Annotated in this window: 48 protein-coding genes (1 of these 48 running past the window's edge); 17 read left to right on the top strand and 31 right to left on the bottom strand. The window is 53.4% G+C overall.

Annotation, left to right across the window (positions count from 1 at the left end):
- Positions 1–724 precede the first annotated feature (724 nt).
- Positions 725–2128 (top strand): MFS transporter, encoded by a 1404-nt coding sequence (locus HB631_RS22800; protein WP_213993471.1) that lies wholly within the window; start codon positions 725–727, stop codon positions 2126–2128.
- Between the two features lie 34 nt (positions 2129–2162).
- On the opposite strand, the gene HB631_RS22805 is transcribed toward HB631_RS22800, so the two are convergent.
- From HB631_RS22805 to HB631_RS22825, 5 genes are all read right to left on the bottom strand, one after another.
- A complete protein-coding gene (locus HB631_RS22805; RefSeq protein ID WP_213993472.1) occupies positions 2163–3749 on the bottom strand; it encodes a PAS domain-containing methyl-accepting chemotaxis protein in 1587 nt (528 codons plus the stop codon).
- A 359-nt stretch (positions 3750–4108) separates the two neighbouring features.
- Positions 4109–5296: an alpha/beta hydrolase gene (locus HB631_RS22810; protein WP_213993473.1), complete on the bottom strand. Its 1188-nt coding sequence runs from the start codon at positions 5294–5296 to the stop codon at positions 4109–4111.
- A 323-nt stretch (positions 5297–5619) separates the two neighbouring features.
- On the bottom strand, positions 5620–6531 hold the full coding sequence (locus HB631_RS22815; protein ID WP_213993474.1) for a LysR family transcriptional regulator: 912 nt from the start codon (positions 6529–6531) through the stop codon (positions 5620–5622).
- 125 nt (positions 6532–6656) lie between these two features.
- On the bottom strand, positions 6657–7376 hold the full coding sequence (locus HB631_RS22820; RefSeq protein ID WP_213993475.1) for an ABC transporter ATP-binding protein: 720 nt from the start codon (positions 7374–7376) through the stop codon (positions 6657–6659).
- A gap of 2 nt (positions 7377–7378) precedes the next feature.
- On the bottom strand, positions 7379–8158 hold the full coding sequence (locus tag HB631_RS22825; RefSeq protein ID WP_213993476.1) for an ABC transporter permease: 780 nt from the start codon (positions 8156–8158) through the stop codon (positions 7379–7381).
- A gap of 484 nt (positions 8159–8642) precedes the next feature.
- On the opposite strand from HB631_RS22825, the gene HB631_RS22830 reads away from it, so the two are divergent.
- The 3 genes from HB631_RS22830 to HB631_RS22840 are packed head-to-tail and all read left to right on the top strand — an operon-like array spanning position 8643 to position 11600.
- Positions 8643–9584 (top strand): glycosyltransferase family 2 protein, encoded by a 942-nt coding sequence (locus HB631_RS22830; RefSeq protein WP_213993477.1) that lies wholly within the window; start codon positions 8643–8645, stop codon positions 9582–9584.
- 4 nt (positions 9585–9588) lie between these two features.
- Positions 9589–10665: a dTDP-glucose 4,6-dehydratase gene (gene rfbB / locus HB631_RS22835; protein ID WP_213993478.1), complete on the top strand. Its 1077-nt coding sequence runs from the start codon at positions 9589–9591 to the stop codon at positions 10663–10665.
- Complete coding sequence (locus HB631_RS22840) at positions 10662–11600, top strand: rhamnosyltransferase (protein ID WP_213993479.1); 939 nt, start codon at positions 10662–10664, stop codon at positions 11598–11600. Before rfbB ends, HB631_RS22840 begins: the two co-directional genes overlap by 4 nt.
- Positions 11601–11748: 148 nt before the next feature.
- Here the strand turns inward: HB631_RS22840 and HB631_RS22845 are convergent, their stop codons facing one another.
- The 8 genes from HB631_RS22845 to HB631_RS22880 all read right to left on the bottom strand — a co-directional run bounded on the left by HB631_RS22845 (position 11749) and on the right by HB631_RS22880 (position 19663).
- The gene (locus HB631_RS22845; RefSeq protein ID WP_255557226.1) at positions 11749–12912 is read right to left on the bottom strand and encodes a glycosyltransferase; all 1164 of its coding nucleotides are present in this window, start codon (positions 12910–12912) and stop codon (positions 11749–11751) included.
- Positions 12913–13072: 160 nt separating this feature from the next.
- Positions 13073–13942, bottom strand: coding sequence for an SDR family oxidoreductase (locus HB631_RS22850; protein ID WP_213993481.1), 870 nt, complete (start codon positions 13940–13942; stop codon positions 13073–13075).
- Positions 13939–14499, bottom strand: a complete 561-nt coding sequence (gene rfbC / locus HB631_RS22855) for a dTDP-4-dehydrorhamnose 3,5-epimerase (RefSeq protein ID WP_213993482.1) — start codon at positions 14497–14499, stop codon at positions 13939–13941. Before rfbC ends, HB631_RS22850 begins: the two co-directional genes overlap by 4 nt.
- Positions 14496–15377 (bottom strand): glucose-1-phosphate thymidylyltransferase RfbA, encoded by an 882-nt coding sequence (gene rfbA, locus HB631_RS22860; protein WP_213993483.1) that lies wholly within the window; start codon positions 15375–15377, stop codon positions 14496–14498. The genes rfbC and rfbA overlap by 4 nt, the downstream gene beginning before the upstream one ends.
- Before the next feature lie 495 nt (positions 15378–15872).
- Entirely contained in the window at positions 15873–16532 is a 660-nt protein-coding gene (locus HB631_RS22865) for a GntR family transcriptional regulator (protein WP_213993484.1), read from the bottom strand.
- Positions 16533–17036: 504 nt separating this feature from the next.
- The gene (locus tag HB631_RS22870; protein ID WP_213993485.1) at positions 17037–17996 is read right to left on the bottom strand and encodes a homocysteine S-methyltransferase family protein; all 960 of its coding nucleotides are present in this window, start codon (positions 17994–17996) and stop codon (positions 17037–17039) included.
- Positions 17997–18011: 15 nt separating this feature from the next.
- Positions 18012–18839 carry an amino acid ABC transporter permease gene (locus tag HB631_RS22875; protein ID WP_213993486.1) on the bottom strand — a complete coding sequence of 276 codons (828 nt, stop codon included), beginning with the start codon at positions 18837–18839 and terminating at the stop codon, positions 18012–18014.
- Entirely contained in the window at positions 18839–19663 is an 825-nt protein-coding gene (locus HB631_RS22880) for a transporter substrate-binding domain-containing protein (protein WP_255557229.1), read from the bottom strand. The genes HB631_RS22875 and HB631_RS22880 overlap by 1 nt, the downstream gene beginning before the upstream one ends.
- Before the next feature lie 191 nt (positions 19664–19854).
- Between HB631_RS22880 and HB631_RS22885 the strand changes: the two genes are divergently transcribed.
- Positions 19855–20535 (top strand): hypothetical protein, encoded by a 681-nt coding sequence (locus HB631_RS22885; RefSeq protein WP_213993487.1) that lies wholly within the window; start codon positions 19855–19857, stop codon positions 20533–20535.
- A gap of 3 nt (positions 20536–20538) precedes the next feature.
- On the opposite strand, the gene HB631_RS22890 is transcribed toward HB631_RS22885, so the two are convergent.
- Positions 20539–21132, bottom strand: coding sequence for an RES domain-containing protein (locus HB631_RS22890; protein WP_213993488.1), 594 nt, complete (start codon positions 21130–21132; stop codon positions 20539–20541).
- A 554-nt stretch (positions 21133–21686) separates the two neighbouring features.
- Between HB631_RS22890 and HB631_RS22895 the strand changes: the two genes are divergently transcribed.
- Positions 21687–22718, top strand: a complete 1032-nt coding sequence (locus HB631_RS22895) for a uroporphyrinogen decarboxylase family protein (protein ID WP_213993489.1) — start codon at positions 21687–21689, stop codon at positions 22716–22718.
- A gap of 12 nt (positions 22719–22730) precedes the next feature.
- Here HB631_RS22895 and HB631_RS22900 read toward each other — a convergent pair whose 3' ends face one another.
- Both HB631_RS22900 and HB631_RS22905 read right to left on the bottom strand, forming a co-directional pair.
- A complete protein-coding gene (locus HB631_RS22900) occupies positions 22731–23177 on the bottom strand; it encodes a DUF2000 domain-containing protein (protein WP_213993490.1) in 447 nt (148 codons plus the stop codon).
- 40 nt (positions 23178–23217) lie between these two features.
- Positions 23218–24057 carry an AraC family transcriptional regulator gene (locus HB631_RS22905; RefSeq protein WP_255557230.1) on the bottom strand — a complete coding sequence of 280 codons (840 nt, stop codon included), beginning with the start codon at positions 24055–24057 and terminating at the stop codon, positions 23218–23220.
- Positions 24058–24737: 680 nt separating this feature from the next.
- Here HB631_RS22905 and HB631_RS22910 point away from each other — a divergent pair.
- Positions 24738–25808: a type III polyketide synthase gene (locus HB631_RS22910; RefSeq protein ID WP_213993491.1), complete on the top strand. Its 1071-nt coding sequence runs from the start codon at positions 24738–24740 to the stop codon at positions 25806–25808.
- Positions 25809–25874: 66 nt separating this feature from the next.
- On the opposite strand, the gene HB631_RS22915 is transcribed toward HB631_RS22910, so the two are convergent.
- Entirely contained in the window at positions 25875–26333 is a 459-nt protein-coding gene (locus tag HB631_RS22915; RefSeq protein WP_213993492.1) for a GNAT family N-acetyltransferase, read from the bottom strand.
- A gap of 467 nt (positions 26334–26800) precedes the next feature.
- Between HB631_RS22915 and HB631_RS22920 the strand changes: the two genes are divergently transcribed.
- The 3 genes from HB631_RS22920 to HB631_RS22930 all read left to right on the top strand — a co-directional run bounded on the left by HB631_RS22920 (position 26801) and on the right by HB631_RS22930 (position 31195).
- The gene (locus tag HB631_RS22920; RefSeq protein WP_213993493.1) at positions 26801–28192 is read left to right on the top strand and encodes a cytosine permease; all 1392 of its coding nucleotides are present in this window, start codon (positions 26801–26803) and stop codon (positions 28190–28192) included.
- 175 nt (positions 28193–28367) lie between these two features.
- Complete coding sequence (locus HB631_RS22925) at positions 28368–30440, top strand: CocE/NonD family hydrolase (RefSeq protein WP_213993494.1); 2073 nt, start codon at positions 28368–28370, stop codon at positions 30438–30440.
- On the top strand, positions 30437–31195 hold the full coding sequence (locus HB631_RS22930; RefSeq protein ID WP_213993495.1) for a nitrilase-related carbon-nitrogen hydrolase: 759 nt from the start codon (positions 30437–30439) through the stop codon (positions 31193–31195). The genes HB631_RS22925 and HB631_RS22930 overlap by 4 nt, the downstream gene beginning before the upstream one ends.
- On the opposite strand, the gene HB631_RS22935 is transcribed toward HB631_RS22930, so the two are convergent.
- The 8 genes from HB631_RS22935 to HB631_RS22970 form a co-directional block, all read right to left on the bottom strand.
- Entirely contained in the window at positions 31196–32167 is a 972-nt protein-coding gene (locus tag HB631_RS22935) for a GlxA family transcriptional regulator (RefSeq protein WP_213993496.1), read from the bottom strand. It abuts the gene before it with no gap.
- A 166-nt stretch (positions 32168–32333) separates the two neighbouring features.
- Positions 32334–34310, bottom strand: coding sequence for a CocE/NonD family hydrolase (locus HB631_RS22940; RefSeq protein ID WP_213993497.1), 1977 nt, complete (start codon positions 34308–34310; stop codon positions 32334–32336).
- Between the two features lie 25 nt (positions 34311–34335).
- Entirely contained in the window at positions 34336–35604 is a 1269-nt protein-coding gene (locus tag HB631_RS22945; protein WP_213993498.1) for an MFS transporter, read from the bottom strand.
- Positions 35605–35706: 102 nt separating this feature from the next.
- On the bottom strand, positions 35707–37284 hold the full coding sequence (locus HB631_RS22950; RefSeq protein WP_213993499.1) for an ABC transporter substrate-binding protein: 1578 nt from the start codon (positions 37282–37284) through the stop codon (positions 35707–35709).
- 11 nt (positions 37285–37295) lie between these two features.
- Entirely contained in the window at positions 37296–38306 is a 1011-nt protein-coding gene (locus HB631_RS22955) for an ABC transporter ATP-binding protein (RefSeq protein ID WP_213993500.1), read from the bottom strand.
- Complete coding sequence (locus HB631_RS22960; RefSeq protein WP_213993501.1) at positions 38299–39267, bottom strand: ABC transporter ATP-binding protein; 969 nt, start codon at positions 39265–39267, stop codon at positions 38299–38301. The genes HB631_RS22955 and HB631_RS22960 overlap by 8 nt, the downstream gene beginning before the upstream one ends.
- Positions 39267–40184: an ABC transporter permease gene (locus HB631_RS22965; RefSeq protein ID WP_213993502.1), complete on the bottom strand. Its 918-nt coding sequence runs from the start codon at positions 40182–40184 to the stop codon at positions 39267–39269. The genes HB631_RS22960 and HB631_RS22965 overlap by 1 nt, the downstream gene beginning before the upstream one ends.
- A gap of 2 nt (positions 40185–40186) precedes the next feature.
- Complete coding sequence (locus tag HB631_RS22970) at positions 40187–41131, bottom strand: ABC transporter permease (protein ID WP_213993503.1); 945 nt, start codon at positions 41129–41131, stop codon at positions 40187–40189.
- A 913-nt stretch (positions 41132–42044) separates the two neighbouring features.
- Between HB631_RS22970 and HB631_RS22975 the strand changes: the two genes are divergently transcribed.
- The 7 genes from HB631_RS22975 (at position 42045) to HB631_RS23005 (ending at position 51992) form a co-directional block, all read left to right on the top strand.
- A complete protein-coding gene (locus HB631_RS22975; protein WP_213993504.1) occupies positions 42045–42467 on the top strand; it encodes a winged helix DNA-binding protein in 423 nt (140 codons plus the stop codon).
- A 749-nt stretch (positions 42468–43216) separates the two neighbouring features.
- Positions 43217–43840, top strand: coding sequence for a guanylate kinase (gene gmk / locus HB631_RS22980; RefSeq protein ID WP_213993505.1), 624 nt, complete (start codon positions 43217–43219; stop codon positions 43838–43840).
- Positions 43841–43894: 54 nt separating this feature from the next.
- Complete coding sequence (gene rpoZ, locus HB631_RS22985) at positions 43895–44170, top strand: DNA-directed RNA polymerase subunit omega (protein WP_132924177.1); 276 nt, start codon at positions 43895–43897, stop codon at positions 44168–44170.
- A 20-nt stretch (positions 44171–44190) separates the two neighbouring features.
- Positions 44191–46293, top strand: coding sequence for a bifunctional GTP diphosphokinase/guanosine-3',5'-bis pyrophosphate 3'-pyrophosphohydrolase (gene spoT / locus HB631_RS22990; protein WP_213993506.1), 2103 nt, complete (start codon positions 44191–44193; stop codon positions 46291–46293).
- Between the two features lie 131 nt (positions 46294–46424).
- A complete protein-coding gene (recG, locus tag HB631_RS22995) occupies positions 46425–48506 on the top strand; it encodes an ATP-dependent DNA helicase RecG (RefSeq protein ID WP_213993534.1) in 2082 nt (693 codons plus the stop codon).
- A 274-nt stretch (positions 48507–48780) separates the two neighbouring features.
- Positions 48781–50166 (top strand): uracil-xanthine permease family protein, encoded by a 1386-nt coding sequence (locus HB631_RS23000; RefSeq protein WP_213993507.1) that lies wholly within the window; start codon positions 48781–48783, stop codon positions 50164–50166.
- A 134-nt stretch (positions 50167–50300) separates the two neighbouring features.
- Positions 50301–51992, top strand: a complete 1692-nt coding sequence (locus tag HB631_RS23005; RefSeq protein ID WP_213993508.1) for an AsmA family protein — start codon at positions 50301–50303, stop codon at positions 51990–51992.
- 208 nt (positions 51993–52200) lie between these two features.
- Here HB631_RS23005 and fabY read toward each other — a convergent pair whose 3' ends face one another.
- From fabY to fucP, 6 genes are all read right to left on the bottom strand, one after another.
- Complete coding sequence (gene fabY / locus HB631_RS23010; RefSeq protein ID WP_213993509.1) at positions 52201–53142, bottom strand: bifunctional GNAT family N-acetyltransferase/hotdog fold thioesterase; 942 nt, start codon at positions 53140–53142, stop codon at positions 52201–52203.
- Positions 53143–53175: 33 nt separating this feature from the next.
- The gene (gene dtd / locus HB631_RS23015; RefSeq protein ID WP_213993510.1) at positions 53176–53613 is read right to left on the bottom strand and encodes a D-aminoacyl-tRNA deacylase; all 438 of its coding nucleotides are present in this window, start codon (positions 53611–53613) and stop codon (positions 53176–53178) included.
- Positions 53610–54464 (bottom strand): virulence factor BrkB family protein, encoded by an 855-nt coding sequence (locus HB631_RS23020; protein ID WP_213993511.1) that lies wholly within the window; start codon positions 54462–54464, stop codon positions 53610–53612. The genes dtd and HB631_RS23020 overlap by 4 nt, the downstream gene beginning before the upstream one ends.
- A gap of 66 nt (positions 54465–54530) precedes the next feature.
- A complete protein-coding gene (gene yihX / locus HB631_RS23025; RefSeq protein ID WP_213993512.1) occupies positions 54531–55118 on the bottom strand; it encodes a glucose-1-phosphatase in 588 nt (195 codons plus the stop codon).
- Positions 55119–55338: 220 nt separating this feature from the next.
- Positions 55339–56358, bottom strand: a complete 1020-nt coding sequence (locus HB631_RS23030; protein WP_213993513.1) for an aldose 1-epimerase family protein — start codon at positions 56356–56358, stop codon at positions 55339–55341.
- 17 nt (positions 56359–56375) lie between these two features.
- Positions 56376–57671, bottom strand: partial view of an L-fucose:H+ symporter permease gene (fucP, locus tag HB631_RS23035; RefSeq protein ID WP_213993514.1) — the 3' portion only. It continues 39 nt past the right edge of the window; the window shows 1296 of its 1335 coding nt (coding positions 40–1335); its start codon lies off the right edge, out of view; it ends in the stop codon at positions 56376–56378.

Raw genomic sequence — 57671 nt, forward strand, 5'->3', positions numbered from 1 at the left:
CGCCCGACAGGGCGGACATAAACTCGCCGGCCGATGAATACCCTTCCGTGGGTAAACCCATTTTCATCCGTGTTTCCTTGTAATATATCGGGATTCCATTCCACCGATCGCCCTATGTCTCTGAACGATTCGCCGTCCCTAACCATGGCGCCTAAAACGCCCTAGAGAACAGAGCGCGAGACAGCGACTTTTATCATGGGTATAAACGGTATTTCTTGCAAAAATCGCTCCTGACCAGCAAAAGATCGCTTCGTGAGATTAGCCACAATCTCTCTAAGTAATCTCAACGCGTTAAGGGATACCGATGCCCATTCAAAGCTGCCTGCCGAAACAGCGCACATCAACCTGACTGTAATACCCACAGCCATGGCGCGGACGGGAGTTGAAAAATATGCGATCTATGTAACATAAAAAGAATAATCATGTTAACAGGGTGTTTTTATCACGAATTATTGTCGACAATATTCAATATTCAATCTGATTACCAAGCCTCTTGAACTGTTAAAACCGGAATGCCGGCTCCCGGAGATCAAGATCAGGCAGATATCAAATTTTAGGGCTGCATTCTTTTCTTTGTCATTTTCCGGTCGTTCTCGTTAGGAACCGGGACGGTGAATGGCATGTTGAGGCGTTCCCTGCAGTGGTCATCCTATTGGGTTGATCCTTCAGGGCGCTGATCGTCAGGTAACGTTGTCGGGGTGAACACTGACACGGGTGCCTGTACATGCGAGTCGATTGGGGCAAACCGCCCCTTACCGGCAACGATCACCTGCAGTGCTTGTCGGCCAACGCATGCCGCCGGGCTGCGACCCGTTTGACGGAGAGTGTGACAATGAAATTGATAATGTTCCGGGGAGCGACGGGCAAAGTCTTTATGTTGATTTGCCTGATGTATTTTATTGAATATATCGATCGGGTGAATATCTCTATCGCCGCGCCTCTGCTCAAATCCGAGATGCATCTGTCCAATACGCAGCTGGGGCTGGTCCTTTCTGCCTTCGGCTACTGTTACGCTATTTTCCAGATTATTAACGGCTACATGGGCGATAAAATCGGACCCCATCGCATGCTGGCGTTTTCGGGACTTTTTTGGGCGGCGGGCACATTGGCTACCGGGCTGTCCGGCGGGCTGATTGCACTGTTCTTCAGTCGTATGCTGGTGGGGCTGGGCGAAGCGGGCACCATCCCCAACGCCACGCGGGCCATGGGAAACTGGGTGCCGGTGGCGCGCCGCGGTTTCGCGCAAGGTTTCACCCATTCATCGGCACGCGCCGCGGCGGCGATCACGCCCCCGATTATGGTGGCGTTGATCCCCTTGATTGGCTGGCGCGGCGCCTTTGTCGTGCTGGGCTGTGTCAGCCTGGTCTGGACAGCGCTGTGGTGTTTCTATTTCCGTAACGATCCGCGTAAACATCCGGGCGTGAAGGAAGAAGAGATAGCAAAGTTACCTCCCTATTCCGGTCCGGCTCATCGAACCCCGGTTCCCTGGCTGGCGCTGACCCGGCGTATCCTGCCGGTAACGTTGGTGTTTTTCTGCCATGCCTGGACGCTATGGCTTTATCTCAGCTGGCTACCAAGCTTTTTTGTCGGCGAATACGGCATTGATTTAAAAACATCCGCGTTGTTTACCTCAGGCGTGTTTATCGCCGGTGTGCTGGGCAATACCGCCGGTGGATTATTAACCGATGCGTGGTTTCAGCGGACCAAGAACATCAATGCGGCGCGGCGCAATATCATTATTTTCGCCTTTTTGGGATCCTTGGCGTTTATGTCCTGTGTCCTGTTCATTCATCAACAAAATGTCATTGCACTATGCCTTGCCGCATCGCTGTTTTTCCTGGAACTGGCGGAGGGGCCTATCTGGGCGGTGCCGCTGGATGTCGCCCCCGCCTATGCCGGGGTGGCCAGTGGATTTGTCAGCACTTCGGCGGGAATAGCGGGGGTCGTCTCGCCGCTGGCGTTCGGTTATATCAGCGATGTAACCGGCAGTTACCGGCTACCGTTCATTATGTCCATTGCGTTGCTATTGTGCGGCGTGGTGCTCTCTTTCTGGATTCGGCCGGACCGCCCGCTTCAACGTCGGGAAAAGTTTCCTTCACAGATGAAATCCGCGCGGGTTCACCAATAAGGGATAGATGCGGCGGGCGCTTCCCGCCGAGAGCTTAGGCCTCCGCTACCGGAACTTTAGGCGCTTCAATCAAATGCTGCCTAAACACGGTGACAGCCTGAAGAAGTTTTGTGGTGCGATCTCGCAGGCCATCGGTCACAGTGGTGGTCTCTCCCACCAATAGGGCATTTTGCTGCATGGCCTCATCGAGTTGCGCCACGGCAATATTCACTTGACCGATACCTTCCGATTGTTCGGTGGTGGCCAGGCTGATTTCACTGATCATTGAGGATACGCGGGATACCTGGTTCACAATATCGTTCATGACCTCCCCGGCGTTATTCGCCAATTTACTGCCGGCGGCAATCTTTTCCACACTGTCATTAATCAAATCTTTGATTTCCTTGGCGGCATTGGCGCTCCGCTGCGCCAATGACCGCACTTCGCCGGCGACTACCGCGAATCCCCGCCCCGTTTCACCGGCACGCGCCGCTTCAACGGCGGCATTCAGCGCAAGGATATTGGTCTGGAAGGCAATACCGTCGATGACCGAAATGATCTCGCTGATTTTTTTGCTCGAGCTGGTAATGGTCGCCATGGTATCCACCACCTGTCCCACCACCGCGCCGCCTTTACTCGCGGCTTCGCTGGCGGATTTGGCCTGTTTACTGGCATTGTGGGCGGTATCGGCATTATTTTTTACCGTTGCCGTCATTTGTTCCATGGAGGCGGCGGTTTGCTCGAGGCTGGAGGCCGCATCTTCACTGCGAGAACTCAGTTCGCCATTACCCCTGGCTATACCGTCCCCCGCATGCTGCAAGCCGGAGATTTGCTCATTGACATCATCGGTTAACGACCGCAGATTCAATCCCGACTGATTGATGGCACGCAGAATCATGCCTACCTCGTCAACGCGGTTTAGGGACAAACTGCTGTCAAACTGACCGGCGGCGACGCTTAGGGCTTGTTTCAATACGCGTTCCAACGGCCTGGATACCAGGGTTTCCATCCATAGGGATATCAATAGGGATATACAGGCGGCCAATGCTACGGTCAGTCCTATTTCTTGAACCGGAAGCGCCAATAGATAAGCACTTATCAGGCTCAGGGGCACAATCGCCAATGCCCCGCAGCGAATGCGCCATCGCACCGACATGGTTTGCAGACAGGACATCCAGCCAAGCAGGCCGCCGTGGAGGGCCAGTCCCTCATGGAACTTAATGCCGCCGGTTTTACCCGCCGTAAAATTTCGATAAAAACTGTCTGTCTCCTCAACCTCTTTACGCGTGGGTTTAGTGCGAACCGACATATAACCGGTCAAGCGGCCGTTTCGAATTATCGGGGTCACATTCGCCCGCACCCAATAGTAATCGCCATTCTTGCGACGGTTTTTCACCAGCGCCGTCCAGGAGCGGCCGGCCTTTATCGTTTGCCATAAATCGGCAAACGCCTGGGCGGGCATGTCAGGGTGGCGCACTATATTATGGGGCTGCCCCAGAAGTTCATCAGGCTGATAGCCGCTCGCCTGAATAAAGGCAGCATTTGCGTAGGTGATATGGCTCTGCGTATCCGTCACAGACATCAGGGTGGCGTCGTCTGGTAAAATATATTCGTTCTGGGTTACAGGCAGATTGCTACGCATGCTAAAAACCCTGCAATAAGAGGTGGGGAAAATAAAGCGATGGAATCTTATCGGCACCTTTTGAACAAACTTTACCTGTTTAGCCTCGCCCTTGACTAATTTACACCCAGCAGCTCAAAGCACGTGGTCCGGCGAGTCAGGGGTGGCGCTGCTGCAATCGGACAGCGCGCTGAGCCCCGCCGCCGAGCGGTTACGGGACATTATCCAGCAGACCTTGCTTGCGCACCATGGCCGCCTGGGAAGTGGGTGAGTTCAAGGGGACCTTTGGAAGGTCCCCTTGGTTACTATCATCAAAAAATCTTATTATTATTCACATTGGCCGAAGATATCCTCGAAGAGCAACGTCATTGAACCGCTTATCAATGAATGTTTTTACCCATCCAGGTATCTACGAACTTGGCGACCTGCAGGTTATTTTTCTCCAGCATAATGAAATGGCCGTTGCCGTTAATTCCTATGCTCGGCAGGCGGATAAAATCATTTTTGACCCCCGCCTGCGTCAGGTATTTTGACGTGCACAGGTCAAAGGGCACATGGTATGACGCGGCGCTGCCCACCATCAGGATAGGGACCTGGGCCAGATTGGCCAATTTACGGACCGGCGCCCCTTGCAGCCAGCAGGTGGCGATATCCGGCTGATCCGGTTTTGTCTGTTCCATGGGTTTAAGGTCTGAAGCATCGACAAGGGGCGGATCATAGGTCAAGGGGGTCTGCGTCAGGCCATAAGGCCGGGAGATTTTTTCGTCATATTTGAACCAGTGCGGCGCACCGGTATCCTTTACATTGTAAAAGGGCGGTCCGCTGGATTCGATGGCAATCACGGCTTTGACGTCTTTAGGACGATCGTTTGCGATACCCCAGCCAATCGGACCGGACTGTGAGTGCGTCAGCAGGATAACCGGTCCTATACGGTCAATCAGCGCGTCGGCGGCGGTCCGATTCAGCGTTTCGTTTTGCTGAAGATCGGTCATATCTTCCATCTGCGAGGCATAGAATTGATCGAAGGTCGCATCCCCCGGCTTGCCGTCTCCCGGCCACTGGGTATGCTGCTTGGCTTGTGGATAAAGAGCTGAATCCTGCTGGCGGGAAAACCATTTGATGGAATAGCTGGTATCGGGTTTACGGGTTGATCCGTAAGCATCGGGAAAATATCCGGAGCGTCCGCGCCCGACCTGATCCACCACGTAGACCGCATAACCGCGGCTCAAGAAATAGGTTGCCCATCCTTCGCGGCCGTCGGGTGTTTCATAATACCCTTCGCCGGTTTGGCCGCCGCCGTGAATCATTAATAGCGGATAAGGATGCGTTTGTTTGGCGGGGATCTGGTATTGCACATACATCTGCCCGGACATGCGCTGACCCTCTTTTGTCAGGGTGTATTTGCCCACGACAAAAAAATTCCCCTGGCTGGCTATGGAAATCGGCCCCCCTTCGATGGTGGCTGAATGCATGGCTTTCGCAGGTTCCCGCGCAAACGCGCCTGTGAGCGTTGCCACATAAAAAACGGCGGTAATACAAAGACATCCTAAAATATCCTGACCTTTCATCGTCGCTTACCTTATTGTTGAGTAGATGACAAACACAGCCATTACCGCTACCCCGGCTACTATTTCGACGTCGACGGCTATATCTGAAAAGTAGTCAATATTTTCCACATAGCAGAAATTATTTATTTAATGCAGACATCACTGCGAGATATAAGGGATATTGATATCAGCGTCAAGAACAGTCGCCGATTCGCTGTCGACAATGTGATGCAGTAATCTTTTTTGCTTGTTTTACGACCAGTCAGTTTTACTTATGATTGAGAAGGCGTGTTTAAACGTGGCAGGGGTCAATGTGAATGGCTAAAGATCGTCACATGCAATGATTATTGTTCCAGCGGCAAGCGGAGAACATCGGCAAGATGATCGAGAATCACGCGGGTTTTAGGCGGCATACGATGGCCGACGGGAATCAGGGCATGCACTGGCGCACCCTCTGTATCGGCTTTAGGCAATAGATGTTGCAGCGCACCGGAGATAACGTGAGGCTGTGCGACCCGGTCAAAAAGCTGGGCGATGCCCAAGCCGTTGACAGCGGCATCCACCATGGCCCCGCCATCGGACAGGATTATCGCGGCATCTGGCGAGAGAACTAGGGTCTGCCCGCCGTCCCATAGGGTCCATGGCCGCAGCCGGCCGGAGATCGAGCGAAACATGATGGCTTGCTGGTCGCTCAGCTGCTTTACCGACGTAATGGGGTCGCGTTGCTTAAGATAAGCCGCGGATGCATACAATCCCAAACGGAGATCGCAAAGCTTGCGTACGGTCATCTCCCCTTCGGCGGGAAGTTGTCCGATGCGCACCACGATATCCCATCCCTCTCCCACGGCATCCACATGACGATCGTTCAGCGTGAACTCCAGGGTGATTTTCGGATAACGTTTTCTGATGGCGGCAAAGGTGGGCAAAAACAGCCTGCCGAGGCCCGCCGGAACATTAAGACGCACCCGTCCGGCGGGGTCTTCATGGCGCGCCGCAAGGGCGGTTTCCGCTTCGCTTAGTCCATCCAGCGCCATACGCGCCGCCTGCAGATAAATCTCCCCGTCTTCCGTCAGGCGGACTACCCGGGTGGTGCGCTGGAACAAACTGGTGCCGAGCCGGAGCTCAAGGCGTTGTACCGCCTTGCCGACGTTTGATTTGCTGGTGCCAAGCTGTTCGGCCGCACGGGTAAAGCTGGCGTTCTGCGCCACCACGATAAATGTAGCAATATCCAGCATGGCTGGCGGAGAATGGACCATGGTTTATCCAGAGCGGCAATAAGCGGTCAAACCTAAGGAATGTCGCCAGAGTGTAGATCAACGGGAGGCAGAACTCATCCCCATCTTACTTTACACTATCCATGCCGGAGCACTTTTCAACAAGCTCAGATATTCTCAATATCTTCTTCGTTGATAGTGCCGTGATCCAACCGGAAAACACGATTGCATAATCGTTTGATCAACCCATGGTCATGGGAGGCAAATACAAAGATATCCGTTCCGGCAATCCAGTCGTGCATCCGTGCTTCCGCCTTTTTCTGGAAAGAGGCGTCGCCGGTGGCGAACATCTCGTCAATCAGCAGGATTTCCGGCTTAACCGACGTGGCCACCGAAAACATTAGCCGCATTGTCATACCTGAAGAATAGGTCCGTACCGGCAGGACCAGAAAATCGCCCAATTCGCTGAAATCTTCTATATCCGGGATTTTTGCCTTGGCTTGTGAGACGGAGTTTCCCATCAGCAACAGCATGCGCATGATATTTTCGTAACCGGAAAGTTCAGGGTCCATACCCGCGCCCAATTCAAACACCGTGGACACCAAACCCATTCGCGTAATTCTTCCCGAGGTTGTGCAATAAATACCGGCCATAGTGCGCAACAACGTGCTTTTCCCTGCGCCGTTATGTCCAATCAGGCCGACAGCGTCTCCGTTGTTCAAAGCAAAACTGACGTGATCCAGGGCGGTTACCGTAACAATAGAGCCGCCGCTGCTACCGATACGCCCTCCCGAGCCGATCCTGACCAATTGATTGCGCAGCGATTGCGAATGGGCGTTATAGATGGGATAGGCCACCGAGACATCATCAAAAACAAGCGTCGCCATGGTTATATCCAGAATGCCAGCCGGGGTGCATGACGGTTGAAAAACAGCAGCGTCACCGTCCAGCCCGCCAACGCCATGAGAATCACCGTCTGATAAACAAAGCTGGCAGGAATAGTGCCAAAGATCGGGTCGCGCACCAGAGTGACAAAATAGGTAAAGGGATTAAGCCAGATAATGGCTTGGCTGACGCCGATATGGCCGGCCTTGTAAATGACCGGGGTCAGGAAAAACACAATGGGCATTAAGGATTGTACTATCTGCTCCACATCGCGAAAACGGGCGCCAATGAGGCCAAGCAATACCGATATCCATAGCAGATTAAGCACCACCAGGGCGAAACCAACGACGCTTAACAAACTCACCCAGCTTATCGATTGAGGATAGACCAGCAGCACCCCCACCAGCACCAGTAAATTATGGCCAAGAGAAATACATTGACGGGCAATCAGCTGAATCGGGTGGATAAAAATAGGCAATTGCAAATTGCGGATAATCTGCGCTTGGCGAACAAAAATCCCGGTACTTTCAGTGACAGTCCCCGAGATAAATTGCCACAATAACAATCCTACGGTTAACGATGGAATAAATTGGCTGCGATCCTGATGTAGCAGCTGACTCCAGACCAGGCCCAGCCCCACGACGCCAATCGCCGCGCCCAGCGTCAGCCAAAGCGGCCCGAGCATGCTGCGCTTGTATCGCGCCTTGGTATCGCTATAGGCCAAATGGGAAATAAGCGGCAGATGGCGAACACTTTTTATTAAATCTTTTGTTGCGAAATACATTACAGCAGCTAATCCTACAATCAGGTATCAATTACCAGTCATATTAACGCCTGGCTTGGATCATGAAATGCCCTGCTTTTCCATGGTTGAGAGGATATAAACGTAAACATATACTCCTCTTGGCAGAGTGTAACGGCAGTCCGATAATAAATGCCAGGATTTAGTTCAGGCAGGATGTTATTTACTCTTTTACCGAATAGCGAGAAAAAGCCCACTCCCGAACGATCTTTTTCAAAGACGACACAAATCTAAACAACTTATTGTTAATAATATATTGAAAAAAAATAGAAGAAATAAGCTATTTCAGTTCAGGAAACCTTGCTTCCTTGAACTAAGATGACCAACTGATATATTCAACTCATTGAGCATGACGGCATTTCCATCTAATTATTTTAACGCATATTTGTTCAATCGAATATTATAACTCTTTGAATCAATCAATCGTGCCTGCACCCTGAAGTATTAAACAGGAGCGTCGTTGGATATGTTGTACCGGCAAGATCGATCGGCACGTAAGGTTGCCATTCTGATGGGCACCTATAACGCCCAAAAATTCCTTGAAAGGCAATTGGACTCTATTGCGGCACAAAGCTGGCAGGAGTGGTCGGTCTGGATCTCCGATGACGGGTCCCGGGATGAAAGCCTGTCGATAATCGCCGCCTTCCAGCGAAAATGGGGGGCCAATCGGCTCGTGCTCCTGGCGGGTCCGCAAAAAGGTTTCGCCGAGAATTTTTTGTCATTGGTGTGTAACCCAACGATCACAGCTGATTATTATGCCTATGCCGACCAGGATGATATCTGGGAAACGGATAAGCTCACCCGCGCCCTTGATATATTGAGAAATAACGATGAAGGTTTACCCGCGATGTACTGTTCCAGAACAAGATTAATTGATGAGTTTGATCGAGAGCTGGGCTTGTCTCCCTTATTCACCAAGCAGCCGAGCTTTGCCAACGCCCTGACGCAAAGCCTAGGTGGCGGCAATACCATGATTTTCAATCAGGCTGCCCGGAAACTCTTGTTTGAGGCCGGGCGCGTAACCGTTATTTCCCATGATTGGTGGACTTATCTGGTCGTCAGCGGTTGCGGGGGCTGCGTTATTTATGACGATTATCCATCGGTACGCTACCGTCAGCATTCAAATAATCTGGTGGGCACCAATAATGGTTGGCGCAATAAAATGATACGAGCACGTCGGTTATGGCGGGGGGAATTTAAACGGTGGATTGATTGCAATGTTTTAGCCCTCCAGCATATCAGCAAAAAATTGAAACGAGAAAATGCTTGGCGGTTGCACCAATTTATTATGGCCCGCAGCATTTGGTTATTGCCGAGGCTGATTGTCCTCAAACAGTCCGGCATTTACCGGCAAACATTGCTGGGGAATCTGGGTTTGATTTTCGCCGCTATTTTCAAGAAGGTTTAAGAACATGAGCATAATGGTAACCGGCGGCGCCGGTTTTATCGGTAGTAATTTTGTCTTGGATTGGTTGGCGTTATCGGATGAATCGGTCATTAATCTGGATAAGCTGACCTATGCCGGAAACAAGGAAAATCTGGCGACGCTGATAAACGATCCGCGGCATACCTTGGTACAAGGGGATATTGGTGACCCCTTGCTATTGGCCAGCCTCTTGGAAAAATTCCGGCCACGCTGCGTTATCAATTTTGCGGCGGAAAGTCATGTCGACCGGTCTATTCTACATCCCGGGGACTTCATCCAAACCAACGTGGTAGGCACTTTCCATTTGCTGGAGGCGGTACGGAAATATTGGATGTCCGGCGGCGGCGACCTGAAAGCCGACTTTCGCTTTTTGCAGGTCTCAACCGATGAAGTTTACGGCTCGCTGGGTAACAAAGACCCCGCTTTTCGTGAAACGGACAGGTTTGAACCCAACAGTCCTTATTCCGCCAGCAAAGCCGCAAGCGATCATTTGGTTCGCGCCTATTTTCATACTTACGGTCTGCCGGTGATTACCACCCATTGTTCCAACAATTATGGCCCGTATCAATTCCCCGAAAAATTGATTCCGTTAATTATCCACAATGCATTAACGGGAAAACCGCTGCCCCTTTATGGGGACGGCAGGCAGGTAAGAGACTGGCTCTATGTGAAGGATCACTGTGCGGCCTTGCGCTGTGTACTGGCATCCGGCGAGGTGGGAGAAACCTACAACATCGGCGGTTGGAATGAAAAAGCCAATATAGACGTCGTGCATACCTTATGCCTGATCCTGGATCGGCTACGCCCCTGCGCACAGGGTAAATCCTATGCCGGGCAAATTGCCTATATACAGGACAGACCGGGCCACGATCGCCGATACGCCCTGGATGCCGCCAAGCTTGAAACCCGACTGGGCTGGAAACCTGTGGAGACTTTTGAGACCGGAATGGACAAAACGGTACGCTGGTATTTGGAACATCAGTCCTGGGTGGATAACGTCACCAGCGGCGGCTATCTTCGCTGGGTTGAAAAACAGTATCATGGCAAAGAGGCTTTTCCATGACGGCGCCGTGGTCCCGTATCTGTGCGGTCATTGTCACCTATAATCCTGACGTTTCTCTTTTTGCCGAAGTGATAGCAGCCATAAGCGGGCAGGTGCAGGAAGTTATTATTGTCGACAATGGATCGGCGGAACCGAGCCGTACCGCGTTGAGTGAAATTGTTCAGGATTCAGCGCACCGGCATCTTATTCTTAATGAGGATAATCAAGGCATCGCCGCCGGGCAAAATTGCGGCATTGCCTTGGCCCTGATGTGGGGATGCACACATACGCTGCTGCTGGATCAAGACAGCATCCCCGCCGCCGATATGGTGAGCCAACTAATAGCGATGGAATCCACACTGCTGGCGCGCAATATCGAGGTCGGGGCCGTGGGGGCCACCACGGTGGACCGGCGAACATCCACCCGGGCCAGGTTCGTGCGCAAACGGGGGGTATTGATTCATCGCTGCTCTCCCCGCAGGCCTGAAGACCCCATCGAGACTGATTTTCTCATCTCCTCCGGGACCTTGATTCGCACCGCGGCTATAAAGGATATCGGCTTGATGAACGACGGCTATTTTATCGACCATGTGGATACGGAGTGGTGCTTTCGCGCAACCCATAAAGGTTATCGTCTGTTTGGTTCGGCAAAGGCGCTGTTAAGCCATAGTCTTGGCGATGCCGTCATTAAAATCTGGTTTGCCCGCTGGCGGGAGGTCCCGCGGCATAACCCGCTGCGGAATTATTACACTTTCAGAAATACCATTCGCATGCTTTATCATACCCCTATGAGCGTTTCATGGCGTTTGGCCCATGGCTACCGGCTGGTGATGTTCTTCATCTTTCTTCTCATCGCCGGCAAACCAAGGATAACGCGCCTGAAAATGATGCTCCTCGGTTTAGTGCACGGCGTAAAAGGCGTGCAGGGGATCTTTATTTCCGATAGAAGAACATGATCTGCGCGGCAGGCGGGCTTGTTGACAAAGTGGACGGCCGGTACAGCCTGCCCCGTCTTTTGATTCCGAGTACGTTAGTCAGCAATCTGACCTGCACAAGAGGCCCCGCCTTTATGCCAAATCCCCCGGCACCGATCCGTTTAATCGGCTAGGCTACCGGCACTTCCCTTGCATCCCGGACCGTTGAATCCAGATTTTCCATTACGTATTGGTAGATGCCGTCCATTTGTTGTTCCCAGGATAGCGGCGCCATGGTGGCGAGCCCGCCATCGGATAGTTGCTGTCGTAATGAACGATCGTGATAAAGCGCGCTGAATGCCTCCAGCATAGCCTGCGGTACGGGATCCGCTAAGTAGGCATTAACCCCGTGCCGGCAGTGCCACTCCACCTGCGGTCCATTATTACAAATAACCGGCACGCCTGATGCCATTAATTCAACGGGCAAATAGGAAAGATTGGTACCGGAAAACGCCATTCCGATATCACAGGTACGGTAAAGATCGCCGGTTTCCTTCAGAGACAGATTGCCCATTAATGTCGCCGGGAAAGGAGGATGGGCCTCTAAATCCAGGCCGGCAATCACGATTTCCACCTGAGGAAATTTTTCAGAGATTTTGTTCAGCGCCGCCATGCCCAAATCAAAGCAGCGGCGTTCCGTTGAGGGCCGTCCGTAAAAAAACAGCCGCGAAACCTTTTCACGCACTGCTTCGCCGTTCTCCAAGGGATAAAAGATTTGGCGATCCGCGGCAAAAAAGAAGTTCCGCGCCCGCCCGCCATGGGCCTCATAGCATTGTTTCAACCAACCGCCGCCGGTAATACCGATAAAACCAAAACCGTAGGTGGCGTTTGCCTGCATGGATGTCGTACCGTAAGCGTAAAAAAGGCTCTCGTAATCCTGCATAAAATAGAATTTTCTATCGGCAAACTCGAAGGCCCTCACGTTATAGGCGGATTGCCAGGTAGTGGCTATGGCCGCGGCGCAGGAAGGCAATAAAGCCGGATCGATAATAACCTCCAATTGACAATTAGGCAGCGCCGCCATGAGTTCATCCTGTAACTGTTTTGCCGAGGTATGCCGATGGTTATCATAGACAAAAATAATATTTCGAGTATTAAACCCGGCAAAATGATTAGCAAACCGAAATAAGGTATAATGGCCTCCTCCCCAGACATTCAGCCAATCAGGTACAAACCAGATAAATACCGGCCTGTGGTCTTTTCGGGCAACCGGAAACACCGCACCACCGTATTTGATCCAGGGTTTATAATCTAATACGGTGCCGAAAGACATCACCGGATCCAGGTTTGTCATGCCAGGCCAGACAGATTGGTTGCCGGCATTGACTTTTTTATGCAATAACACAAAGAATCGAGGAAACTGCTTATATAAAGCGAAAATAACTGCATTACCCCAGCCAAATTCCTTGGCATAACGCGTAAAAATTTTAATTTTATAGTTCATGGTAATGTTATTAACCTTGGAAAGTAGCAACGTATCTTGCGAGATCATCCTGCCAATAACCGGGGTTGATCGATTCGCCCAATGTTGATAAATAAAGGGATTTAATACCCTCAGAAAAGGGCCGGGGGGCTGATAAGGGGAACATGGAAGATTGGACAGGCACAATGTTGCCTTGATAATTTAGAAGTTCTCCTATGGTTCGTGCTATTTCGAAGCGACTGATAGTTCCGTTGCTGGCAAAATGATAGGTGCCGGTTTGGCGCTCACTAATTGCCCAAAGGATGAAGTCGCTCAACTGAACTGCATAAGTGATACTTCCCAGCCGATCGCTTACCGCTTTTAATTCCGTCGCCCCATTTTTGATTTGTTGAATAATCTTGCCGACGAATTTATGATCCTTACCCGGCCCTCCGCCAATCATCCAGCCGGCGCGTAGAATGAGGTGGCGCCCGGGGCAATTGGCCTTTACCGCTTCTTCACCATTTAACTTTGATCGACCATAATAATTAGTGGGAATAGGGATATCCAGTTCGTTATAACTGATTTTCCCTTCCGCGCCAAAAACATTCGAGGATGAAATATACAATAACCATGCGCCGCAGGCTTCCGCCGCCTTGGCAATCTGTTCGGTTGCCAGATGATTACAAATACCGGCCCGCGCCGGCTCCCTTTCGCATAAATCGACATCGGTCTCAGCGGCGAAATGCAAAATAACATTCGGCTTCGCTTCCCTGATAAAGGAATAAACGCCCTTGGGATTCGACAGGTCAAAGCGGCACCGATCGGCAACGACCGTTTCACAATGGGTATCTCTCAGTGCATTGGCGACATAGACGCCGAGCATACCGGTGCCACCGGTAATAAATATTTTGTCGCTCATTGTAAAAAAACCTCCGCGTCGGCCAAGAAATTCCCGGTTTTGTCTTTAAATGAGATAATGGGGTCAATATCTGTATGGGCCATATCCTGCCACTTGATATCAATATCCGGATCGTCAAAGCGTATACATCGATCGTATTGCGGATACCAGTAATCGGTTACCATATATTGCAATTTTGCGCTGTCGGATATCACCAGGAAACCATGGGCGAAGCCTTCAGGGATCCAGAGTTGGTGAAAATTTTCATCGGATAATAGAGCTCCAGCCCACTGGCCGAAGGTCGGCGAGCTTTTTCGTAAATCGACAGCGACATCAAACACGGTCCCTTTAACCACTCGCACTAATTTTCCCTGCGGCTTACTCACCTGATAATGCAATCCGCGTATCACGTTTCTTTTGGAAAAGGATTCATTACTCTGAACGAAATGTATTTCGCGATTAACGGCTTGTTGAAAGGATTCGAGCTGGAAACTTTCAAAGAAATAACCCCGTTCGTCTTTAAAGACTTGAGGTTCAAAAAGTAAAACATCTGGAATGGGCAGTTTTGAGGGTTTCATTGCGTATTCTCTTTCAGCAAAAAATGCAGATATTGCCCATAGCCATTTTTCATTAATGGCCGGGCCAGCTTCGCGAGTTGTTGATCGTCTATCCATTGTTGTTTATAAGCAATCTCTTCCGGGCATGATACTTTCAGACCTTGCCGGCTTTCCAGCGTGGCAATAAATTGACTTGCATCTAATAAGGATTTATGGGTACCGGCATCCAGCCAGGTATATCCCCGCCCCATGACCTCTACCCGTAGGGCATCTTTTTCGAGGTAAAGTCTGTTTAAATCGGTGATTTCCAGTTCACCACGTGAAGAGGGTTTTAAGGTCCGGGCTAATTCACACACATCTTTGTCGTAAAAATACAGCCCGGTTACGGCGCTATTGGACTTTGGATCGACGGGTTTTTCCTCCAGGCTTAATACCCGACCATCCGCGCTCAACTTCGCTACCCCATAGCGCTCAGGATCCTGGACATGGTAAACAAAAATGCTGGCGCCGCTCTCAGAATAGGCTGCATTTTTCAGTAAATGAGGTAATTCGTTGCCATGAAAAATATTATCCCCAAGAATAAGTGCACAGGGATCACCATTCAGAAAGTCCTCTCCCAGGATAAATGCCTGCGCCACCCCATTGGGGGCCGGCTGGACCTGATATTGCAGCCTTATTCCCCATTGTTCTCCAGTGCCCAGCAATTGCTTAAAACGCGGCGTATCCAACTCGGTGGAAATGATCAAGATATCTTTGATTCCCGCAAGCATAAGTGTGCTAAGTGGATAATAAATCATCGGCTTATCAAAGACAGGCAGCAATTGCTTTGAGATAGCCAAGGTTGCCGGATGCAAACGGGTACCCGCTCCACCAGCGAGAATTATTCCTTTCCGTTTCATTTATGTTTTCCTTTGAACTCCCGTGTAGGATCTCTGCAAAATGTAGAGTGATATATTGAGTGACCCGAAGCACACTGACAAAAATCATTGGCAGGATAGATTGGAATATGAAGCAATAATAAGCATGCAACCAATCAAAAATAGTAAATTTCTGTTTAGCGAATAATAATCAATGCCAATTGGCTAAGGCAGCCAAAGTCGCTTCAATATATCCTGTTTGAGCTATTTTAATACCCACCGGTGGGAAAGATATTTTTGCACGAATAAACGCCTTGCCGATATTTAAGGCTCTTCTTGGCTAAGGGTATGTATTAACGTGAGATTTAAAAAATTAAAGTCTTAAAGATGCGTTGAGTTTATTAAAGTAAATACATATTAACTACCCGTCAATGACGTCTTGATGTAATCAGTCTAATGCAAAACGTTGGCAGCGGTTATCATACTGACGTCAACCCGCATCAGTGGGTCGTACCACTCCAGTCTGATCCGACTGATCTATTCATTTTTACAGAGGGCGATCTGTCTTTTGAATCCGTGAATGATATGAGATCTGGTTTTTTCGATATAGCGGGCAGGATTTTTTTCCTCAATGGCTGAGATTATTTCATCATGCTCATCGCATAAAATATCGAGATCCGCCACGCCCTGCCCCTCATGAAATCTGACCAGGTGCGGGTCATAATTAACCGCGGTATACATGTCATTTATCAATCGATTACCCGCCGCGTTGACGATGATGGTATGAAAATCAGCATTCATGGTAATTAAATAGCTATGATTTTCATAGCCAGGGCTGCGATCGTGAGAGCGAATGCCATAATTCAATCGTTTTAATTCATTCAGTTCGGCTTCGGTCATTTTTGCAATAACCGCATCCGCAATATACGATTCAATGAGTACACGCGCCTCGTGCCACTGATAGAGATCGTTATTACAAGGCTTGGCCGCCACCCTGAAACCTTTATTATGTTCTAATATCAAGAATTTTTCAGCGGTAAGTCTAACCAGGGCCTCTCTTATGGGAATGCCGCTTATACCGAATTTTGCGCTTAAGGCACTGACGATAAGATGCTCTCCCGGCTGCAATTGATTCTGTATGATTTCCTTTTTAAGAATATCATAAACTTCATCACTGACGCTTTTATTTTTCAGCATAACCTATTCTCTTTATTTATTATCTGGTATCGTGAAACGGATGATATATAATATATTATCTATCCACGCGAAAAGTTAATCCTTATTAATATAAGATAATGAAAAATTTTAACAAAGAACGCTGCATTCAGAGGTGATTATAACAATAACCCTAACATTAAAAAGCAGCCAATTCTATTGCCGTCCAGAATTGAGTAATTTTCCTGAGATCATTTCAGTCCATGGCATTCAGGCTACATTATCATTATTTTTATGCGAGAATACCTATTATTCTAGCGGAGAAAATGCGAAAAGAGTTATTCGATTAAAATAATATGAGCGCCATTTCCCCGTCCAAAATATATTTTTTTAGGCTGGGCATGACCAACATCAAGCTCTATTCAAACCAAGATCCGGCTCGAAGGGACCGGCTATTTCTGGAATCATGATGAATCGGTGTATTCAACGGCGCCGTGCGGCTTGGCCAAGGTCGCGGCGGCACATTTTACAATACGTCCGGGGGGGTTAAAACGTCTGCCGCGCCTTACTGATTGCGGCGATATGCTCCGGTCCGATACCGCAACAGCCGCCAACGATGGTGGCGCCCTGGGTAACCCAGCGACGGACCCATTTGAGATAGTTTTCCGGATCGAGATCGGACCTTATACCGGTAATACCCGCATAAGGGTCGTCGGTGGGGGGCTCGGGCAGAAAGGCATTGGCATAGACGCCAAGCCCGGCCGCGGGTTTCGAGGAAGCATCTATCACTCGTCGTGCGGCAATAACCGCCTCGCTCATCACTTCCGGTTGGCTGCAGTTAAACAGAACGGCATCAGCCCCGGCCGCAAGCGTGGCCGCCACCGCTTCTCCCACCGGCTCGCCGGAGCGGAGTTCCGGCGGGCCGATACGTCCGGCCTCATCTTTCAAAGTATAAGAAACATAAATGGGTAACTTATTGGTTTGACGGATAAAAGCCAGGTCGGTCAACGCTTCGGCCGTGGAACTTTGTGTCTCAATCAGCCAAAAGTCGATATGGGGCGCCAAACCCCGCACCAGCGGGGCAAGAATCTCGGGGGCGCGGGAGGCGATGAATTTTTCCGGCTGATAGCTTTTAAATAAAGGCGGCAAAGAACCCGCCACCCGTACAACGGATGCCGGACGGCGGGCGGCGGCCCCATCCGCCACGGCGCGGGCCAGACGCCCCGCCAAGTCGGCCAGCGTCAACGCCAGGGAGTGAAAACGCGCTTCTCCCAGCATATGAGGCACCAGCCCAAAGGTATTGGTGGTAATAATTTCCGCCCCGCTGTCCGCGAAGGACTGATGGGCGCGACTGACATACTCCGGCCCTTCAATCAGAGCCAGCGCGGACCACTCGGGCAGCCGGAACGGCGCTCCCAGTCGTTGCAGAAGACGCCCCATGCCGCCGTCCAGAATAGTGACCGCCCGGTTAGGGGCATGATTTTGCTTGTCGGCGCTCTCGTTCATCTGAAACAGTTCCTTTCAACGTTGGGAATGATATTGTTCATAACCTTGCCCGAAATGGCGCTCCAGCCGTTGCTGAAAGAGTTCCAGCACAACCGACATCAGCCAATATATAGCCGCCGCGGTGGCCAGCATTTCCATATAGTGATAGGTACTGCGTCCATAGGATTGAGCCAGGAAATTGAGCTCCCACAGCCCCATCAGCGACACCAGCGAGGAATCTTTAAGCATCGAGATGAAAAGCGATCCCACCGGCGGCAGTATGATGCGCAGCGCTTGCGGCGCCACCACGTGGGACAGTATCACCGAACGCGACAGGCCGAGCGCCATTGCCGCCTCTTTTTGTCCGCGGGATACGCCTATCACACCGCTGCGAATAGTCTCCGCCAGATAGGCGCCGTAATTCAGCGACAGAGCAATGATACCTGAGCTGAACGCGCCCAAGACGATACCTGCCTGGGGTAGCGCCAGATAGATAATCAATACCTGAACCAACAGCGGCGTGCCGCGAAATAGCGAGACGTAAAAAGTGGCGCAACCGAAAGCGATTGCGCTGGCGGACAGACGCCCGGCGGCGGTGATGATACCCAACAGGATACAAAACAACATGGAAATCAACGTGATTACCAGGGTCAGCGCCGCCCCCTGAATGAACCCGTCCGGGGACAGCCGCAGTCCGAGCATAAACGGCAATTTCTGCCGGATTAAACCGAAATCAAGATCCATGCGGGAGAACAGGCAGACCAGCAGCGTCATTAGGAGCAGCCAGGTAAGGCCGGTTCGCAACCGGAATCCCGGACCGCCCTTGGCCGCTGAAACCGGGGGTAAAGGGTATGGCAAACGCATTATAGCGATGCCCGGGTGATATCTTCGCCAAACCAGTGCTGAGAGATTTTTGCCAATGTCCCATCGGCACGCAGTGCATTGATGGTATCCGCAACGGTTTTATTCCACGCTTCATCGCCTTTATCCGTGGCCACCCAGTTTGGTTCCGCATAGAGTTCGGCGGCGATGCGAAAACGATTGGTCTTGGCAATACGCGCGTTGGCCGTCGCCAGATCGGAGACCACCGCGTCAAGGCGGGTTCCGGCGCCTAACGCCAGGTTCTGAAAGGCGACGGTTTCGTCCGTAGGTATGATCTGGACATGATTAAATGGGAAATTAATGGGTTTAGCGCCCGGAATCACCAGAGTTTTATTCAGGTAATTTTCATAGCTGGAGCCAATGCCTACCCCCACCTTTTTATTGCTCAAATCCGCGGCGCCCTTAATGTTCTTTTCATCTTTATTCACCACCAGCACCGCCGGAGAGCTATAATAGGGCACTGGAAAATCAAGAACTTTGGCCCGCTCGGTATTGGGTGTCATTGAACAGATGCAGACATCCCATCGCCCGTTCCATTTACCTCCGACAATGGTTTCCCATCCCGGCGTGACCAGTTCCAACTTAACCCCCAGCTTTTGCGCCACCGCTTTCGCCACATCCACATCAAATCCGGCCAGCTGGTTGTTTTCATCTATAAAACCAAAAGGGGGATAATCGTTCACTAACACATCATGAAGGACTTTTGACTGAGTGACCCGGTCCAGGGTCGAACCCGCGCTGGCGGATTGCACGCCCAAGAGGGAAATGGCGGCGGTCAGTATCATTGATCTCAAAAATGCGGACATCGTTTACCCTACTCTTTCCAAGAAAAGCCTATGACCACAACTTAGTGAACCTACCGGTGCTTTCAAAATATCAAAGCGGTATATCTTATATAATTCATATCCAACGAGGAAAAGTGCCGCGACAGGATTTGCTAAATTTACGATTTACTGTAAACTTATCTTGATAAATCGTAAAATATTTTGGGGCATCCATGGGAATACCTGCTAAAAAGATCAGTAACCATCATCACGGCCGACAGCCCGGCAGCCTCGATCATTCCGAGCTTCTCCGGGCGCGAATAGCCAATCTGTCGGAACATTTTATCGATGTCCTCAGAAAAAAAGATGCAGAAAACATTAATCTATTATTAACATTGCCGGATGATCAGTTTTGGTCGGAAATCAAAGGTCGGGCTAACCATATTGAAATTGTGGAAATGAACACACCCGAGAAAAAAGAGCATCAAGAGTTCGTCAATAACAGAAACGCTTTCCTTGCTCATTTGGGAAAATATGGCGGTGTTTATAAATCAAGTATGGTAGCTGACATTTTAGGCATATCTCGCCCTACCGTTAACAAATATGGCGAGCAAAGCAAGCTCATCGTCCTCAATTGGGGCAATGAAAATCTCTATCCGGTTTTTCAATTTTCAATCGAGGATAATAATGGCGCGAAAGGTCTGCTAAAAGGACTGCCGGAAATTTTGGCTTGCTTGAAAAACGTCAGCAGTGTAAGAAAGTGTAACTTCTTCACCCGTAGAATTGATACGCTGGACAAAGCGTTGGATAAACCCACTACTGCTCTGGAGATATTGCGCAAAGGAGCTTCGGCGGAGGAAATACGTCAACTGGCAAGGCTGGCCGGCATCTTCGGCACCCCTGATGCGGCGTAAGGACTAACCGGTAATGCGAATATCCAGCTGGTCCCTCAGCATATTCCTGGCGCTGACGCCGTCATGCTGAAAATCGGACAACCGCGTGACGGATTTGGTGGCAACAAGACCCTCACCAGAGATGTCCTCGCACCAGAAAACCGTGCAGCATTGTCCGGTCATGCGGGAGAGATATTCCAGCCCATCCACATGTTTTGACAGTACCGCCGCAAGCGCCTGGGTATTCCGGTAATTGTCCCCCATCAGTTCTCCCAGCGAGACATGCAGCAAGGGGGCCAGCGCCGTTAAATCAATAATCGACAGTTCCCGCACCGCCGTGACGATCGCCATACAATTTTTATTATAATCTTCCAGATCGATAAAATTTTCCCCTTTATACATTTCAGCGCAGGCGGTAATCGGCATGGCGGTGACATAAAAAGCACCCTTTCTTCTGTCGGGAATAGCGTAACGAGACTCTCTTTTTGGATCTTTATTAAAAAAAACCCCATTTCCACCATAAAAATTATCCTGTAATCGATAATAATCTGTTGATGCCGAGTAGGTCTTGACGATTTTATGCCCCGCAACCTTATTTTTTTGTATTATCTGATCCATTCTATGTTCAATGTTACCCCAAATCTTTAATAGCATAAAATATTTACTTTACATTTATTAGACAGAAACATTTATGCTTCCTTCTGGTTTCAAGGGGCGACGCAGGCCAAAATAGAGCTTTTTTTTTGCTCAAAAAATACCTATGACACGGATCAGTTTGCTATTAATACCTTCGAACTAAAATACAGGGATAATGGGCGGTTCTTCTAATTAAAAATGATACTAAGAGAAAAGATAAGGAGCAAGCATTCGGGATGGTTATTTAGGTAACGTTTATTAACACACAATCGAAATCATTAATGTTTTTTGTATTTAAATAACAATTCATATATCTCTTTGTGGGATAATCCGGCTTAGTGCCGCCTCAGGAAATCCTGCCAGCCTCAGGAATCTATAGTATTTTTTTAGCTAAAATCAAGCTTACAATATAACAATTTTTAGCAAGGGAACATTCTTGAGGTTAAATGCCATTAAACGCAGTATAAATAGCCATTCTGAGATACCCATATTCTTTGCATGGAAATGGGTATATAGGGCTGATGCTGGATAAAACGATGACAAGCACAGAGCGACTGAAGAGTATGTTGCAGGGAAAACCTGTTGATAGAACCGCGATTGCCGGTTGGCTGCACATGCCATTGGTGGACAGGAATATCGCGGAGTTCGTGGAGGCGACCATCCAATTCACCGACGAAAATCAATGGGATTTTGTCAAAGTGATGTCCAACGGGCATTACATGGCCGAAGCCTATGGGGCGGATATCCGGTTTTCCAGCGATCCTACGCGATGGTCGGGGACTTTTCTGTCTTATCCGGTGAAAACCCCTGGCGACCTTTTAAAGCTACCGGTGCTGGATAAAACCAATGCCGCTCTGGCAAGAGAGATTGCGGTAACCTACGCCCTGGTGCAACATTACCGGGGAAAAGTCCCTATTGTGGCGACCCTGTTTGCTCCGCTGACCTGGATTCAGGAAATGAGCAGTTCCACCGATCCCCGTCTGACCAGGGAGTTTATGCAGCGGCATAAAAAAGCCTTGCATACAGGTCTCGAAGCCTTGCTGACGACTCAATTTACATTCATTGACGGGCTGCTGGACGCGGGTATCGACGGTATCTTCCTGGCCTCTCAATTTATCAGCAGCGCGGTGATTAGCCGGGAAGAATATAATGAATTCTGCCGTCCTTATGACCAGGCGATTCTGTCCTATATCAACGGTAAGACCTGGTTCAATATTCTACATGTACACGGCGAAAAAAGGCTGCTGTTTAATGAATGCCTTGATTACGACGTGCAGGCATTCAATTGGGAAGATGCACCCTACGGCGTAGCGGACACAGAGCGAAGCAGCATAAAATCCATACGCAAATTGACCGACAAAATCATCATAGGCGGTATTGATCAACATCACGACTTTTACCAAGAGGAAAATAACCGGGACATCATCAGGGCGCGGCTCCAGCTGCAATATCAGCGCGCGTTAAAAGAGTCGGGTGGGAATAACTTTATCTTCGCACCCGGCTGCGCGCTGCCGCAGGATATTCCTCGGGAAATTTTTATGCTGCTAAAAGATATTGTCGGTGAGTAATGCCGCCGAAAATTAACCGAAGAGTTTGCATTGAGCGGTCAGTTTGCGTACGTCCTTTTTACCGCCGATGATTGCCATTCCCAACAGTTGCAGCTGTTCGGCCCTTTGGGTCTGTACCATTGCCGTGAATTCTTCGTAGCGGGTGGTCTCCTGCCCTTCAACCGGAAAAATGACCTTATCCAGTGCCAGGCGCCGGCAACTTTCCAACAGTTTTTTCAACTCGTCGGCCGAAGCGGCCAGCACCGGTATACCGATGGGGATCAAGCCGGGATATTCACATTGTTCTGCGTCGATTAACGGTGGCCCCACCAAAACGGGATGACGCTGTCCCACGGTCAAGGCGATGACCGCGGCGGCATTCACCGCCTTGCCGGCGGGTAAATCTTCATTGAGAACGATGACACAGCGTTCTGGTTGACGGGACGTGATTTCATTTATCGGAATCGAACTCATATTCATTCTCCTGCTGAATCGAATTCCGAGCATAAGCCAGATGCTTTTACCGGTCTGGAACGCTTGTGCAGATCCGCCGGTAGGCCGCAGGGGTCAAATAATAAGCGCGTTTAAACCAGCGCCCCATATGGCTTTGATCGGCAAAACCCGCCAGTGCGGCCGCATCCGCCGGCAAAAGACCCCGGGCCAATAATGCCCGCGCTTTAACCAATCGCAACTGTACCAGATAGGCATGGGGCGGCAGGCCGTAACAATGCAGAAATTGACGGTTTAATTGGAATCTGTCCATCCCGGCCATGGCGGCCAGCTCAGTCAAACCGATCTCTTCCCCCACCCGATCATGGAGATAATCCCGGACCCGATGTATGGCCGGATTGTTTTTATCCGCCGTCACCTTTTTTTGAAGCCAGGTATAGCGGCGGGTTAATAGGGAAATCAGCTGCTGCATCGCATGGTCTTTCACGATTTTGAAATCCTGGCGATGCAGTGCATCGAAGGCGGATAGTGTGGCGGCAGCTAATACATCATCCTGGAGCAGGGTAGCCGGACAGGATATCTCTGCCCGATCCGGCGCATTCTCGAAGATTCCCTGTAACGCGTGCCGCAAAAATTCCGGAGGAATATACAGCATACGGTAGGTGAACCCGGACCGGTCGACCGCATCGCCGTCATGTACTTCACCCGGCGCCAGGGTAAAGACCTTGCCGGGAGTACTGCGGTATTTCACCCGGCCGGAGTGAAATTGCTGCACCCCCGATTCGGTGACGCCCACCAGATAGCTGTCATGCCAGTGCGCGTCGTAAGCGTGTCCCTCAAAGTGCGCCCGGATGGTTTCAATCCGGGTATCTTTATCCTGAACAATATCGACCCATTGCGTCATGGTCATGAAAGCGTGCCCGGCCCATTGGTGGAGAGGAGATTATATGCTAGCAGACATGCCCATGATTGCATCGCCGGCATGCTGGTTTTTTGTGCAAAAATGTAAAAGGGCCAACTGACATTCGGCGAAAAACGACACACAGCCGGTTATGACCGCCGCTTATCATCGCAACGAATGCATATAATCATCGATTCAAAATATAATTCTTGCAAATAATTTTAAGAAAAATAATTTTTATTATTTCTACTTTTGGCATGTCTATAAGTTTTACCTATAATAATGGATCACCCATCGGGGCTTCGCGCGCGTCGACGCTGCGCAACAAAAGACTGGCGATACGGCAAAAAATAGCTAAATATAATGATTACGGCGCATATTGCGGAGATATGATATCCGCTCACTCTGAAAACCAGCCGGGGATAAAACCACAAATACCTCATTGTCTAAACAGTTAATTTGATATTTATTTTAGTCTGATTGATACAATAATAGCGTAATAAACCCATATGTATAATGATTAACGTTTTGAATAATATAAGTTTAAAAATTTCAACTTTATTTTTATATGGTTTTTCCCTGCTAATTGACAAATTGATACGGTACTACCACTCTAAGAGGGCATTAATTTTTGTAATCAATATTGTATTGAATCTACTTATTATAAAGATGTTATGGAGCCATAAAAAATGCCGACACTTCACAAGCCAGCGATATATCTGCCGGAGTATATTATTACCCTTGAGGAAACCATTGATTTAGCGAAAAAGAATTTCAAGGATAATCCAAATTTGGAAAAATCCATCGCGCTGATAACCAATACGGGCGTAAAAAAAAGACACATTATCCAACCTATCGAGCTGGCAACATTACACCCGGGCTTTGGCTATCGAAATGCCGTTTTTGAATATCAATCCAAGAGGCTGGTTCCCGACGTGATAGAGGAAGCCTTGAGTCATGCCGATATCACCGCCAAAGATATTTCGGCCATTATTTATGTTTCATGTTCCGGTTTTTTAATGCCGTCGTTGACCGCCTGGCTGGTGAATAAAATGGGATTCCCCTTGCAGACGGTGCAAATCCCCATCGCTCAACTCGGCTGTGCCGCCGGCGGCGCGGCTATTAACCGCGCTCATGATTTTATTCTGGCGCACCCCGGCAGCAATGTGCTAATTGTCAGCTGTGAATTCTGCTCATTAAGCTATCAACCCACCGATGGCGATGTCGGCAGTCTGCTTTCCGATGGTTTATTTGGCGATGCGATAACCGCGGCCGTAGTCACCAGCCGCGCCGGCAACGGCCTGGAATTACAAAGAAACAGTAGTTATCTTATTCCAGAAACCGATGAATGGATACGCTACGTGGTAAAAGATACAGGTTTTCATTTCCGGCTGGATAAACGGGTTCCAGGCACTATGGCGCCTTTGGCGCCGGTTATGGCGGAGCTTGCTTCGACCCATGATTGGCAGATCGACAACCTTGACTATTATATTATCCATGCCGGTGGCCCCAGGATATTAGATGACTTATGCAAATATCTGGGCGTGCAAAAGGAGAAATTTTCCTATAGTCGCGACACTTTGGTCAATTGCGGCAACATCGCCAGTTCGGTGGTATTTGAAGCGTATCGACGCATGCATGAAGATCGTATTTTCAAATCCAGCCACAAAGGGATTATTGCCGGTTTTGGACCGGGAATTATCGCCGAGATGAATTTATCTCAATGGCGATCCGCCGATATAGCACAGCTGACGGCTTAAAATATCCCCTAGACCCCAAGGGCGGATGCATGTTGAAGCCGCCCAAAGGGGCCCTCAACCGGTACGTTACCGCACCGATGAAGGGTCGTTGTCCATGCCGATATGCGGTATGCCGTCTTCCTCATAAACTTCGGTGACCGCATGAAAACCGAAACGACCGTAAAACTTCTGTAAATGCGCCTGGGCGGAAAGATGAATCTTCCGGCCCGGCCAGCGCGCCGCGCAGGCCTCCATCGCTTGCTCCATCAGAAGATTTCCCAGTTTTATCCCCCGCGCCCGGGGTGAAACGATAACCCTGCCGATGGTCAGGATATCTTTATCGGTAAGGATGCGGGCATACGCTACCAGCTTACCCTCCAAATATCCCGCGACATGTCGGTTATCCCCCAGGAGATCCTGGCCGTCGATATCCTGATAAAAGCAGGTCTGTTCCACAATAAACACCGCATTACGCAAGGCGAGAATGTCATACAAACGTTGTACCGTCAGCTCATAATGATGCCAGTCGTACCACATTACATTCATCTCGTATCCTCAAATGTCGGCGAAAAAAAGAATAATTCGCCACCTTTATATCCACCCGCACTCTAAAATGCAAATATAATTATTGTAATAAAATCCAAAATCATGGATATAAACTTTTCTACCTTATTTTCCACTCTGAATGAGACAAAATATTTAAGTTACCAAAGGCTATAATACCCTCGAAGTGGGTGGGAAAGGTGCAATTCGATGAATATTAGAAAATTATGATTCAAATAGCGTGATGAACATGTTATAGGAAAATGTATAGTTAATATTTAACGGAATTTTAAATAGTTTTCCCAATCACCATCGCCTGCTATGGAGATTTTATGCTGACTATTATGGACATACTCTAAAGTTTCAATCGACATATCAATCCAGTTAATATCCGGTTTGCTATTTTAAATAATTTGCTGACCGATTTTTTCAATCTAACAAATTATTATTCGTGTTCTAAGAGAGTTATTATGAAAAAACCATCGGCAGGCATTGCCTCACAGGTTGAATTAAAAACCATTCAACCCATCAGCGCTACGGAACGACAAGGCAAGATCAGCGATTTATTCACCATTTGGTTCGGTTCCAATATTATGATGCTGTCAGTAATTACCGGTTCACTGGCGGTGTGCATGTTCAATTTATCTTTTTTCACGGCGACGGCGGCGGTGATCGTAGGTAATCTGGCGGGAGCGGTTTTTATGGCTCTGCATTCCGCACAAGGCTCACAGCTGGGGGTGCCGCAAATGATCCAGACCCGCGGTCAATTCGGATCTTACGGTGCCTTACTGGTGGTGACATTAGTGGTGATCATGTACCTGGGATTTTTTGCCTCCAACCTGGTATTGGGCGGCCAGGGGCTGCATGCCATTTGCCCCCCGCTCAGTATCAATAGCGGCATTGCCATAGTCGGTGTCTTAAGCGTCACCGCCACGGCTTTTGGCTATAACCTTATCCACACCTATACCCGAATTATGTCCTGGCTGTCAGGTTCCGCCCTGTTGCTGAGCTTTGCCTGGATTCTGCTGGTAAACGGTTTGCCGGAAACGTTTTTCATTCATCGCCCGCCAACCTTTGCCGGTTTTTTCGGCACCATGTCCATTGCCGCCTTGTGGCAATTGGCCTATGCGCCCTATGTGTCCGATTACTCCCGTTACATGCCGGAAAACAGCCACCCGCGAAAAGTATTCTGGGCCAGCTATTGGGGCTGCTCGCTGGGCTCCATTTTTCCGATGATTCTGGGTGTGGTGATCGCACTGTGCTGGAACGACAGCGATATCGTTACCGGTCTGGTGACCCTCACCGGCGGGGCCAGCACCCTGATAGTGGTGATTTTCTCAGTGGGCATCGCCGCCACCAATGCGATGAATCTGTATTGCGGTACCCTTTGCGCTTTAACCGTCGGCCAGACATTGGCGCCGTCATGGTCCCCGCGATCCGGCGCACGTATTATTCTGGCCCTGGGGATGTTTACCTTGTCCCTGGTGCTGGCGGTTAAGGGCCAGGGAAATTTTCTGGTGAATTACACCCATTTCATTCTGCTGTTGTTGTATGTACTGATTCCCTGGACCGCCATCAATCTGGTGGATTATTACCTCATTGCCCACGGTAACTACCATGTTCCCTCCTTTTTCCGACAAGACGGCGGTATTTACGGCTATTTCAATCTCAGGGCCATGGCCTGCTATCTGCTGGGCATCCTGGTGCAAATCCCCTTTATCGCCACCGATCTTTACACCGGCTGCATCGCCCGTGCCATGGGGGGCGCGGATATTTCATGGATAGTCGGCCTGGCGGTTGTCTGCCCGGCCTATTACTTGATGAGCAAGGGCATACGGGCATCAGCCCACAGTCCGGCCTGATCCATCCCGGTTTTTGAAGTGCCTGGACAGCAAATGATGTCGGCCGGTGCCCGATGTCGTATTTAGCGCCAAATCGGTCGCAATGGTGATGGCTCCGGGACGGCGCTATGCAAAGATGATATATGGACCCTAGCCAACGTTTTCCACCTAAGAATGCTTTGATGCGGATACCTTGATGCAGATAATCGAAACAGCCTGGATTACCTTAAAAGACGGATGCAAACTCGCGGCGCGGATCTGGCTGCCGGATGCCCCCCGGCCGGTGCCGGCGATACTGGAATACCTACCCTATCGTCGGCGGGACAGGCATCGCGGCGATGATGCCGTTCTCCATCCCGGCCTGGCCGAAAGCGGTTATGCGGCCATCCGGGTGGATATGCGCGGCGCGGGGGATTCCGACGGCCTGATGAACGACGAATATACCCCTAGGGAATGGGCCGACGCCTGTGAAGTCATCGCCTGGATTGCCGAACAATCCTGGTGTTCAGGGGCGGTGGGCCTGATTGGCATCTCCTGGAGCGGGTTCAATTCGCTGCAAATCGCCGCGTTGCGTCCCCCGGCGTTAAAAGCCATTGTGACCGCCTGTTCCACCGACGATCGTTATGCCGACGACATGCATTACATGGGCGGGGTGTTGCTCAATGATAACCTGCAATATGGCGCCACGCTGTTTACCTGGACACCGACCCCGCCGGATCCGGACATTGTGGGGGACAGGTGGAAAGAGATGTGGCTCGAGCGGCTCAACGCCATGGACCAGCCCCCGGCGGGCCGCTGGATGGCACACCCCACCCGGGATGATTACTGGCGCAGCGGTTCGGTATGCGAAGACTACTCCCGTATAGAAGTGCCGGTACTGGCGGTGGGCGGCTGGGCCGACGGTTATACCAACACCGTGCTGCGTCTGTTGGAAAACCTGCCGGGACCGCGCAAGGGGCTCATCGGCCCCTGGGGGCATTCCTTTCCCCATGTCGCCACGCCGGGGCCGCGCATTGATTTTATCCGCTACGTGACGCGCTGGTTTGATCACTGGCTTAAGGATGAGCCCACCGGCATTATGGATGAGCCGATGTTGACCTATTGGCTGCAAGAGGCGGAACCACCGCGGGTGCGTTATACCGAACGCCTCGGGCGCTGGGCGGCGGAGCGGCATTGGCCCGGGCCGGCCATTGTGCGGCAGTGGTGGACGCTGGCGCCGGGCGGCCGGTTGGAAGCGGACACGGCGGATGACGCCACCACGAATGTCAGCACCTCGGCGGCCCGCCGGAGCAAGTCCCGCCACCAGCTCCCCGCACCGTTTGCCCAAGCCATTTGTTCCCCGGCCACCACCGGCATCGCCTCCGGTGAATGGTGTCCTTATGGCAATGGGCCGGATATGCCGGGAGACCAGCGGGAGGATGACGCCGGCTCCGCCTGTTTTGACGGCCCGCCATTAACGGCACCGTTACAGATTACCGGCCGGCCGGTAATTCGGCTCCGCCTGTCGTCCGACAGGGACCAAGGAATGATTGCCGTTAGGCTGAACGCCGTGGCGGCGGACGGAACCTCGTTGCGTATCACCTACGGCCTGCTTAATCTCACTCAGCGTAATGGCCATGATCGATGCGAACCTCTGGTGGCGGGTGAAATTTATGATGTGGCGTTAACGCTCAATGCCGCTGCGTTCGAGATACCCGCCGGCTATCGTCTGCGGGTGGCTATCTCCACGTCCTACTGGCCGCTGGCGGCGCCGCTGCCGGTACGCACCCAATTGACACTGCAAGGCGGCAGCCTTGAGCTGTCGGTACGCGACGGTGGGATTGCCCTGACGCCGCCCCCCGATCTCGGCCTGCCCCCGATCCCCCCCAGCCTGCCTTCGCGGATAATCGTGCCGCCTGAACGGGGACGACTGCGCCTGAACCGGGATATGGACGACGGCGACACCACCCTGGAGGTGGTGCGCAATCTGGGGGCGATATACCTGGAAGAAACCGACCTGCGGCTGGATGCCCTGGGCCGTGAAACCTATAAAATCAACGCCCTTGATCCCCGGTCCGCCAGCGCCCGGGCGGTGCGCAGCGCCGGCTTCCACCGCGGCGACTGGCATGCCCGTCTGGAAGTCAGCAGCCTGCTCACTGCCGACGACGGCGGCTGGCGGCTGGTATCCAGCCTGGAAGCCTTTAACGGCGAGAGCAGAATCTTCCATCGCTGCTGGGACGATTATTATCCCTTTTTCGGCGACAACAACCCCCGGGGAGAAGCGAAATGAACATCGGCATTGCTCAGATAACCGGCACGCCCGCAGGTGAGAGCGAGGTGGTGGATTGGGTTCGCGCGTCCATGGACACGCTGCCGGACGCCGACATGATTATGCTGCCGGAATTGGCACTGTGCGGTTATGACGATCCTCACCGGGTACGCAGTTTGGCGCTGGAAAAAGAGGGACCGGTTTTGGGGGCGCTGGCGCAATTGGCCGCTGAAAAAAAGCAGGCGCTGGTATTCGGCTACGCGGAACGCGCTCCTGACGGTCTGTATAACGCTTTACAAGTGATTGACGGGCAGGGCCGGGTACGAGCCGATTATCGCAAAATCCATCTCTGGTCCGGTTATGAGGCGGCTCTGTTTCAGCCCGGCGGGGGCTTTGCCTGCTTCGCTCTGGGGGGGTTACGCTTCGGCCTGCTGATTTGCTATGACCTGGATTTCCCCGAAGCGGTCCGCGCGTTGGCGTTGAAAGGAATGGATTGCCTGCTGTGCATCAGTGCCACCACCACCGGCTATGACGTGGTGCCCCGTCATGTGGTGCCGGCACGGGCCTATGAAAACGGCTGTTTTGTCGCGTTCGCTAACCGCGGGGACAGTGCCTGTATCGGCCAAAGCCGGATTGTGGGTCCCGACGGCGATATTGTCGCGGCCCTGCCGGGCAACGGGGCGGCGGTGCTGCAGGGAGAAATCAGCCTGGCGGCCCTTGAGCGGTGGCGCCTGGGCCATGCTTACCTGGCGGAGCGCCGTAGGGATTTGTATTGATTATGAGAGGTTTTTCGTTCTTCTGACGCGACGCATAGCCGACGGTAATATACCGAAGGTCCGGCGGAACCAGCCGGCAAAATGCGACGTAGAGCCGAACCCCACCGATACCGCTATCTCGATAATCGACTGGTCAGAGTAAATCAGCATTTCCCGCGCCTGTTCAAGGCGCAGTTCCAAATAGAAACGCTGTGGCGTTTTATCGAAATATTGCGCAAACAGCCGTTCAAGCTGGCGCTTACCCACACCGGCTCGTTCCGCAACCTCCGGCAATGGGATGGGATCTTCTATGTGTGCCTGCATAATGGCGATTGCGGTGCCAAGGGGAGCCGGCATTGCCGCGCCGGCGGGACGTCCGCCCCGCTGATCGTCTTCGGCGCTGCGAATCCGTTCATGATGAAACTGATTGGCGATGGCGGCGGCATGTTTATCGCCGTAGCGTTCGGCAATAAGATTAAGCATCATATCCATGGCCGCCGTCCCGCCGGAACAGGTGAGTCTGCCGCGATCGATCTCATAAATTTTATGGGTACACTGGATATCCGGGTAGGTTTCCTCAAACGCCGATCGGCTTTCCCAATGGATGGTGCAGCGGTAACCGTTAAGCAGGCCGCATTTGGCCAGCAAAAAGGTCCCGGTGGAGAGCGAACCGATAAAAATCCCGGCACGGGCGGCCTGTCGCATGGCCTTTTGATAGCCGCGTTCATACCTGGGCGCCACCACCCGCTCGCCGCCGCAGATAAAAACATAATGAGAACCGGGCAACACATCGTCAATGGACCGGGTGGGAAAAGGAATGCCGTTGGCGGCCACTACCGGCTCGCCGTTCAGGCTGGCCAGATGCCAGTTGAAAGCCTGTTTTTCATACAGCCGGTTATAAGAACGCAACGGCTCAATGGCCGAGGCCAGACTCATCATCGAAAAGTCATGGCCAAGTAAAAAGGTGAACACCAGGGGTTCGACAAGGGGCATATTTTTAAATCACTTCAGGCTATAACATCACCGGTAAACAATACCCTATAGCCATCATCTTTCAAACTGCAGCTGCGTTGACTGCGTTACTCGGCTCATCCATGAGCCTCGCCCCTTTGGGGCCGCTGCAAGCAGCGTTCAAATCTGCTCCCGGCAGATTTGTCATTCACCCCGGAAATCGATGCTCCCACTGGCGTTGGAAAACCTCCCGATCGTTTTCCCAGGCGCTGTAGCTTGAGTGCAAAACCAGGCCGCCGTCTTGCCATGCAAGGCGGCTTTCGCTGCGCAGCTCGATATGCCAGCCGGGACGCTGATAGCGCTGCAGGCGTTCGGCTTGCCAGCGGGCCGTCTGGGCGGTGGCGCCGATTTCATACACCTCATGGCCTTCGCTGTCGAAACTCAATTCGCCGATGCGGGTTTTCTGCCGCCGGGCATCCATTGTCAACCGGTGGATATTGCTGCCTGCATCCCAACTGACGCGGCGGGTGGTGACTTCCGGGGCCATGACCTGGTGATCCAGCGCCGGTGCAGAACGTGGAAGACCAAAAGCATCCGGCTTATCCGGCAGGTTTTCGGTCCGCAGCGGCAGCCGGAACCTACCGGTGGCAGGGGCTATCCGCACCGGTCCCTGGCCGGGTTCGGCCCAGACCATCGGCCAGTATGCCGTCGAGAGTGCCAATCGGATCCTGCAGCCGGCGGAGAACCGGTAGGCGACGCCTTTAAGGGATAGCTCCACCGGGAAAGTCTGGCCGGCGGGCACATCCGGTCGTGTCAGACGGTGAATACCGAAGGTCACCCGTGCCGAACGGCCGTGGGCATCCACTTCGTTTAGGCGCAAAATCAACATGGCCGATGGGGTTTCAAACGCGATATCCACCGTCAAATCGGCCTTGCCGCACAGGATAAGCGGCGAATTCAGCACCGGCGTATCGAAACACACCGACAGTCCGTCGTCGGCGCGCTGATCTCCTTGGAACTCAGGAGCATTGCCGCCGCCGTCAAGGGGACACCACTCGCCGCCCATGGCGCCGCAGTGCGCCGGAGTATCAATCAGCAGTGGTTCTGCCACGGCGACAGATGCGTCGATTAACACACCGTCCCCCAGATAAAAATCATGCCTGGCGCTGGTAGCCGGCCATTGGGGCGCGGTAATCCAATGGCCGCCAAGCGTCAGCGACGAGGGGTCGGGACGCAGTTGCTCTCCCTGCCATAAATGCAGCATCGGTTCATCCATGATGCCGGTTTGCTCGCCCAACAGCCAGTGCCGCCAAAAGCGCAGGCACTCCCCGAGAAAATCTATCGCCGGACCGGGGGTGCCCCAGTTTGGGTAAATATGGGTCCAGGGGCCGATAAGCCCTTTGCGCGGCACGGCAAGGTGCTCCATCAAGCGCAAAATGGCGTCGGAATAACCGTCGGTCCAGCCCCCTACCGCATACACCGCGCATTGAATGTCTTGATAGTTTTCGTTTACCGATCCATGCCGCCAGTAGTCGTCACGTTCCATATGCGCCAGCCAATGAGCCAGCGGCGGCTCCATGGCCTCCAGCCGCGCCAGCCACTGCCGGCGCCAGCTCTCGCCCACATAGGCCGGATCCAGGGGGCGTCCCAGTTGGGTAAATAAGCCGCTGCCCCATTGCAAACCGTCAGTAAGCAGCGCCCCACCCATAAAATGCACGTCGTCTGTGTAACGATCGTCGGTGGAACAGCAGGTGATGATTGCCTTCAGGGCCGGCGGACGCCGGGCGGCGATTTGCAATGCCGCGAACCCACCCCAGGAAATGCCGATCATGCCGACGTTACCGTTGCTCCAGCTTTGCCCGGCAATCCAGGCGATAACCTCCACCGCGTCATCCTGCTCCTGCAACAGGTATTCGTCCCGCAGAAATCCGCCCGAGTTGCCGCTGCCGCGTAAATCGATGCGCATGGCGGCGATACCGTGGGCGGCGAAATAACCGTGGATCATCGAATCCCCCACCGCGGTATTATCCGACTGACGGTACGGAATCCACTCCAGCACCAGCGGCACAGGGTCCGCTCCTTCCGGCAGCCACAGGCGGGCCGTGAGCTGCGTGCCGTCCGACAGGGGTACGGTTATCTGGCGAAACGCAGGTACAACGAGGGTATTATCAATTGTGTCAGACATGGTCGGGCCTCCTGGCGATAGAAAGTCAAGAATTCGGCGGCGATAGCCGGCGCCGGGTACCGAAACGCTCCCAAGCGGCAATACCGGCGACGCCTGCCAAGCAAAGCAGGCCGCCGACGATCATGGTTAACGGCAGTCCCATCATTTCCGCCACTCCGCCGCAGATTATGGCGCCGATGGGAACCGTGCCGATCAGCATCATGGAATAAAACGACATCAGCCTGCCCCGCAAGCGGTCGGGAACCTGGTGCTGTAGCAGCGAGTTCGAGGTCAGATTTTGGGTCAGGATGGCGTAACCGATGGGCGCGGCAATCAGCGCGCTCAGCCAAAACAGATGGGACAGGCCGAGGCAGATTTGCGACACTCCCAGCATCAGCGCCGCCCATAGCGGCCAGGGGCGCATGAATTCGATACTGCTGCTATAGGCCAGGCGTAAAGCAGCCACCAGCGCGCCGATGCCGGTAATGCTCATCAAGATGCCCGATCCGGCCGGACCGCCTTTCAGGACCCGGTCCGCCAGCATCGGCAGGAACGAGAAATAGGGTACGCTGGTGAGGCTGCACAGTCCCACCAGCAGCAAAATGCGCAGGGCATCGGCGTCATGGCGCAGAAAGCGCAGTCCTTCGGCCATTTCCGCCAGCAGGCCACCGGTGCGGACGGTAGGAGGGCGCTGGGGAATACGCATCCCGGCCAGAAAGAGAATCAGCGGCACATAAGACAGGGCAATAAATGCAAAACACCAGCCCTCCCCCAGCTTATCCACCAGCAGGCCGCCCAGGGCGGGGCCGATAAGCCGGGCGCCGTTGAAAATAACCGAGTTGAGCGCCAGGGCATTGCCCAAATCGTTATATTCCACCAAATCCACCACCAGCGATTGCCGCCCCGGCAGATCGAAGGCGCTGATAAGCCCTAGTCCGAGTGCGATAAAAATCGCTATCCGGGCGGTTATCCAATGATTCAAAGTCAAGATCGCCAGCATTGAGACCAGCAGCGTCAGGCCGATTTGCGTGGCCAACACCAATTTGCGGCGATCGCAGCGATCAACGATAACGCCGGTAAACAGCCCGAACAGTAAAATGGGGCCTTGGCTGCAAAACGCCAACAGGCCCAGCATTACCGGCGATGCCACACCGAGGCGCCAAATAAGCCAGCCCAGGGCGATGGTATGAATCCAGTTACCGATAACCGATAACAGTTGACCGCCGAAAAACCGACGGTAATTGGGGTGCCGTAAAGCGCTGCCGGCGGACCGTAAGCTCTTTTTAGGCGCGAGGGGAAGACGGGCAGTACTCAAGGAAGCTCCCACGTTAAACCAGGGGGCGAAACAGCCGCCCCGGGTTTATTTATCTTTTTTCTATTGATGGCCCGCACCGGATCCGGGCCGTAGGGCGAAATATCAGGCGCTTTTTATTTCACTGCTTTTTATTTCACGGAAAAGGGGCCACTGGCCGTCGGGGGTCCAGGCGCCTTTGATGCTGCTGGGCGTCACCCAGGCGTTGCTGCCGTGATAGAGAAAGACATAAGCCCCGGTTTCCTCCAGTTGATCCTGCAGCTTCACATACATGGCGGCCCGCTTGCTCTGGTCCAGCTCATTGGCGGCATCATCGCTCAACTTATCCCAGTCTTTGTCGCAGGTTCTCTGGGTATTCCAGATACCGACCTGCTTACAGGTAAACCAGGCGGTAACCCAACTGGCATCCGGCGCGGTGGTAAAGGTGGTCATCCGCAGCTGTGAGTCCTTCCAGGCGGTTCCTTCGGATTCCTGCCCGGCCGCCACGAAGGCCGCACTGTCCATTTGATTGATTTGCAGCTGAATACCTACTTCCGCCAGCTGCGCCTGGATGACCTGGGCGACGGTGGCGCCGTCGGTGGAGGTGCTTAAGTCCAGCCGCAATTGCAGCTTGGACACGCCGGCTTCCTTCAGCAGACGTTTGGCCGCATCCGGCGAATAGGGATAGATGTTTTTAGTCCTGGCGCCCGGCAAAGGCGGCGGCACCAGGCCGAATGCCGGTTTTACCGCCCCGCCGAAAGCGGCGTCCAAAATGGAGGGCACGTCAATTGCCTGCTGTATAGCGCGACGGACCCGCACATCCTTGAGCAGCGGATGATCAACGTTCATGCCGAGCCAGGTATAGGCCAGCGCCGGTCGCACGGTCAGCGTGGTGCCGGCCACTCCCTGCTGGTATTTGGGTATGGCGCTGATATTGATCTTGGTCATATCCAGATCCCCAGCCTCAAAAGCGATTTGTGCGGTATTCAAATCGCCGATGGGCACCAGTTGTATCTGGTCGTAAAAGCTGTGGGGTCCCGCCCAATTCTCATTGCGCACCAGGGTCAGCCGCTCCCGGGGCTGCCATTCGCCGATGCGATACGGCCCGGAGGACGCAAGGGGATCGGTGGCGATTTTTTTATCCTTCGCCGCTTCCACGGCCTTTTTACAGACAATCAGTCCCGAGGCATGGGGCAAGGTACTGGTAAACAGCGGCGCGAAGGGATGCTTTAAATGAATCAGCCCTTCATAGGCGCCCTTAATCTCTACATGATCGAGGGCCTCCCAGTCGGAGGCATAAATGGCCGCAAGTTTGGGATCGAGGAACCGTTCGAAAGAATATTTCACGTCTTCTGCCGTCATTTCGCCAAAATTACCGGTCCATTTGATGCCCGGTTTAAGCTTGAAATGCACGGTCAGCGGGTCCACCTGTTCCAAGACCTCGGCCGCGTCCAACTGCCATCCCCATTCTGTGCCGGCCTTGTACTGGCATAAGCCGGAATAGACGGCAAACATCACCATTTCATCGTACCAGCCGCTGCGATTGGCGGGATCAAGATTGGTAATATCCTGATCGTTTTGCACGCGCAGGATTTTATTTTTATTATCGGCGGCAAACGCCAGCGTCTGGCCGCCGATGACCAGCGAACTGGACACCCCGGCGGCAAGAATCGCCATGGTTTTGATAAGCTCACGTCTGTTCATAGAGGGGCCTTTCATGAATGCATCTCCTTTAAAATGATGCGGCTTGGCCGGGCCATTTGGGGTTGGTCTGAGATTAACGGGGTGTGACAGGTCACCTGATGTTCCCCTGTAAGCTGCCGCGGCACTGGCGCCACGCTGCGGCAAAGCGCCGTCGCCAGGGGGCAACGGGTGTGAAACTCGCAGCCGTCCGGTCGGCGGGATAACGTGGGCACATCCCCTTGCAATACGCCGGCGCCGGGAAGGTTATGTTTGCTTTTGGCGTTCAGCAGCGCTCGGGTGTAGGGATGCGCCGGCGCGCGGAATATCGCTTCGGTGGGCCCGGTTTCCACAACGCGGCCCAGGTACATGATGGCAATCCGGTCGGTGACATGGCGGGTAATGGCCAGGTTATGGGTAATAATCAGATAACTCATACCCAATTCCCGCTGTAGGGATGTCAACAGATTGAGTAATTCCCCCTGAACCGAGAGATCCAGCCCCGCCGTGGGTTCATCGGCGATAATCAGCTTGGGCCGCAGGGCCAGGGCTCTGGCTACCGCCACCCGGCGCGCCTGGCCGCCGGAAAGTTGGTGAGGATAACGGTCCAGAAACAGCGACGGCAGCCCCACAAGGTCGAGCAACGCCGCCGCCGCGCCGCGGCGCTTGTATTCACGGCCGTTTACCGCAAAAGGTTCGGTGACCAGGTATTCCACGGTCATGCGCGGATCGAGGGCGGCCATCGGGTCCTGGAAAATCAGTCCGGTTTCCCGGCGGATGGCCCGCCATGACAAATCACTGGCATCCAGCGGCTCCCGGCCGTTAACCTGGATACTGCCCTTGGCCACCGGGGCCAAGCCGATCACGGCGCGCCCGAGGGTGGTTTTGCCACTCCCGCTCTCGCCGATAAGACCCAGGGTCTTGCCCGGCGGCACATGCAAACTGACGCCGGCCAGCACATCCACATGCCCGACGGCGCCGGGCATCAAACGGCTCAACAGGGTGCCGGTCTTGTAGCGAACCACTAAATCCTGAATATCAAGCATTGGCATTCACCTTATGACAGCGCACCGTCCGGCCGTTTTCCCCCAGGATGGTTTCCGGCGGCGTCTCGCTGCCGCACGGGGCGAACGCCAGGCCGCAGCGGGGTTGGAACGGACAACCGACGCGGTGGACGCTCGGCATCGGCACCGAACCGGCGATAAACGGCAGCTCGCGGGTTGCTATTTCAATGCGCTCGGGATCGCAGGCTAGCAGCGCCCGGGTGTAGGGATGGGCCGGGGAACCGAAAATTTCGCCGATGGGGCCGGCCTCTACAATCTCTCCCGCATACATCACCGCCACGTTGTCGCAAAGGGCGCTGACCAAATGCAAATCATGGGTCACAAAGATAATGGCGCCGTCCACCAGCTGCCGACTGGCTTTAAGCACTTCCACCACCTGCATTTCGGTGGTGGCGTCCAGCGCGGTAGTGGGCTCGTCGGCAATCAACAGCTCCGGCTCGGTTAACAGCGCCGCCGCGATGGCGATTCGCTGACGTATTCCGCCGCTCAGTTCATGGGGATATTGTTTCAAACGCCCCCGAGGGTCGGAAATACCCACACGTTCGAGCATTTTCACTGCCAAATTCAGCTTGTCGGTTTTCGAGCCGGGCTTATGATGCTGGAAAGCCACCAGTTGTCTGCCGATGGTGACCACCGGATTAAGGGCGGTAAAGGGATCTTGGGAGACCGTGGCGATACCGTTGCCCCGCAGGCGGCGCTTGGCGGATTCGGACAAGGTCAGCAGATCCTGCCCGTGGTAGCGCAATGCACCGGAGGCCCGGGCATTGGGGGGCAGCAGTGTGAGCATTGCCCCCACCAACGTTGATTTACCCGAACCGCTTTCCCCCACCAGCCCCAGCACTTCGCCTTTTTCCACCCGCAGGGAAATATGGCGAACGGCCTTCAGCGGGCCTTTGTCAGACGCATAGGTGACCGACAGGTTGTCGATTTCCAGCAGTGCCATTAGTTATCCCCCCGGGATTGTCTGGCGGTGCGTGGATCCAGCGCATCCCGTAGCGCCTCGCCGAGAAAGGTGAAGCCAAGCGTGGCGATGATGATGGGAATTCCGGCGGCGATAACGATATGCGGCGCCTGGCGGATATAGGAATAACCGTCGTTGAGCACCGTGCCCCAGCTGGCGTCCGGCGGCTGTACACCTTGCCCCAGGAAACTCAGGCCCGACTCAATGGCGATGACCGCCGGGATATCCATCGCCACCAGCACCAGCAGCGTGCCGGTCATATTGGGAATCAAATGACGAAATACCACGCTGACGGGCGAAGCGCCCATGGCGCGCGCGGCGACGATATATTCCATACGTTTGAGCACCCGGGTCTGGCTGCGCACCACCCGAAAATAGCCCGGCACCATAAAAGTAATGATAATCAGGATAATGGTGCTCACGCTGGACCCCACCAGCGTCACCACCGCCAGGGCGAAAAGAATCATCGGAATCGACATCAGCGAATCGCAGAACAACATCAGCAGGGTATCGATCTGCCGCGGGCCGTAACCCGCCAGCAGCCCCAGCACAGCGCCGATAAACAACGCGCCGCCGGTACCCAGAAACGCCACCGTCATCGCGATACGGCTACCGTAGATCAAGCGCGACAATACATCGCGGCCAAGTTGATCGTTGCCCAGCCAATAATCCATGCTCGGTCCCTTAAGACGCAGGGCCGCTTTGATGGCAATGGGATCGTGCGGCGCCAGCCAGGGGGCGAAGATAGCGCACAGCAGCATTGCCGCCACGCAAATCATGGCGAAACGCCCCATCGGACCCGACCAGACGTGCCGCAGCACGCGAAACGGGTCCGGCCGGCCCGCGGCGGTAGCGCTACCGGTGCTCAACGCCGGAGGGGTGGTGGTGGTGAGAGCCATGGTCAAAGCTCCTGCCGCACACGCGGATCCAGAAAAGTGTTGATCAGATCGGCGATGAGATTGGCCAGTACATAACATCCGGAGGTCACCACCACCGTCCCCATCACCACCGGGAAATTGCGGGAGATGACCGAGTCATACGCCAGCTTGCCCAAGCCGGGCCGGGCGAAGACAATCTCGGTTAACACCGCGCCGGAAAGCAGCGAACCAATGCCGACCCCCAATACCGACACCACCGGTACCACCGCGATAGGCAGAGCGTAACGCAGTGCAATCAGCCGATCGCCAATGCCAAAGGCGCGGTAGGTGCGGATATGGTTTTCCTTGAGAACTTCCAGCATCGACGCCCGCACCAGCCGGGATAAATACCCGATCCAGCTCAACGCCACCGTCAGGGAGGGCAATACCAGGGCGTGGAATTGCGAACCGACATCCCCCTGCTGCCCCGCGCCGATAGCCGGAAACCATTTCAGTGTCACCGAGAACACCAGCAGTGCGTAAATCGCCACCACAAAAGCCGGCAGGGCGATGACGCTGGTGGACAGTAGCCCTATCAGCCGGTCAAGCCAGGTATTGGGTCGCAAGGCCGCCCAGCACCCCAGCGGGATGCCGATAATAATGGCCCAGGCAATAGCCGACAGGGCCAGGATGAGAGTATTGGGTAAAGCGCGGGCGATAAGCTGGTTCACCGGCCGATGAGTCAGGACATCCTCGCCCAGATCCCCTGCCGCCACATGAGCGATAAATCGTCCTATTTGCACAATAGCCGGCTGATCCAGGCCCATATGTTCACGCAATGCCTGCTTTTGCGCCTCGCTGGCTCGCGGCCCCAACGCAACCGAAGCCGGATCCCCCGGCACTAAAAACACCAGACAGAATAATAGTGTGATAGCCACCAGCATTACTGAAGCCGCCAGCACCAACCGACGAAGCAGGTAAAAAAACATAAGCGCAGCCTGTTAAAATAGAGCAGCAAACGTAAGCAAGATTGCCAGTGTTTAATCGAAACAAGCGTCACAATTACGACATGATCCATTAGTAATACGACTTATAAGAACTACGTATACATGACCGGTGTTATGATTTATGCGTCCTTTCTGCCGGTTCGCTGTGGGGAGGCTTTATCCTGCCCCGCCGCGTTGAAAATCGCCTAGTCATTCCACAGAACTTTTTAGATTATAATTCATTGATGCCTATACAATAATTCTCCCCTTTCCCCATGCAGATGCACTTCTTATAAAAACATCACAACTTATAAATCAATGTGTTACGTAACAGCTCATGCTCCTCAGCGTGGGAACTTTTTGCAGGCGGCCCTGTATTTATCAAATTTATTTTTTTATTATTTTATAAAATACACCATTACAAAATGTTACTACATCATATTAACACCTTGTAGCCATAATAAAATAAACAATATAAATCAATTAGTTAGCATAAGCATTAGCCATTAATTCAATAATAAATTAGCAGGCTATTGAGTTACCATAAAAGTAATAAAATAAAATAAGATATCACCACCTTAATATTTCAATATGACATCCGTATTTTTCTATTAGTCATGTTTAAAAATAGAAAATATTCCTATAAACTGCGCTGGCAATACGTTACTTATATTGTATGGCGTTCTCTCTGATGCAGAGATAATTAATGATTCCTCTAACGCAACATGCGGAAAAATAGGGCGATCATTTACCGCTCTGGATTGAGATGTGTCAGCCATGAATTTGTTAAAATTATGTATTTAATTTATGAAAAGAGCGGGCGGGTTGATTATTTAGCCCCTCATCCATTCATAACAAACTTTTAACCTGCCATCGCGGCACGTGAATCGCCTTAATTTCACCTAGAGATTATAAAATGGAAAAAGTTAAAGATATTGCCGACACCGTGGAATCTTTATCACGTATCTATCATCGCTTACGAAAAGAAGTGAACGGACAATTGGTTAACGAAGGTCTTTCACTCTCCAAAATGAAGATCCTTCAATTGATAACCCTCGGCAAAACCAGCGCGACGGATATCAAAAACTATATGGGTTTTTCTTCCCGTACCGTGGTTACGGTACTGGACGCCCTTGAGAAGGACCATATGCTGCAACGCCAGCAAAGCCCTACCGACCGGCGGGTGAAGCATGTTTATATCACGGAGAAAGGGCTTGATAAGCTGCGTATTGCCCAGCAAACCCACAGGGTCATTCTGGAGCGTTTGCTTGCCCCCTTATCCGAAACGCAATTGGAAAAACTGGGCGAAATCTGCAATATGCTGGAACTGAGTCAATGATAATTCCCTTTTTTTTCTGCTGAATATAAACTTTATGTAATGATAGATAAGTTGACCTATTACACTTAATAAATTGTGAACATTCTTCATCAATTTTCACGCCCGAATTGATGAGGAAAACTTTCTCGGCGTCCAAACATATAAGCGATGTTTGATATATGCATGTAGATAGTTTTCCCCTGGGGGATCACGTTTGAATAGCGATCAAACATTCAGGAGTGGGGGCGTATCCGCGGAAATTAAGGGTTGCCGGTACGGCCGGCATCCTTTATTAAATTAATTCATTGACCTCATCGGCTAAAAAATCATTTATATTACTTAAAATTTACTTAAGTATAAGCTTCAAGCCGTTACGCTTTTTTATCGGGCGGCATCGCCGGGTAATTTAACTTTCAATAAATTTCCCGGGATTTCATTCCCCGTCCGAGTTGCGCCGGACATGCCGGTGCGGTCGTTGGCACTCCCCCGCTTCAGCGCCATTCCGCCGGTGTCAGCCCCGAGACATTTGGCCGGACCTCATCGTGGGGACAGAACCGGTCCACCCATTAGCGGCGGTACGTTGTAGCGCAAAAGGGCATAAATTCCCCAAACGCAGCAAGGGAGGCTGCATACAGGGCCAATGCCGTGTATAATAACCGCTATGACCCTATATACCCGATAGCTTTCAAGCGGCAGCCAACACAACTGCCGCTTGAAAGCTATCGGGTATATACGCGTCGATTCATTAACCACAGTCGAAAAATCCCAGTATGGTTCAAGGAACGCTTTACATTGTTTCCGCACCCAGCGGCGCGGGAAAATCAAGCCTGATTCAGGCGTTGCTTAAAACACAACCGCTTTACGACACTCAGGTTTCGGTTTCCCATACCACTCGCTCAGTTCGTCCGGGTGAAAAACAGGGTGAACATTACTTTTTTGTTTCCAAGGCGGAATTCGAACGCATGATTGCTGAAGACGCCTTTCTGGAGTATGCCAACGTCTTCGGTAATTATTACGGTACTTCCCGCGAAATGATCGAACAGGTGTTATCCACCGGTGTGGATGTCTTTTTGGATATCGATTGGCAGGGGGCACAGCAAATTCGCATCAGAATGCCCCAGACGCGCAGTATCTTCGTGCTGCCGCCCTCCAGGGAGGAACTGGATCGCCGGCTGCGAGGCCGGGGACAGGACAGCGACGAAATCATCGCACAGCGCATGGCGCAGGCGGTGGCCGAGATGTCCCATTACGCCGAATATGATTACCTCATCGTAAATGATGAATTTAATACGGCACTGATGGATTTGAAAACCATCATCCGTGCCGAACGTCTGCGTCTGAGCCGCCAGAAATTACGGCATGACGCTTTAATCACCAAACTGTTGGCGGACTGAGAGAAGTTTCAGTATGATGCCCAGTCATTTCTTCAACTGTGGAGTAGCTCGCATATGGCACGCGTAACTGTACAAGACGCCGTCGAAAAAATTGGTAACCGTTTTGACCTGGTGCTGGTCGCTGCTCGTCGCGCTCGGCAACTTCAGGTCGGCGGCAAGGACCCCCTGGTTGCGGAAGAAAACGATAAGTTCACCGTTATCGCCCTGCGTGAAATTGAAGAAGGCCTGATTACCAACCAGATCCTCGACTTGCGGGATCGTCAGGAACAGCAGGAGCAGGAAGCCGCAGAAATCCAGGCGGTAACCGCGATTGCCGAAGGCCGTCGCTAACCTCAAACAACGGTTCACAATTGTATCTGTTTGAAAGCCTGAATCTATTGATTCAACGTTACCTGCCTGAGGATCAAATCAAACTCCTGCGGCAGGCGTATCTTGTCGCCCGTGATGCTCACGAGGGTCAGACACGTTCCAGCGGTGAGCCCTACATTACCCACCCGGTCGCCGTGGCATGCATACTGGCCGAAATGCGCCTGGATTATGAGACGCTGATGGCGGCGTTGCTGCATGATGTCATTGAAGATACCCCCGCCACTTACCAGGACATGGAGCAATTGTTCGGTAAAAGCGTGGCGGAGCTGGTGGAAGGGGTCTCCAAGCTCGACAAGCTAAAATTCCGCGACAAGAAAGAAGCCCAGGCGGAAAACTTTCGCAAGATGATCATGGCGATGGTGCAGGATATCCGGGTGGTGCTGATCAAGCTGGCGGACAGGACGCATAATATGCGCACACTGGGTGCCCTGCGCCCCGACAAGCGCCGGCGCATTGCCCGTGAAACGCTGGAAATCTACAGTCCGCTGGCCCATCGTCTCGGGATACACCATCTCAAAACGGAACTAGAGGAACTGGGTTTCGAAGCGCTGTATCCGAACCGCTACCGGGTCATTAAAGAGGTTGTCAAAGCCGCCCGCGGCAACCGCAAAGAGATGATCCAAAAGATACTCGCCGAAATCGAAGGGAGATTGACTGAAGCCGGCATCCCCTGCCGCGTCAGCGGACGGGAAAAACATCTCTATTCCATTTATTGCAAAATGCACCTTAAAGAGCAGCGTTTCCATTCCATTATGGATATCTATGCCTTTAGGGTGATTGTCGGAGAAGTGGACACCTGCTATCGGGTATTGGGACAGATGCACAGCCTGTATAAGCCGCGTCCCGGGCGGGTGAAGGATTATATCGCCATTCCCAAGGCCAACGGATACCAGTCCCTGCATACCTCAATGATTGGCCCCCATGGCGTTCCGGTTGAGGTGCAAATCCGCACCGAAGACATGGACCAAATGGCGGAAATGGGGGTGGCCGCGCACTGGGCTTATAAGGAGCAGGGCGAAAGCGGCACCACGGCCCAGATCCGTGCCCAGCGCTGGATGCAAAGCCTGCTGGAGCTGCAGCAAAGCGCCGGCAGTTCGTTTGAATTTATCGAAAGCGTTAAATCCGATCTGTTCCCGGACGAAATTTATGTGTTCACGCCGGAGGGCCGCATTGTCGAACTGCCGGCCGGGGCCACCCCGGTGGATTTCGCTTACGCGGTGCATACCGATATCGGCCATGCCTGTGTCGGCGCCCGGGTGGACCGGCAGCCTTATCCCCTTTCCCAAGCCCTGACCAGCGGCCAGGCGGTGGAAATCATCACCGCTCCCGGCGCGCGCCCCAATGCGGCGTGGCTCAACTTTGTGGTCAGTTCCAAGGCCCGGGCCAAAATTCGCCAAATGCTGAAAAACCTCAAGCGCGACGACTCCGTCAGTCTGGGCCGCAGATTACTGAATCACGCCCTGGGAGGCAGCCGCAAGCTGGCGGAAGTGCCGCCGGAAAATATTCAGCGAGAGCTGGATCGGATGAAACTTTCTTCCCTTGACGACCTGCTGGCGGAAATCGGCCTGGGCAATGCCATGAGCGTGGTGATCGCCCGCAATCTCCAGGGCGATCAGTCCAATATGGTGCAGCCCGGTCCGAAGACCTTGCCCATCAAGGGGGCCGACGGCGTGTTGATTACCTTCGCCAAATGCTGCCGCCCCATCCCCGGGGATCCGATTATCGCCCACGTCAGTCCCGGCAAAGGTCTGGTGGTGCACCATGAATCCTGCCGGAATATCCGCGGTTATCAGAAAGACGCGGAAAAATTCATGGCGGTGGAGTGGCAACTGGATACCGAGCAGGAATTTATTGCCGAAATCAAAGTGGACATGTTTAATCATCAGGGAGTACTGGCCAATCTGACCGCGGCCATTAACGCCGCCGATTCCAACATCCAGAGCCTGAATACCGAAGAAAAAGACGGCCGGGTCTATAGCGCATTCATCCGTCTTACCACCCGCGACCGCGTCCATCTGGCCAATATCATGCGCAAAATACGCGTCATGCCGGATGTTATTAAGGTGACGCGCAATCGGAATTAAGCTCCGCGCCAGACCCGGGGAGCCGCGGCCATCGGGCCTCCTCCCGGGTTCGCGGCAGATGTGTCCAGGCGGGAAACCCGGTCACGCAGCGTCACAACCGGCTTATTAACCTGCCACGGAGTGCTGAAATGATGGAAGGCCGTCTACTGAACGCCATACCGTTAAATACGCTTTCAGGGGTCGGTCCCGCGCAGGCGGCCAAGCTCGCCCGTCTCGGGCTGGAAAATCTCCAGGATTTGTTGCTGCATCTTCCCCTGCGCTACGAAGATCGCACACGGTTATATGCCATCAACGACGTCTTGCCCGGCATGTTTGTGACGGTGCAGGGGGAAGTGCTAGGCTCCGACATCAGCTTCGGCCGGCGGCGCATGTTAACCTGCCGGGTTCGCGACGATAGCGGTCTTATCACCCTGCGCTTTTTTAACTTCAACGCCGCAATGAAAAACAGCCTGGCCGCCGGCCGCCGGCTTACCGCTTATGGGGAAATCCGGCGCGGGCAGCTGGGGGCTGAAATCATTCATCCGGAATACCATATCCTCGGCGACCATAGCGATGTCGAACTGGCTCCGGCCCTGACACCGGTATATCCCACCACCGAAGGCGTTCGCCAGGCCACCCTGCGCAATCTGACGGATCAGGCGCTGGTGTTGCTCGATACCTGCCCCATTGCCGAACTGCTGCCCCCGGAGCTGATCCGTGGACTCATCAGCCTGCCCGAGGCGCTGCGCACGTTGCATCGTCCGCCGCCGGATATCTCTTTAGCGGATTTGGAGCAGGGTAAACACCCGGCCCAGCGGCGTCTGATTCTGGAGGAACTGCTGGCCCATAATCTCAGTATGCTGGCGGTACGGGCCGGAGTGCGTAAAGATCTGGCCCTTGCGTTGACCCACGGATCGCAGTTAAAACAGCGGTTTCTCGCGTTGCTTCCTTTTACGCCCACCGGCGCCCAGCAGCGGGTGGTGGATGAAATCGAACGGGATTTGGCCCAGCCGGTGCCAATGATGCGGTTGATACAAGGAGATGTCGGTTCGGGAAAAACCCTGGTGGCGGCGCTGGCGGCGCTGCGGGCTATCGGTGAGGGTAAGCAGGTGGCCCTTATGGCCCCCACCGAGCTGCTGGCGGAGCAGCATGCCATGACCTTCCGCGGCTGGTTCGAACCGCTGGGTATCGAGGTGGGCTGGCTGGCGGGGAAACAAAAGGGTAAGGCGCGCCAGGCCCAGCAGGAAGCCATCGCGCAAGGGCGCGTGGGCATGGTGGTGGGTACTCATGCGATATTCCAGGAGCAGGTGCAATTTTCGGGGCTGGCGCTGGTTATTATCGATGAGCAGCACCGCTTCGGCGTCCATCAGCGCCTGGCGTTGTGGGAAAAGGGGCTGGCGCAAGGGTTTCATCCCCACCAGCTGATCATGACCGCCACGCCCATCCCCCGTACCCTGGCCATGACCGCTTATGCCGATCTGGATACTTCGGTTATCGATGAACTTCCCCCGGGGCGTAAGCCGGTGACCACGGTGGCTATTCCGGATACCCGGCGCAGCGAGATTATCCAGCGGGTGCGGCGGGCCTGTTTACAAGAGCAGCGCCAGGCGTATTGGGTCTGTACCCTCATTGATGAATCCGATTTGCTGGAAGCCCAGGCGGCGCAGGCCACCTGGGAAGAGTTACAGGGCGCCCTGCCGGAGCTGCGTATCGGGCTGGTGCACGGCCGGCTGAAGTCCAGGGAAAAGCAGGAGATCATGCAGGCGTTCAAGGCCGGGGAGATTCATCTGTTGGTGGCCACCACCGTGATTGAAGTGGGCGTGGATGTACCCAATGCCAGCCTGATGATTATCGAGAACCCCGAACGTCTGGGGCTGGCGCAATTGCACCAGTTGCGCGGACGGGTCGGGCGCGGCGCGGTGGCCTCTCACTGTGTATTGTTATATAAGTCCCCGCTGAGTAAAACCGCCCAAAGACGTCTGCAGGTATTACGGGACACCAACGACGGTTTTGTCATTGCGCAGCAGGATTTGGAAATTCGCGGTCCCGGGGAGTTGCTGGGTACGCGCCAGACCGGCAATGCGGAATTCAAAGTGGCGGATTTACTGCGCGATCAGGCCATGATCCCGGAGGTCCAGCGTCTGGCGCGGCATATTCATGAGCACTGGCCGGATCTCGCCCGGCTGTTGATTGAGCGCTGGATGCCGGAACGGGTTCGTTATACCAATGCGTAGGCGCTCTCCCTTTGACTCGCTCGGTTTAACCCTGGGTGATAGCGGGCTTACCGCGCTGTGGGGCGCTCGGTCGGGCAGAAAAACCATGCCCGATTCGACCCCATCAGCACGGTTTCCCTTTAACACGCTAGTTTAAGCCCGGCGTTAACGTAAGTGGGAAATTGCCCCTGAGTTGACTTATATCAAGCGGTGGGGATGTGCGCAGGATGCAATCGATTGCTTTTAGAAACAAGTTGATTAAAATGCCCTCTTTGCCGTCCGGAAGCCATTCAACATGACAATGCCCTCCTATGAAATCGATGACGCGCCGATTCCCGTCGTCAAAAGCGAGCTGATTTATCACCTTGACGATCGGCCGCCCTTGGCGGAAACCCTGTTTGCCGCCTGCCAGCATTTATTGGCGATGTTTATCGCCGTTATTACTCCCGGGCTGCTGATTTGCCAGGCGCTGGGACTGCCGGCGCAGGATACGCAGCATATTATCAGCATGTCATTGTTCGCTTCCGGACTGGCTTCCATACTGCAAATCAAGACCTGGGGACCGGTGGGGTCGGGCTTGTTATCCATTCAGGGCACCAGCTTTAACTTTGTCACGCCGCTTATCATGGGCGGGCTGGCCCTGAAAACCGGCGGCGCCGATGTGCCCACCATGATGGCGGCCCTGTTCGGCACCCTGATGGTGGCCTCATGTACCGAGATTTTACTCTCCCGGGTGCTGCACCTGGCGCGACGCATTATCACGCCGCTGGTGTCCGGAATCGTGGTAATGATTATCGGTATTTCGCTTATCCAGGTTGGCCTGACCTCCATCGGCGGCGGGTTTGCCGCCATGGGCAACCACACCTTCGGCGCGCCGAAAAATCTGCTGCTGGCGGGGATCGTCCTGGTGGTTATCATCCTGCTTAACCGCCAGCGCAACCCCTATCTGCGGGTGGCTTCGCTGGTGATTGCCATGGCGGTGGGCTATGCGGCGGCCTGGCTTCTGGGCATGCTGCCGCCGTCCGGGCCCGCGGCGCCCCATAAGCTTATCATGGTGCCGACTCCGCTCTATTACGGCCTGGGGTTCGATTGGGACCTGCTGGTACCGCTAATACTGGTGTTTATGGTCACCTCCATTGAAACCATCGGCGATATCACCGCCACGTCGGATGTTTCGGAACAACCGGTACGCGGGCCGGTATATATGCGCCGCCTGAAAGGCGGCGTATTGGCCAATGGGCTGAATTCTTTTCTATCCGCGGTGTTTAATACCTTCCCCAACTCCTGTTTCGGCCAGAACAACGGCGTCATCCAGCTTACCGGCGTTGCCAGCCGTTATGTGGGTTTTGTGGTGGCATTGATGCTGATCGCCCTCGGGCTGTTTCCGGTGGTCAGTGGTTTCGTCCAGCATATTCCGGAGCCGGTACTGGGAGGCGCCACTATCGTAATGTTCGGCACCATCGCCGCCTCCGGGGTCCGTATCGTTTCGCGGGAACGGCTGAACCGCCGCGCGATTATGATTATCGCCCTGTCGCTGGCGGTGGGCCTGGGGGTCTCGCAACAACCCCTGATCCTGCAATTTGCGCCGCAATGGTTAAAGACCTTACTGTCATCCGGTATTGCCGCCGGCGGCATCACCGCTATCATCTTGAATTTACTGTTCCCTCCGGAAAACAATTAATTAACATTCATCCTTTTATCAAGCCGCTGTCCCAATACAGCGGCTTTTTTTTGCCGGAAACGCTTTGCCTATTGAGAAGCGCCGCTAATTACGGCATAAACACTGTAACCTTTATGACAGCGATGGATTGAGCGATGAAATTTATTGGGAAACTCTTGTTATCAATACTTTTGATATTGCTATTGATAATCATCCTGATCTACGTCTTGCTGCAAACCCCTTGGGGCGCGGGCTGGGTCAGCAAATGGGTAACCCGGCACAGCGATTTCCAACTGTCATTGGAGAAAATTGATCATAACTGGTCCGATCCCACGGAAATTTCATTAATAAACATCACGTTCGGTCAAAAAGGCCATCCCAGCACCCTGGTTGCCAAACAATTGGTGGCTGGTATAAGCGCCCGCCAATTTACCGACCCCTTTCATTTTTACCGGATACAAATGCAGGACGGTACGCTGAACATGGATGCCTCGCCGCCCCTTTCCTCGTTACAGGCGGATGTCCTGCAGCTGAACGGTATGGCGGTGCAATCCCCTCAAGGGGGATGGCATCTCAATGGGCAAAATGTCAACGCCGGCATCACCCCGTGGAAACCGGAGAAGGACTTTCCCCTGGGGCGCAACGCCCGGTTTCAGCTGAGCGCCAGTACTTTGACCCTGAACGGCGTTCCGGCTGAAAACGTGTTGGTGCAAGGGGAGATCGATAATCACCAGTTGAAGCTGGATAACCTGGGCGCCGACCTATCCCAGGGTGAACTGACCGGCAATGCGCGACGGGATGAGGACGGCAGCTGGTGGGTGGATAATCTGCGCCTGAGCAATGTCCGGATGCAAACCGAGAAGAGCCTGAATGATTTTTTGCAGCAGATATCCCAAGTGCCGAAAATCACCATCCATCGCTTCGATTTGATCGACGCGCGTATGGAAGGCAAGGATTGGGCATTCAGCGACCTGGACCTGACCTTGCGGAATATTACCTTTCAGGACGGCGACTGGTCCACCGATGACGGGTCGTTATCTTTCAGCGCCAGCGATCTGATTAACGGAACGGTGCATTTAAACGATCCCATCGCCAATCTGGCCTTTTCGCCCCAAGGGATAGAAATCCGTCAATTCAGCGGGCGCTGGGAAGGCGGATTGATGCGCACGTCGGGCCGGTGGTTGCGCGACGGCCGGCAACTGGAGCTGGACGAGTTCATGGTCGCCGGGCTGGAATATACCCTGCCGGCAAACTGGCGTGACAGCTGGCAGCAGCCGTTGCCGTCCTGGCTGGCGCAGGTCACCGTGGATAAATTCACCGCCAACCGGAACCTGCTCATTGATATCAATCCGGCATTCCCGTTTCAAATCACCGCATTGGATGGTTACGGCAAGCAGTTGGAGCTGGCGCGTAATCACCAATGGGGTATCTGGTCCGGCAGCCTTAACCTCAACGGCAGCGACGCCACGTTTAATAAAATCGACGTACGCCGCCCTTCGCTGGCGTTAACCGCCGATCCGGATAAAATCACCGTCACCGACCTGAGCGCCTTCGCCGGTGACGGATTGGTGGAAGTCACCGCCTTGATGAACCAGCAGCCCGCCCGCAACTTTTCGCTCAACCTGACCGGCAAAGCAGTCCCGTTGGACGTCATGGGGCGCTGGGGATGGCCCGCCATGCCGTTGTCCGGCAACGGCAACGTTCAGCTAACCCTGACCGGTCAGCTCACCGCACAGGCGCCCCTGAGGCCGACCCTGAACGGCAGGCTACAGGCTGTCGACGCAAAAGGACAATCCCTGAACCAGACAATGACCCAGGGCGAGGTGGCGGAAGACGCGGCCCATTAAGCCTTTCGGGTTAACAAGACCAAGGCGCTGCGGATACTAAGGCTTAATCGGCGCGTTACCAGGATACCATGTAAGCTTATACCCTAAATAATTCGGGTTGCAGGAAGGCGGCGACGCAGCGAATCCCCACGAGCTTACACAGGTAAGTGACTGGGGTAATTGAGGAAAGCCAACGCACCTGCAACTTGAAGTATGACGGGTATAAGGCTTAATCGACATGGGAGCCGCCACGCTCCAGCGGTTGATCATGGGCCGGCGGCAATACCAGATAAATACCTTTGAATACCGCCCCCTGTTTGTCGTTGCCGAATAATTCGACTTCCAGCTGCACCCGTGCCCTGCGTCCGCGGGCCAGTCGGTCCAGATCCCCGCTCAGGGAACCGAGATCCGCGATGGCGCAGGGCCGGCCGGTAACCGGCGTTGTATACCGGATATGAGCATCCGCCAGGATAATGGTGCCCCCTAACTGGCGCTCCCGCAGCAACAGCCAAATCAATCCCCAGCCGGTGAGGGTGGCCAGTGAAAACAAACTGCCGGCAAATAACGTATGATGGGGATTCTGGTTGCCGGTTTCCGGCATGGTGGTCATGAATTTCTGGCCGGTGTACTGGCTTATTCGCACCCCCATTTTTTCACTCAGGGGAATATGCTCGTACCAGGCCTGCTGCAACTGACCGCACCAATCCGGCCGGTGCAAAATATCGTCCAGCGTGGCGATGGGTTTAATCATTAAAAAGTGCCGTATGGGCGTAGAGGACGGCGCCAGGATTTCACCCTGATTGATAAAGCCCAGCTTGGCGAAAAAATCCACCGCATCCTCGCGGGCGCTACACACCACACGCTTTACCCCTTCCTGGCGGGCGACGGATTCCAGCGTCATGGCCACCAACGTGCCCAGGCCCTTATCCTGCACCTGCGGATCTACCGCCAGAAAACGAATGGCCGCCTCATTGTCGGCATTGATATACAGCCGACCCACCGCCACCGGTTTGCCCTCTTCATCCACCACCATCTGGTGATGCGCCATGGCATCATAGGCATCCCGCTCGGAGCCCGGCGGCTGATGTAAAGGCTTGCGTAACATTTCCCAGCGGAACTGATAGTATTCCTTTAACTCTTCCTCGGTTTGCGGAACGCGCAAGTGATACATGACATACTCTCTCTTTGAGTGCCCTTACCGACCTTAGACCTGCAACCAGAACGTCGCCGGCCCGTCATTCACCAGCTCTACCTGCATATCCGCCCCAAAGCGGCCGGTTTGCGTCAGGATATCCGCCCGGCGGCAGCATTCGGTAAAATAGTGGTATAACCGTCCCGCTTCCGCCGGCGGTGCGCCGCGGGAGAAGCCGGGCCGCAGCCCCTTGTCGGTATCCGCCGCCAATGTAAACTGTGACACAACCAGCACGCTGCCGCCGGACTGGCGGACATCCAGGTTCATTTTGCCTCGTGAGTCACTGAAAATACGATAAGCCAACACCCGTTGGCAAAGCTTTGCCGCGCTCGATTCCTCATCCTGCTTTTCCACTCCCAGCAGGATCAATAATCCCGGGCCGATTTCCCCCACCAGGATGTCGTCCACGGTAACCCGGGCGCGCAAGACCCGTTGAATCAACGCAATCATCGGGAGACCGTCTCCTCTAAAGCCAACAGCCGGTGTTCGGTCAAGGAGACGGTAATTTCCGCCCCCAACAATACAATACACCAGCTCCAGTATACCCAGAGAAATAAGATTGGAATCACCGCCAGCACGCCATAAATCAATTGATAGGAAGGAAACATGGTGACATATAAACCAAAGACTTTCTTGCCCAACTCAAACAGCAGGCCGGCCACCAGGGCACCCGCCAATGCATCCCGATTCGGTACCCTTACCGTAGGCACCACGCTGTACAACAGCCAGAACGAAGCGCAGGAGAGCAATAATGGGAATACCCGCAGAGCGACGGAAGCAAACATGCTGGTGCCGGTGGTTTGCAGCCAGCCAATGGACAACAGATAAGAACTGAGGGCCATGCTGGCGCCGGTCAATAGCGGTCCCAGTGTCAGTACCATCCAGTACACCGCAAATGAGAAAATAAGGGGGCGCTTTTTTTTACTGCGCCAGATGGTATTGAGCACAGTATCCACGGAATAAATCAGCAGGAGGGAGGTGACAATCAGCCCGCAGGTGCCCACCACCGTCATCTTGCTGGTGTTAAGCATAAACTGTTCGAGATAACGCTGAATCACGTTACCGGTAGCCGGCATAAAATTGGTAAAGATAAAGTTTTTCAACTGTACGCTGACATCCGAAAATACCGGGAATGCGGCGATCAACGCAAATACCACGGTAACCAACGGCACCAGAGAGAGCAGCGAAACATAAGCCAGATGCCCGGCCAAAACCGTCAGCCGGTCCTGATCAATACGTATGATCAATAGCTTGATGAAGGAATAACAATGGCTTATTTCCTTCAGGTTAGGACGTCTCATCGCAATCTTCCTCAATGAACGGGCCGATGCTTTTTAAGCACCACCTTGCGCGGGGTCCTGGTCCTGTCAGGCAAAAAAAGCGGGAATCACATCAGGATCGGTAACATACACCGTTTGCAGGCCGACTATTTTCGCCCCGGCGATATTATCGGCATTATCGTCGAAGAAAATCGCCTCCGGCGCGGTTACACCCTCCTGCTCCAGCACATAACGATAAATAGCCGGATCGGGTTTGCGCATGCCCAAATCCTGCGACAAATAGAGTTTATCCACACTTTGCTGTATTTCGGGGTATTGGCTCGGCCAATAACTGCAATGCAGTCGGTTGGTATTGGATAAAACCACCACCCGATGGCCCTTTTGCCGCAAAGCCCGGATGATATCGATGACCTCGGTGCGGACACCGGCGAATATCGCCTGCCAGCCGGTGGTGAATTGTTCGAAGCTCAGTGCGATGCCCAGTTCGGCGCAAATCTTGGCGGCAAAGGCTTCATCGGTAATGTCGCCCCGCTCATGCTGTTCGAACGCCTCGCCCATGACGAACTTCTTTTTCAGGATGGCCAACGGAACGCCGCTTAGCTTGCTCCAGACGCCCAGTACCCGGCCGAAATCGATGTTGATAACGACATTGCCTAAATCAAAGATATAAAGCATGGCTCCCTCCCTTATCTGCATGGTGTTCTCACTGTAGCGGGAAATAATCCAACTGAACAGTAATCAACATACATTACGACGTGATGGAGGCTGAGGGAACGGTACCAGGCTTGTCATTGGATGCATCAATTGGGGGACGGGTCGAGGAAGCGTCATTGTGATTATCTATGTCATGGCCTGCCGCATTGGCAGCAGGCCATTTAGCGCTTCTTTTATACCCTTAGCCGTCGAGGCCGGTGACCACGGTGAATTCCCGCGTTGCCCCCGCGGCCAGATCGATAAGGGTGCCGGCCTGGCGCGCCGCGATATGCCCCTCGGGACGGCAGGTTCCCGGCAGGATAAACGCCGCCACTTTCTGGTCGCCGTTATACAGGATCCAGCGGGTCGCGTAATTGAACTGTGAGCTGGAAAACCGAGTAACAAAGCGCGGTCCCGCGTTAGGCCCCTGCATAAAGAATTCCGGCCGCGGGGTGTATTGCGCCAGGTTATCGGCGAAAAAGACGATTTCCGGATCGTAGAACTGCGGCTGATCCAATCTACCGAACGCCGAGGAATTTCCCGCCAGGGTGGCGGTATAGTCCAGCCATTGCGGCGTGGGATGCACATGGCCGGGAATGGAAGTGCGCAGTGAAAACGCCTCATCGGGTATATTCTGGCTAAAGGCGGCCCCCGGCAGATAGGCGTAATTCATATGGCACATATACTGTAGCGGCATCGCCACGCTGGCAAGATTGGTCACCACCATGGTAATGGTCATCAGCGTTTCTCCGGCCGCCAGCCTGACCGAAGGGGACGCCAGATAATGATGGCCGAATCCCTTGACGTATTCATACTCACCCCCCAGGGCGACGCTGTCGCCATCCAGCAGCAAATAGGCGCGGTCCATCGGCGCACAGGGCATTTCACCATGCAGGGGATGCAGGTCTTCGGGGGACGGACAACCGTTGCTCAGCAGGCCGGAATGGAACGCGAAGCAGCCATAGGTATCCACCACCGACTCGCCCCGCTTCGGCTCGGTAAAGGGATTGGACATTTTTAAGTCATGACCGTCGAACTGCGCATCCCAGATCATCTGGCCGTAAAAAGGCAACAGGGTGACAAAACCGCGGCTGTTGCGTAGGGTCACCGCTTCAATGCCGGAACGATATTTGAATAACGTAACGCTGAGCTCGGCGCTTTCCAGTAGACAAACCGGCAGTTCGCTGAACTGATTGCGCTGAAGATGAATGACGGCGGACATAATCGTTTCTCCTGCGGTTAAAGTTTGTTATCCATGACTGAACGGGCGGGATCGGCCAGCGGTTGATGGTTGCGCAATTCACCCCAGAAATAGAATCCCACGTAGGCGAAACACAGCAGGGAGACGCTGAACGCCTGTTTCATCGACCCCAAATGGTCGGAAACAAATCCCTGGATGGCCGGCACCACGGCGGCGCCGACGATGGCCATCACGATAATCGCCCCGGCCACTTCGGTATATTTGTTATCCACGGTATCCAGCGTACCGGCGTAAATGGTGGCCCAGCAGGGTCCGAACAAGACGCTGACAAACACCGCGGCATACACGGCGGTAAAATTCGGCACCATGACGACATAGGCCAGAGTCGCTACCCCCAATATGGAATAGGCGATCAGGACTTTTTGCGGCATAAAACGCGTCATCAGGAAATTGGCGATAAATTTACCGGCGAAGAAGCACATGAAGCTGTAAATCATGAAGTTGGACGCGTCCCGTTCATTGGCCGCCCCCAGGTTCAACGCCAGACGAATGGTAAACGACCATACCGCCACCTGCATCCCCACATAGAGGAACTGGGCGATAATGCCTTTTCTGAAGCGGGCATTGCCGGCCAGATAACGCAGGGTTTCACCCATACCCGGCGCCGTGGTTTTATGCTTATCCGCTTGGGGCTTGCACTGGGGATAGCGGGTAATGGCGAACAAAACCAATACCACCACCAGCACAATGATCAGGTACTTATAGGGTTCCAGGGTGAGTTCCAGCATATTCAGGCGGAATTGGTGCCCCTGTTCCGGCGTCATGGCGGCCAATTGGCGGCTCAGGCTGTCCCCCTGCTGGAAAACCAGATATTTGCCCAGAACAATGCCCATTAACGCGCCGATGGGGTAAAAGGTCTGGCTGATGTTCAGCCGCAACGTCGCATAGTCGCGATGACCGATCATCGAACTGTAGGTATTGGCCGCGGTTTCCAAAAAGCTCAGGCCGATGGCGATGGCGAAAATCGCCGCCAGGAACATGGTGTAGGTGGCCATATGCGATGCGGGATAGAACAGGACGCAGCCGATGATATACAGCGACAGGCCCGACATAATGGCCACTTTGTAGCTGGTTTTGCGAATCACCATCGAGGCCGGAATCGCAATCAGGAAGTAACCGCCGTAAAACGCGCTTTGTACCAGCGCGCTGGCGAAATCGCTTAAGGCAAACACCGTTTTGAATTGGGTTATCAAGATATCGTTTAAACTGGCCGCGCAACCCCATAAAGGAAACAGGCAGGACAACAGGATAAACTGAAACAGCGGTGTTTTATT

The sequence above is a fragment of the Sodalis sp. dw_96 genome (assembly GCF_018449575.1).
Taxonomy (GTDB): Bacteria; Pseudomonadota; Gammaproteobacteria; order Enterobacterales; family Enterobacteriaceae; genus Acerihabitans.

Excerpts from the sequence above, each read along its gene's own strand:
- HB631_RS22800 (WP_213993471.1), top strand. The coding sequence starts at position 725 with ATGCGAGTCGATTGGGGCAAACCGCCCCTTACCGGCAACGATCACCTG.
- HB631_RS22805 (WP_213993472.1), bottom strand. The coding sequence starts at position 3,749 with ATGCGTAGCAATCTGCCTGTAACCCAGAACGAATATATTTTACCAGAC.
- HB631_RS22810 (WP_213993473.1), bottom strand. The coding sequence starts at position 5,296 with ATGAAAGGTCAGGATATTTTAGGATGTCTTTGTATTACCGCCGTTTTT.
- HB631_RS22815 (WP_213993474.1), bottom strand. The coding sequence starts at position 6,531 with ATGGTCCATTCTCCGCCAGCCATGCTGGATATTGCTACATTTATCGTG.
- HB631_RS22820 (WP_213993475.1), bottom strand. The coding sequence starts at position 7,376 with ATGGCGACGCTTGTTTTTGATGATGTCTCGGTGGCCTATCCCATCTAT.
- HB631_RS22825 (WP_213993476.1), bottom strand. The coding sequence starts at position 8,158 with ATGTATTTCGCAACAAAAGATTTAATAAAAAGTGTTCGCCATCTGCCG.
- HB631_RS22830 (WP_213993477.1), top strand. The coding sequence starts at position 8,643 with ATGTTGTACCGGCAAGATCGATCGGCACGTAAGGTTGCCATTCTGATG.
- rfbB (WP_213993478.1), top strand. The coding sequence starts at position 9,589 with ATGAGCATAATGGTAACCGGCGGCGCCGGTTTTATCGGTAGTAATTTT.
- HB631_RS22840 (WP_213993479.1), top strand. The coding sequence starts at position 10,662 with ATGACGGCGCCGTGGTCCCGTATCTGTGCGGTCATTGTCACCTATAAT.
- HB631_RS22845 (WP_255557226.1), bottom strand. The coding sequence starts at position 12,912 with ATGACAAACCTGGATCCGGTGATGTCTTTCGGCACCGTATTAGATTAT.
- HB631_RS22850 (WP_213993481.1), bottom strand. The coding sequence starts at position 13,942 with ATGAGCGACAAAATATTTATTACCGGTGGCACCGGTATGCTCGGCGTC.
- rfbC (WP_213993482.1), bottom strand. The coding sequence starts at position 14,499 with ATGAAACCCTCAAAACTGCCCATTCCAGATGTTTTACTTTTTGAACCT.
- rfbA (WP_213993483.1), bottom strand. The coding sequence starts at position 15,377 with ATGAAACGGAAAGGAATAATTCTCGCTGGTGGAGCGGGTACCCGTTTG.
- HB631_RS22865 (WP_213993484.1), bottom strand. The coding sequence starts at position 16,532 with ATGCTGAAAAATAAAAGCGTCAGTGATGAAGTTTATGATATTCTTAAA.
- HB631_RS22870 (WP_213993485.1), bottom strand. The coding sequence starts at position 17,996 with ATGAACGAGAGCGCCGACAAGCAAAATCATGCCCCTAACCGGGCGGTC.
- HB631_RS22875 (WP_213993486.1), bottom strand. The coding sequence starts at position 18,839 with ATGCGTTTGCCATACCCTTTACCCCCGGTTTCAGCGGCCAAGGGCGGT.
- HB631_RS22880 (WP_255557229.1), bottom strand. The coding sequence starts at position 19,663 with ATGTCCGCATTTTTGAGATCAATGATACTGACCGCCGCCATTTCCCTC.
- HB631_RS22885 (WP_213993487.1), top strand. The coding sequence starts at position 19,855 with ATGGGAATACCTGCTAAAAAGATCAGTAACCATCATCACGGCCGACAG.
- HB631_RS22890 (WP_213993488.1), bottom strand. The coding sequence starts at position 21,132 with ATGGATCAGATAATACAAAAAAATAAGGTTGCGGGGCATAAAATCGTC.
- HB631_RS22895 (WP_213993489.1), top strand. The coding sequence starts at position 21,687 with ATGACAAGCACAGAGCGACTGAAGAGTATGTTGCAGGGAAAACCTGTT.
- HB631_RS22900 (WP_213993490.1), bottom strand. The coding sequence starts at position 23,177 with ATGAATATGAGTTCGATTCCGATAAATGAAATCACGTCCCGTCAACCA.
- HB631_RS22905 (WP_255557230.1), bottom strand. The coding sequence starts at position 24,057 with ATGACCATGACGCAATGGGTCGATATTGTTCAGGATAAAGATACCCGG.
- HB631_RS22910 (WP_213993491.1), top strand. The coding sequence starts at position 24,738 with ATGCCGACACTTCACAAGCCAGCGATATATCTGCCGGAGTATATTATT.
- HB631_RS22915 (WP_213993492.1), bottom strand. The coding sequence starts at position 26,333 with ATGAATGTAATGTGGTACGACTGGCATCATTATGAGCTGACGGTACAA.
- HB631_RS22920 (WP_213993493.1), top strand. The coding sequence starts at position 26,801 with ATGAAAAAACCATCGGCAGGCATTGCCTCACAGGTTGAATTAAAAACC.
- HB631_RS22925 (WP_213993494.1), top strand. The coding sequence starts at position 28,368 with ATGCAGATAATCGAAACAGCCTGGATTACCTTAAAAGACGGATGCAAA.
- HB631_RS22930 (WP_213993495.1), top strand. The coding sequence starts at position 30,437 with ATGAACATCGGCATTGCTCAGATAACCGGCACGCCCGCAGGTGAGAGC.
- HB631_RS22935 (WP_213993496.1), bottom strand. The coding sequence starts at position 32,167 with ATGCCCCTTGTCGAACCCCTGGTGTTCACCTTTTTACTTGGCCATGAC.
- HB631_RS22940 (WP_213993497.1), bottom strand. The coding sequence starts at position 34,310 with ATGTCTGACACAATTGATAATACCCTCGTTGTACCTGCGTTTCGCCAG.
- HB631_RS22950 (WP_213993499.1), bottom strand. The coding sequence starts at position 37,284 with ATGAACAGACGTGAGCTTATCAAAACCATGGCGATTCTTGCCGCCGGG.
- HB631_RS22955 (WP_213993500.1), bottom strand. The coding sequence starts at position 38,306 with ATGCTTGATATTCAGGATTTAGTGGTTCGCTACAAGACCGGCACCCTG.
- HB631_RS22960 (WP_213993501.1), bottom strand. The coding sequence starts at position 39,267 with ATGGCACTGCTGGAAATCGACAACCTGTCGGTCACCTATGCGTCTGAC.
- HB631_RS22965 (WP_213993502.1), bottom strand. The coding sequence starts at position 40,184 with ATGGCTCTCACCACCACCACCCCTCCGGCGTTGAGCACCGGTAGCGCT.
- HB631_RS22970 (WP_213993503.1), bottom strand. The coding sequence starts at position 41,131 with ATGTTTTTTTACCTGCTTCGTCGGTTGGTGCTGGCGGCTTCAGTAATG.
- HB631_RS22975 (WP_213993504.1), top strand. The coding sequence starts at position 42,045 with ATGGAAAAAGTTAAAGATATTGCCGACACCGTGGAATCTTTATCACGT.
- gmk (WP_213993505.1), top strand. The coding sequence starts at position 43,217 with ATGGTTCAAGGAACGCTTTACATTGTTTCCGCACCCAGCGGCGCGGGA.
- rpoZ (WP_132924177.1), top strand. The coding sequence starts at position 43,895 with ATGGCACGCGTAACTGTACAAGACGCCGTCGAAAAAATTGGTAACCGT.
- recG (WP_213993534.1), top strand. The coding sequence starts at position 46,425 with ATGGAAGGCCGTCTACTGAACGCCATACCGTTAAATACGCTTTCAGGG.
- HB631_RS23000 (WP_213993507.1), top strand. The coding sequence starts at position 48,781 with ATGACAATGCCCTCCTATGAAATCGATGACGCGCCGATTCCCGTCGTC.
- HB631_RS23005 (WP_213993508.1), top strand. The coding sequence starts at position 50,301 with ATGAAATTTATTGGGAAACTCTTGTTATCAATACTTTTGATATTGCTA.
- fabY (WP_213993509.1), bottom strand. The coding sequence starts at position 53,142 with ATGTATCACTTGCGCGTTCCGCAAACCGAGGAAGAGTTAAAGGAATAC.
- dtd (WP_213993510.1), bottom strand. The coding sequence starts at position 53,613 with ATGATTGCGTTGATTCAACGGGTCTTGCGCGCCCGGGTTACCGTGGAC.
- HB631_RS23020 (WP_213993511.1), bottom strand. The coding sequence starts at position 54,464 with ATGAGACGTCCTAACCTGAAGGAAATAAGCCATTGTTATTCCTTCATC.
- yihX (WP_213993512.1), bottom strand. The coding sequence starts at position 55,118 with ATGCTTTATATCTTTGATTTAGGCAATGTCGTTATCAACATCGATTTC.
- HB631_RS23030 (WP_213993513.1), bottom strand. The coding sequence starts at position 56,358 with ATGTCCGCCGTCATTCATCTTCAGCGCAATCAGTTCAGCGAACTGCCG.